This is a genomic window from Streptomyces sp. NBC_01429 (assembly GCF_036231945.1).
Lineage (GTDB): Bacteria > Actinomycetota > Actinomycetes > Streptomycetales > Streptomycetaceae > Streptomyces.
This window is the reverse complement of sequence record NZ_CP109599.1, coordinates 4406578-4464006: the sequence shown is the minus strand read 5'-3', so window position 1 is coordinate 4464006 and position 57429 is coordinate 4406578. Positions and strand designations below refer to the sequence as shown.

The 57429-nt window shown below is 68.6% G+C and carries 51 protein-coding genes, 1 tRNA gene and 2 pseudogenes (2 of these 54 cut by a window edge); 31 read left to right on the top strand and 23 right to left on the bottom strand.

The features are described from left to right. From OG627_RS19535 to OG627_RS19525, 3 genes are all read left to right on the top strand, one after another. On the top strand, nt 1-234 hold the 3' end of the coding sequence (locus OG627_RS19535; protein ID WP_329066842.1) for a phage holin family protein. 261 nt of this gene lie to the left of the window's left edge; only the last 234 of its 495 coding nucleotides appear in the window; the start codon falls outside the window, past its left edge; its stop codon occupies nt 232-234. Next, the gene (locus OG627_RS19530) at nt 231-1229 is read left to right on the top strand and encodes an alpha/beta fold hydrolase (RefSeq protein WP_329066840.1); all 999 of its coding nucleotides are present in this window, start codon (nt 231-233) and stop codon (nt 1227-1229) included. The genes OG627_RS19535 and OG627_RS19530 overlap by 4 nt, the downstream gene beginning before the upstream one ends. Nucleotides 1230-1426: 197 nt before the next feature. After that, the gene (locus OG627_RS19525; RefSeq protein WP_329066838.1) at nt 1427-1606 is read left to right on the top strand and encodes a hypothetical protein; all 180 of its coding nucleotides are present in this window, start codon (nt 1427-1429) and stop codon (nt 1604-1606) included. Between the two features lie 50 nt (nt 1607-1656). Here the strand turns inward: OG627_RS19525 and OG627_RS19520 are convergent, their stop codons facing one another. The 3 genes from OG627_RS19520 to nth all read right to left on the bottom strand — a co-directional run bounded on the left by OG627_RS19520 (nt 1657) and on the right by nth (nt 4540). After that, nucleotides 1657-2856 carry a MarP family serine protease gene (locus OG627_RS19520; RefSeq protein ID WP_329066836.1) on the bottom strand — a complete coding sequence of 400 codons (1200 nt, stop codon included), beginning with the start codon at nt 2854-2856 and terminating at the stop codon, nt 1657-1659. Nucleotides 2857-2961: 105 nt separating this feature from the next. Continuing rightward, nucleotides 2962-3666, bottom strand: a complete 705-nt coding sequence (locus OG627_RS19515; protein ID WP_329066833.1) for an NUDIX hydrolase — start codon at nt 3664-3666, stop codon at nt 2962-2964. Between the two features lie 130 nt (nt 3667-3796). Next, entirely contained in the window at nt 3797-4540 is a 744-nt protein-coding gene (gene nth / locus OG627_RS19510) for an endonuclease III (protein WP_443073638.1), read from the bottom strand. Between the two features lie 415 nt (nt 4541-4955). On the opposite strand from nth, the gene OG627_RS19505 reads away from it, so the two are divergent. Next, nucleotides 4956-5630 (top strand): Crp/Fnr family transcriptional regulator, encoded by a 675-nt coding sequence (locus OG627_RS19505; RefSeq protein ID WP_015034542.1) that lies wholly within the window; start codon nt 4956-4958, stop codon nt 5628-5630. Between the two features lie 309 nt (nt 5631-5939). Here OG627_RS19505 and OG627_RS19500 read toward each other — a convergent pair whose 3' ends face one another. From OG627_RS19500 to OG627_RS19485, 4 genes are all read right to left on the bottom strand, one after another. Further along, complete coding sequence (locus OG627_RS19500) at nt 5940-6770, bottom strand: MBL fold metallo-hydrolase (RefSeq protein WP_329066831.1); 831 nt, start codon at nt 6768-6770, stop codon at nt 5940-5942. Continuing rightward, the gene (locus OG627_RS19495; protein ID WP_443073507.1) at nt 6767-7825 is read right to left on the bottom strand and encodes an NUDIX hydrolase; all 1059 of its coding nucleotides are present in this window, start codon (nt 7823-7825) and stop codon (nt 6767-6769) included. Before OG627_RS19495 ends, OG627_RS19500 begins: the two co-directional genes overlap by 4 nt. A 347-nt stretch (nt 7826-8172) precedes the next feature. Further along, nucleotides 8173-8643 (bottom strand): RidA family protein, encoded by a 471-nt coding sequence (locus OG627_RS19490; RefSeq protein WP_329066829.1) that lies wholly within the window; start codon nt 8641-8643, stop codon nt 8173-8175. Beyond that, entirely contained in the window at nt 8640-8801 is a 162-nt protein-coding gene (locus tag OG627_RS19485) for a DUF4177 domain-containing protein (protein ID WP_014178397.1), read from the bottom strand. The genes OG627_RS19490 and OG627_RS19485 overlap by 4 nt, the downstream gene beginning before the upstream one ends. A 72-nt stretch (nt 8802-8873) precedes the next feature. On the opposite strand from OG627_RS19485, the gene OG627_RS19480 reads away from it, so the two are divergent. After that, nucleotides 8874-9839 carry an ArsA family ATPase gene (locus OG627_RS19480; RefSeq protein WP_329066825.1) on the top strand — a complete coding sequence of 322 codons (966 nt, stop codon included), beginning with the start codon at nt 8874-8876 and terminating at the stop codon, nt 9837-9839. A gap of 40 nt (nt 9840-9879) precedes the next feature. Further along, the gene (locus tag OG627_RS19475; RefSeq protein WP_329066823.1) at nt 9880-11418 is read left to right on the top strand and encodes an ArsA family ATPase; all 1539 of its coding nucleotides are present in this window, start codon (nt 9880-9882) and stop codon (nt 11416-11418) included. Between the two features lie 476 nt (nt 11419-11894). Here OG627_RS19475 and OG627_RS19470 read toward each other — a convergent pair whose 3' ends face one another. Continuing rightward, on the bottom strand, nt 11895-12239 hold the full coding sequence (locus OG627_RS19470) for a WhiB family transcriptional regulator (RefSeq protein WP_030751176.1): 345 nt from the start codon (nt 12237-12239) through the stop codon (nt 11895-11897). Between the two features lie 408 nt (nt 12240-12647). On the opposite strand from OG627_RS19470, the gene OG627_RS19465 reads away from it, so the two are divergent. Beyond that, the gene (locus OG627_RS19465; protein ID WP_329066821.1) at nt 12648-14936 is read left to right on the top strand and encodes a transglycosylase domain-containing protein; all 2289 of its coding nucleotides are present in this window, start codon (nt 12648-12650) and stop codon (nt 14934-14936) included. A gap of 379 nt (nt 14937-15315) precedes the next feature. Here OG627_RS19465 and OG627_RS19460 read toward each other — a convergent pair whose 3' ends face one another. Beyond that, the gene (locus tag OG627_RS19460; RefSeq protein ID WP_329066819.1) at nt 15316-15780 is read right to left on the bottom strand and encodes a GatB/YqeY domain-containing protein; all 465 of its coding nucleotides are present in this window, start codon (nt 15778-15780) and stop codon (nt 15316-15318) included. 76 nt (nt 15781-15856) lie between these two features. On the opposite strand from OG627_RS19460, the gene OG627_RS19455 reads away from it, so the two are divergent. The 3 genes from OG627_RS19455 to OG627_RS19445 all read left to right on the top strand — a co-directional run bounded on the left by OG627_RS19455 (nt 15857) and on the right by OG627_RS19445 (nt 17738). Continuing rightward, nucleotides 15857-16795: a metallophosphoesterase gene (locus tag OG627_RS19455; RefSeq protein WP_329066817.1), complete on the top strand. Its 939-nt coding sequence runs from the start codon at nt 15857-15859 to the stop codon at nt 16793-16795. Between the two features lie 132 nt (nt 16796-16927). Then, a tRNA-Pro gene (locus OG627_RS19450) sits at nt 16928-17001 on the top strand. Between the two features lie 254 nt (nt 17002-17255). Continuing rightward, nucleotides 17256-17738 (top strand): hypothetical protein, encoded by a 483-nt coding sequence (locus tag OG627_RS19445; RefSeq protein WP_329066815.1) that lies wholly within the window; start codon nt 17256-17258, stop codon nt 17736-17738. Nucleotides 17739-17770: 32 nt separating this feature from the next. On the opposite strand, the gene OG627_RS19440 is transcribed toward OG627_RS19445, so the two are convergent. From OG627_RS19440 to OG627_RS19425, 4 genes are all read right to left on the bottom strand, one after another. Continuing rightward, nucleotides 17771-18928, bottom strand: a complete 1158-nt coding sequence (locus tag OG627_RS19440; protein WP_329066814.1) for a hypothetical protein — start codon at nt 18926-18928, stop codon at nt 17771-17773. Between the two features lie 98 nt (nt 18929-19026). Further along, on the bottom strand, nt 19027-20529 hold the full coding sequence (locus OG627_RS19435; RefSeq protein WP_329066812.1) for a LacI family DNA-binding transcriptional regulator: 1503 nt from the start codon (nt 20527-20529) through the stop codon (nt 19027-19029). A gap of 32 nt (nt 20530-20561) precedes the next feature. Next, entirely contained in the window at nt 20562-20939 is a 378-nt protein-coding gene (locus OG627_RS19430; RefSeq protein ID WP_329066810.1) for a helix-turn-helix domain-containing protein, read from the bottom strand. A 126-nt stretch (nt 20940-21065) separates the two neighbouring features. Next, entirely contained in the window at nt 21066-21623 is a 558-nt protein-coding gene (locus OG627_RS19425) for a helix-turn-helix domain-containing protein (RefSeq protein ID WP_443073506.1), read from the bottom strand. Nucleotides 21624-21872: 249 nt separating this feature from the next. Here OG627_RS19425 and OG627_RS19420 point away from each other — a divergent pair, with 249 nt between their 5' ends. The 4 genes from OG627_RS19420 (at nt 21873) to OG627_RS19405 (ending at nt 26886) form a co-directional block, all read left to right on the top strand. Continuing rightward, a complete protein-coding gene (locus OG627_RS19420) occupies nt 21873-23150 on the top strand; it encodes a DUF3631 domain-containing protein (protein ID WP_329066808.1) in 1278 nt (425 codons plus the stop codon). Nucleotides 23151-23479: 329 nt separating this feature from the next. Continuing rightward, complete coding sequence (locus OG627_RS19415; RefSeq protein WP_276607229.1) at nt 23480-24430, top strand: DUF2637 domain-containing protein; 951 nt, start codon at nt 23480-23482, stop codon at nt 24428-24430. 102 nt (nt 24431-24532) lie between these two features. Beyond that, the gene (gene mobC, locus OG627_RS19410) at nt 24533-25198 is read left to right on the top strand and encodes a plasmid mobilization relaxosome protein MobC (RefSeq protein ID WP_329066807.1); all 666 of its coding nucleotides are present in this window, start codon (nt 24533-24535) and stop codon (nt 25196-25198) included. Continuing rightward, nucleotides 25195-26886 carry a relaxase/mobilization nuclease domain-containing protein gene (locus tag OG627_RS19405; RefSeq protein WP_329066804.1) on the top strand — a complete coding sequence of 564 codons (1692 nt, stop codon included), beginning with the start codon at nt 25195-25197 and terminating at the stop codon, nt 26884-26886. The genes mobC and OG627_RS19405 overlap by 4 nt, the downstream gene beginning before the upstream one ends. Before the next feature lie 30 nt (nt 26887-26916). Here the strand turns inward: OG627_RS19405 and OG627_RS19400 are convergent, their stop codons facing one another. From OG627_RS19400 to OG627_RS19390, 3 genes are read right to left on the bottom strand one after another with little or no spacing between them, the layout of a single operon-like run. Further along, complete coding sequence (locus tag OG627_RS19400; protein WP_329072800.1) at nt 26917-27606, bottom strand: WbqC family protein; 690 nt, start codon at nt 27604-27606, stop codon at nt 26917-26919. Between the two features lie 46 nt (nt 27607-27652). Further along, nucleotides 27653-28321 carry a YdcF family protein gene (locus OG627_RS19395; protein ID WP_065488002.1) on the bottom strand — a complete coding sequence of 223 codons (669 nt, stop codon included), beginning with the start codon at nt 28319-28321 and terminating at the stop codon, nt 27653-27655. Next, entirely contained in the window at nt 28318-29442 is a 1125-nt protein-coding gene (locus OG627_RS19390; RefSeq protein ID WP_329066800.1) for a helix-turn-helix domain-containing protein, read from the bottom strand. Before OG627_RS19390 ends, OG627_RS19395 begins: the two co-directional genes overlap by 4 nt. Before the next feature lie 154 nt (nt 29443-29596). On the opposite strand from OG627_RS19390, the gene OG627_RS19385 reads away from it, so the two are divergent. From OG627_RS19385 to OG627_RS19365, 5 genes are all read left to right on the top strand, one after another. Beyond that, a complete protein-coding gene (locus tag OG627_RS19385) occupies nt 29597-30025 on the top strand; it encodes a hypothetical protein (RefSeq protein ID WP_329066798.1) in 429 nt (142 codons plus the stop codon). 8 nt (nt 30026-30033) lie between these two features. Continuing rightward, a complete protein-coding gene (locus OG627_RS19380) occupies nt 30034-30486 on the top strand; it encodes an ATP-binding protein (RefSeq protein ID WP_329066796.1) in 453 nt (150 codons plus the stop codon). Then, nucleotides 30483-31643, top strand: a complete 1161-nt coding sequence (locus OG627_RS19375) for a radical SAM protein (protein WP_443073505.1) — start codon at nt 30483-30485, stop codon at nt 31641-31643. The genes OG627_RS19380 and OG627_RS19375 overlap by 4 nt, the downstream gene beginning before the upstream one ends. Continuing rightward, a complete protein-coding gene (locus OG627_RS19370; protein ID WP_069735528.1) occupies nt 31640-31852 on the top strand; it encodes a hypothetical protein in 213 nt (70 codons plus the stop codon). The genes OG627_RS19375 and OG627_RS19370 overlap by 4 nt, the downstream gene beginning before the upstream one ends. Before the next feature lie 121 nt (nt 31853-31973). Beyond that, entirely contained in the window at nt 31974-32768 is a 795-nt protein-coding gene (locus OG627_RS19365; protein WP_329066790.1) for an aminoglycoside phosphotransferase, read from the top strand. Nucleotides 32769-32790: 22 nt separating this feature from the next. Here OG627_RS19365 and OG627_RS19360 read toward each other — a convergent pair whose 3' ends face one another. Further along, nucleotides 32791-34017: a TerD family protein gene (locus OG627_RS19360; protein WP_329066788.1), complete on the bottom strand. Its 1227-nt coding sequence runs from the start codon at nt 34015-34017 to the stop codon at nt 32791-32793. 258 nt (nt 34018-34275) lie between these two features. Between OG627_RS19360 and OG627_RS19355 the strand changes: the two genes are divergently transcribed. Then, nucleotides 34276-34674 carry a hypothetical protein gene (locus OG627_RS19355; protein WP_329066786.1) on the top strand — a complete coding sequence of 133 codons (399 nt, stop codon included), beginning with the start codon at nt 34276-34278 and terminating at the stop codon, nt 34672-34674. 63 nt (nt 34675-34737) lie between these two features. On the opposite strand, the gene OG627_RS19350 is transcribed toward OG627_RS19355, so the two are convergent. Both OG627_RS19350 and OG627_RS19345 read right to left on the bottom strand, forming a co-directional pair. After that, nucleotides 34738-35874 carry an ImmA/IrrE family metallo-endopeptidase gene (locus OG627_RS19350; protein ID WP_329066785.1) on the bottom strand — a complete coding sequence of 379 codons (1137 nt, stop codon included), beginning with the start codon at nt 35872-35874 and terminating at the stop codon, nt 34738-34740. Nucleotides 35875-35923: 49 nt separating this feature from the next. Continuing rightward, nucleotides 35924-36298: a hypothetical protein gene (locus OG627_RS19345; protein ID WP_329066782.1), complete on the bottom strand. Its 375-nt coding sequence runs from the start codon at nt 36296-36298 to the stop codon at nt 35924-35926. Nucleotides 36299-36415: 117 nt separating this feature from the next. Here OG627_RS19345 and OG627_RS19340 point away from each other — a divergent pair, with 117 nt between their 5' ends. The 4 genes from OG627_RS19340 to OG627_RS19325 all read left to right on the top strand — a co-directional run bounded on the left by OG627_RS19340 (nt 36416) and on the right by OG627_RS19325 (nt 40894). Continuing rightward, nucleotides 36416-36556, top strand: a complete 141-nt coding sequence (locus OG627_RS19340) for a hypothetical protein (protein WP_168712685.1) — start codon at nt 36416-36418, stop codon at nt 36554-36556. A gap of 92 nt (nt 36557-36648) precedes the next feature. Beyond that, complete coding sequence (locus tag OG627_RS19335) at nt 36649-37653, top strand: nucleotidyltransferase (RefSeq protein ID WP_329066779.1); 1005 nt, start codon at nt 36649-36651, stop codon at nt 37651-37653. Continuing rightward, nucleotides 37650-39119 (top strand): ThiF family adenylyltransferase, encoded by a 1470-nt coding sequence (locus OG627_RS19330; RefSeq protein WP_329066777.1) that lies wholly within the window; start codon nt 37650-37652, stop codon nt 39117-39119. Before OG627_RS19335 ends, OG627_RS19330 begins: the two co-directional genes overlap by 4 nt. Then, nucleotides 39116-40894, top strand: coding sequence for an SAVED domain-containing protein (locus OG627_RS19325; RefSeq protein WP_329066775.1), 1779 nt, complete (start codon nt 39116-39118; stop codon nt 40892-40894). Before OG627_RS19330 ends, OG627_RS19325 begins: the two co-directional genes overlap by 4 nt. A 353-nt stretch (nt 40895-41247) precedes the next feature. Here OG627_RS19325 and OG627_RS19320 read toward each other — a convergent pair whose 3' ends face one another. The 3 genes from OG627_RS19320 to OG627_RS19310 form a co-directional block, all read right to left on the bottom strand. After that, entirely contained in the window at nt 41248-41439 is a 192-nt protein-coding gene (locus OG627_RS19320; protein WP_329066773.1) for a hypothetical protein, read from the bottom strand. A 270-nt stretch (nt 41440-41709) separates the two neighbouring features. Further along, on the bottom strand, nt 41710-44448 hold the full coding sequence (locus tag OG627_RS19315; protein WP_329066771.1) for a tetratricopeptide repeat protein: 2739 nt from the start codon (nt 44446-44448) through the stop codon (nt 41710-41712). A gap of 82 nt (nt 44449-44530) precedes the next feature. Then, nucleotides 44531-44947, bottom strand: coding sequence for a hypothetical protein (locus OG627_RS19310; protein WP_329066769.1), 417 nt, complete (start codon nt 44945-44947; stop codon nt 44531-44533). Between the two features lie 222 nt (nt 44948-45169). On the opposite strand from OG627_RS19310, the pseudogene OG627_RS19305 reads away from it, so the two are divergent. The 4 genes and pseudogenes from OG627_RS19305 to OG627_RS19290 all read left to right on the top strand — a co-directional run bounded on the left by OG627_RS19305 (nt 45170) and on the right by OG627_RS19290 (nt 47967). After that, nucleotides 45170-46152 (top strand): annotated as a pseudogene (locus OG627_RS19305) (transposase family protein). 307 nt (nt 46153-46459) lie between these two features. Continuing rightward, a pseudogene (locus tag OG627_RS19300) lies at nt 46460-46987 on the top strand (hypothetical protein); the annotation flags it as partial. Between the two features lie 94 nt (nt 46988-47081). Continuing rightward, on the top strand, nt 47082-47528 hold the full coding sequence (locus OG627_RS19295; RefSeq protein WP_329066767.1) for a helix-turn-helix domain-containing protein: 447 nt from the start codon (nt 47082-47084) through the stop codon (nt 47526-47528). 4 nt (nt 47529-47532) lie between these two features. Further along, the gene (locus OG627_RS19290) at nt 47533-47967 is read left to right on the top strand and encodes an SgcJ/EcaC family oxidoreductase (protein ID WP_329066765.1); all 435 of its coding nucleotides are present in this window, start codon (nt 47533-47535) and stop codon (nt 47965-47967) included. A gap of 148 nt (nt 47968-48115) precedes the next feature. Here OG627_RS19290 and OG627_RS19285 read toward each other — a convergent pair whose 3' ends face one another. Beyond that, nucleotides 48116-51574 (bottom strand): glycosylhydrolase-like jelly roll fold domain-containing protein, encoded by a 3459-nt coding sequence (locus tag OG627_RS19285; RefSeq protein WP_329066764.1) that lies wholly within the window; start codon nt 51572-51574, stop codon nt 48116-48118. A gap of 380 nt (nt 51575-51954) precedes the next feature. Here OG627_RS19285 and OG627_RS19280 point away from each other — a divergent pair, with 380 nt between their 5' ends. The 3 genes from OG627_RS19280 to OG627_RS19270 form a co-directional block, all read left to right on the top strand. Then, nucleotides 51955-53091 (top strand): PQQ-dependent sugar dehydrogenase, encoded by a 1137-nt coding sequence (locus OG627_RS19280; protein WP_329066761.1) that lies wholly within the window; start codon nt 51955-51957, stop codon nt 53089-53091. Nucleotides 53092-53327: 236 nt separating this feature from the next. Beyond that, entirely contained in the window at nt 53328-55340 is a 2013-nt protein-coding gene (htpG, locus tag OG627_RS19275; RefSeq protein ID WP_329066759.1) for a molecular chaperone HtpG, read from the top strand. A gap of 219 nt (nt 55341-55559) precedes the next feature. Continuing rightward, nucleotides 55560-57429, top strand: the 5' portion of a protein-coding gene (locus tag OG627_RS19270; RefSeq protein WP_329066757.1) for a hypothetical protein. The gene runs 161 nt beyond the window's last position; the window shows 1870 of its 2031 coding nt (coding positions 1-1870); its start codon is at nt 55560-55562; the stop codon falls past the right edge of the window.

The following is a 57429-nucleotide window of genomic DNA, read 5'->3' as shown; positions in this document are numbered from 1 at the left end:
GGGATCCACAATCTGGGCCTCGGTCTCGCGTGGTCGTTCCTGATCGTGGGCGGGGCGTTCGTGCTGCTGGGGCTGCTGCTCGGCCTGCTCGCCGTCATGAAGTTCAAGAAGATCAAGCCCCCGGAGCGGTCCATCGCCTCGGCCAAGGAATCGGCGGCCGTGCTCCAGAACGCGAAGCCCCACCCGCGCGAGACCGGGGAAAGCACGAAGTCTGTGGCACGCTCGACTGCATGACCGCCCCCGATTCCGATCCTGTCCGCACCCCCGGCCCCTCTCCCGGCACTCCCGGCCCCGCACCGGGCTCGACTCCAGGGGTGACGCCTGCCTCCGCCGTACGTCTCGACGGCCCCTGGACCCACCGCGACGTGGCGGCCAACGGCGCGCGCTTCCACATCGCCGAGATGGGTGAAGGGCCGCTGGTGCTGCTGCTGCACGGCTTCCCGCAGTTCTGGTGGACCTGGCGCCACCAACTGCCCGCGCTGGCGGACGCGGGCTACCGCGCGGTGGCGATGGACCTGCGCGGCGTGGGCGGCAGCGACCGTACGCCCCGGGGCTACGACCCGGCCAATCTGGCCCTCGACATCACCGGCGTGGTGCGCTCCCTGGGCGAGCCGGACGCCGCGCTCGTCGGCCATGACCTGGGCGGATACCTCGCCTGGACGGCGGCGGTGATGCGGCCCAAGCTGGTGCGCAGGCTCGCGGTGTCCTCGATGCCGCACCCGCGCCGCTGGCGCTCCGCGATGCTCTCCGACTTCTCGCAGAGCCGCGCCGGCTCGTACATCTGGGGCTTTCAGCGGCCATGGGTGCCGGAGCGTCAGCTCGTCGCTGACAACGCGGCGATGGTGGGGCGGCTGCTCCGCGACTGGTCGGGGCCGGGGCTGCCCGACGAGAAGGCGATCGAGGTCTACCGGCGCGCGATGACCATCCCGTCGACGGCACACTGCTCGATCGAGCCGTACCGCTGGATGGTGCGGTCGATGGCGCGCCCCGACGGCATCCAGTTCAACCGGCGTATGAAGCGCCCGGTACGGGTGCCGACGCTGCAACTGCACGGGTCGCTCGACCCGGCGATGCGGACCCGCAGTACGGCGGGGTCGGCCGAGTTCGTCGAAGCGCCCTACCGGTGGCGGCTGTTCGACGGGCTCGGGCACTTCCCGCACGAGGAGGACCCCGCGGCGTTCTCCGCCGAACTCATCAACTGGCTCAAGGACCCGGAGCCGGACCGGTGACACACGCCGCTGACGCGGACCGCTGAAACGCGCCGCTGACGTGGACGGGTGACACGAACGGCTGAAGCGGCGCGCGGGCAGCCATCAGCATCACCCTTTGAACGCTTGTCCTACGAACAGCCAATTGCCTTACGCATAGGCCAATTGGCCGTCTCCCCCGCGATTACCGACCATGGGCCACGGGCAAAAGTCGGGGTATGGGCTGGACGCACGACTACGGTGACGCAGCACGCAACCGCCGCTCGGCCGCTGGGCCGATCACCCGCAGAAGGGGCGGCCCCGAAGATCCGGGCCATGATCCCCGGCTCGGCATTTCCCGCATCCTGCGCCGCAGGGCCCGCTGGGTCACGGCCCGGCTGCGCCATCAACGCGGCTGAGCCACTCCCTTCGCGGCCGGGGCCCCGGCCGGGGCCCCCTGCACGGCCGGTTACAGCGCACACCCCTGGGTGTCGACCTGCTGGTTCGCGGTGCGGCCCGCGGTGATGTCGTCGCGGATCTCATCGACCGTCAGCGCGTAGCCCGTCTGCGGGTCGTCGAGCGACCGGGCGAAGATCACTCCGTACACCTTGCCCTCCGGGGTGAGGAGCGGGCCGCCGGAGTTGCCCTGGCGCACGGTCGCGTAGAGCGAGTAGACGCCACGGCGGACCTCACCGCGGCGGTAGATGTCGGGGCCATTGGCGTCGATACGGCCGCGGACCCGCGCGGAGCGCACGTCGTACGCGCCGTTCTCCGGGAAGCCGGCGACGATCGCGTCGCCCTCGCTCTTGGCGTCCTGGCCGGAGAACTGGAGGGGCTTCGCCGGAAGGTTGGGCACGTCCAGTACGGCGATGTCGCGCTCCCAGTCGTAGAGGACGACCTTGGCGTCGTACAGCCGGCCCTCACCGCCTATCTGGACCGTGGGCTCCTCCACTCCGCCGACCACGTGCGCGTTGGTCATCACCCGGCGGTCGGCGAAGACGAATCCGGAGCCTTCGAGCACCTTGCCGCAGCTCGGCGCCGTACCGACGACCTTGACGATGGAACTCTTGGCGCGGGCCGCGACGGCGCTGCCGGCGAGCGCCGGGTCGGGCGGGCTGACATCCGTGATGGGTTCGTTGGCGAACGGGCTGAAGACCTGCGGGAAGCCGTTCCTGGCGAGGACGGACGAGAAGTCCGTGAACCAGTTGGACGCCTGGGAGGGCATCACCTGGGAAACCCCGTGCAGCACCTTGGAGCTGCGGACCTCCTTGCCGAGCGTCGGCAGCGAGGTGCCGGCCAGCGCGGAGCCGATCAGCCAGGCGACCAGCAGCATGGCCACGACATTGACCAGCGCCCCGCCGCTCGCGTCGAGGGCGCGGGCGGGCTGCCAGGTGATGTAGCGGCGGAGTTTGTTGCCGAGGTGGGTGGTGAACGCCTGCCCCACGGAGGCACAGACGATCACTATGACGACCGCGACGACCGCCGCCGTGGTGGAGACCTCGGCGTCCGCGGTGAGCTTGGCCCAGACCACCGGAAGGAGATAGACGGCGACGAGACCGCCGCCGAGGAAACCGAGCACCGAGAGGATGCCGACGACGAAACCCTGGCGGTAGCCGACGATGGCGAACCAGACGGCGGCGAGCAGCAGCAGGATGTCCAGCACATTCACCGTCGATAGCCTCGCTTGCTCGCAGATGGGTCTCCGGTCCCCCGCCGGCTGGGGCACAGTCGTCCGGGGGCCGCCATGGGTACAGCACGTGCGTGGGTCAGCCTGTCATGCGCGCCAGTCGAGCGGCACGTGACGGGAGCGGTCCCACCGCCGCTCCCAGCCCGCGAAGTGCAGAATCCGGTCGATCACTCCGGCGGTGAAGCCCCAGACGAGCGCGGACTCGACCAGGAAGGCCGGGCCCTGATGACCGCTGGGGTGGACGGCCGTCGCGCGATTGGCCGGATCCGTGAGATCGGCCACGGGAACGGTGAAGACCCGGGCGGTCTCGGCGGGGTCCACGGCTTCGACCGGGGTGGGGCGGCGCCACCAGCCGAGGACGGGCGTCACGACGAAGCCGCTCACCGGGATGTAGAGCCGGGGCAGCACGCTGAAGATCTGGACCCCCGACGGATCGAGCCCCGTCTCCTCCTGGGCCTCCCGCAGCGCGGCGCGCAGCGGTCCCGTGGTCGCCGGGTCGCCGTCCTCCGGGTCGAGGGCCCCGCCGGGGAAGGCGGGTTGCCCCGGATGCGAGCGCAGGCTGCTGGAGCGCTCCATGAGCAGCAGTTCGGGACCCCTGGCGCCCTCGCCGAAGAGGATGAGCACGGCGGACTGGCGCCCGCCGCCGCTCTCGGGCGGCAGGAAGCGGCTGAGCTGCTCGGGCGCGACGGTCCGCGCGGCGCCCTCGACGGGCGCGAGCCAGTCGGGCAGCCCGTCGGTGGTGACGGCGATCCCGGTCGTCGGGCCGCCGAAGCTCTCTTTAGCGTGCGTCATGGGCACCCCCGTCGTACAACGCCTTCCGTCGGCCGGATCGTTCCGCCCGTGTCCCGCTCCACTCGTTCGCGCGCGACCGCCGTGCGCGCGGGTCCGCCGCCCGTGCCCTCATACGGCCCGGCCGCCCCGGCTACTCAACACGGGCGGGGGCGGGCCTGCCCGGATACCCGGCCGGCGGATTCAGCCGCTGGCCCGGGTAGCCGCCCATCTCGTACTTGAGGAGCTTGCGCGCCTTCTCGGGGTCGGTCTCGCCCTCGCCGTACGAGGGACACAGATGCGCGATCGGGCAGGCGCCGCAGGCCGGCTTGCGGGAGTGGCAGACCCGGCGGCCGTGGAAGATCACCCGGTGCGAGAGCATCGTCCACTCGCTCTTGGGGAAGATCTCGGCGATCTCGGCCTCGACCTTCTCCGGGTCCTCCTGCTCGGTCCACTTCCAGCGGCGGACCAGCCGGCCGAAGTGGGTGTCGACCGTCAGCCCGGGGACGCCGAAGGCATTGCCCAGAACGACGTTGGCCGTTTTGCGGCCGACTCCGGGCAGCGTGACCAGATCGGCCAGCCGGCCCGGGACCTCGCCGTCGAAGCGGTCGCGCAGGGCGGTGGACAGGCCGATGAGGGACTTCGTCTTGGCCCGGAAGAAGCCCGTCGGGCGGATGACCTCCTCCAGCTCCTCCGGCACGGCCGCCGCCATGTCCTCGGGCGTCGGGTACTTCGCGAAGAGCCCGGGCGTGGTCTGGTTCACCCGCAGGTCGGTGGTCTGGGCGGAGAGGACCGTCGCCACCAGCAGTTCGAAAGGACTCCGGAAGTCCAGCTCGGGGTGGGCGTACGGATAGATCTCCGCCAGCTCGCGGTTTATCCGGCGGGCCCGGCGGACCATCGCCAGCTTCGACTCCGGCTTGCCCGTCGCCCCTTTTGCGGCTTTTTTCGTTTTCACCGAGGGCTGTTCGCCCACAGCGGAATTACGCTCCACGGACACTCTCCCAGCCCCCTTCGGCCTGCGCTGTCACCGGCGAGTTGAACACCCGGCCAGCGTAAAGCCCGGCACTGACATCCGCCCCGGCCATGGCCGATCGCCACCCGAATCGGCCCCCGCGGCACGGATGGGCACGCCCGTACGTCAAACTTGTGACTGATCGCACGGTTTCGAACAACCGGAATCCGGCAGCGGGCGAAGAAGCCCGGCGATGCCAAGCCACCCGAGAAGAAGCGGCACGTACGGCATCATGGGGACCACGGTTCCTGAGCAGGTGGGGACCCCCGGTCCCCTGAGCAGGTCGACAAGGAGAGAACACGTGGACGACGTTCTGCGGCGTGCCCCGCTCTTCGCGGCGCTCGATGACGAGCAGGCGGCAGAGCTGCGCGCCTCGATGAGTGAAGCGACGCTCGCGCGCGGAGACGCGCTCTTCCACGAGGGCGACCCGGGCGACCGCCTCTATGTGGTCACCGAGGGCAAGGTGAAGCTGCACCGCACCTCCCCCGACGGCCGCGAGAACATGCTGGCCGTGCTCGGCCCCGGCGAGCTGATCGGCGAGCTGTCGCTCTTCGACCCCGGCCCGCGCACCGCGACCGCGACCGCGCTCACCGAGGTCAAGCTCCTCGGCCTGGGCCACGGCGACCTCCAGCCCTGGCTGAACGCGCGCCCGGAAGTGGCCACGGCCCTGCTGCGCGCCGTCGCCCGACGGCTGCGCAAGACGAACGACCAGATGTCCGACCTGGTCTTCTCCGACGTTCCCGGCCGGGTGGCCCGTGCGCTCCTCGATCTGTCGCGCCGCTTCGGCGTGCAGTCGGAGGAGGGCATCCACGTGGTCCACGACCTGACCCAGGAAGAGCTGGCCCAGCTGGTCGGCGCCTCCCGCGAGACGGTCAACAAGGCACTCGCCGACTTCGCCCAGCGCGGATGGCTGCGCCTGGAGGCGCGCGCGGTGATCCTGCTCGACGTGGAGCGCCTCGCGAAGCGCTCGCGCTGAGCCGCGGCGTCCGCGCCGCCTTCCGCGCGTACGTCCGGACACTCACGTCCCGGACACTCACGCTCTGCACACTCACGAAGGGCCCCGCCGGTCGGCGGGGCCCTTCGGCCTTCCCTGCGGCTCGCCGCGCGTTCCCCGTCCGGCCTCACGGCGGCCGGCGGACCCTGTTGTCAGACCCCACCGCTATCTTTTCATTACGCAGAGTGATGAGCGATCGGTGGAGGGGGAGACATGATCACGATGTCGTCGTGGGGAGCGGCGCTGATGCCGGACGGGCCGCTGCCGGACGGACCGCTGCCGGAGGCGGCATCAGATGAGTCCGTGCTCGCGCAGGTAATCCAGTTGGGCCCGTACGGAGAGTTCGGCGGCCGGCCACAGCGACCGGTCCACCTCCGCGTACACGTGCGCCACCACCTCGGGAGCCGTGCGGTGGCCGTTCTCGACGGCGGTCTCGATCTGGGCGAGACGGTTGGCGCGGTGGGCGAGGTAGAACTCGACCGCGCCCTGGGCGTCGTCGAGGACCGGGCCGTGGCCGGGGAGGACGGTACGGACCCCGTCGTCGACCGTGAGGGAGCGCAGCCTGCGGAGCGAGTCGAGGTAGTCGCCGAGCCTTCCGTCGGGGTGCGCGACCAGTGTCGTCCCGCGCCCGAGGACGGTGTCGCCGGTCAGCACCGCGCGGTCGGCGGGGAGATGGAAGCAGAGCGAGTCGGACGTGTGGCCCGGCGCGGGGACGACCCGCAGCTCCAGTCCGCCGGTGGTGATGACATCGCCGGGGGCCAGCCCCTCGTCGCCCAGGCGCAGCGCCGGGTCCAGGGCGCGTACATGGGTGTTCGTCAGCGCCGCGAAGCGCGCCGCGCCCTCGGCGTGGTCCGGGTGGCCGTGGGTGAGGAGCGTCAGGGCCACCCGCTTGCCGGCGCTCTCGGCGGTGCTGATGACCGCCTTGAGGTGGTTGTCGTCGAGCGGGCCCGGATCGATGACGACGGCCAGCTCCGAGTCCGGCTCCGAGACGATCCAGGTGTTGGTGCCGTCGAGGGTCATCGCGGAGGGGTTGGGCGCGAGGACGTTGACGGCGCGGGCGGTGGCGGCGCCGGACAGCACGCCGCCGCGCGGCTGGCCGGGGAGGGCGGCGGCGTCGGTCATCGGGGGTCTCCGGTCGGGTTGTGCTCGCCCGGGCACCGCTGCTTGGTCGGGCGCTGCTCGGCCAGGGGCTGCTGCTCGGCCGGGCGCTGCTCGGTCGCGTGCGGAGCGCTGTCGTGGTGAGCGTCGGCGTGGTGAGGTTCGTGGCCGGGCTGGTCGCCCGCGTGCTGGGGCTCGTGACCGGGTGGCGGCTCGGGGGTGTGCGGGAGGTAGAGGCTCTTGGTGAACTCGTCGTGGCCCGGCCAGCTGAGCACCAGCCGGCCGTCCTCCAGCCGCGCCCTGGCCAGCACGGGGGTCAGATCGCGGCCCTCGGCGCCCGCGAGCACCTCGGCGGCCGTGCCGTACGGCTGGAGCTGACGCAGCGTCGAGATGGTCGGCGGCATCATCAGCAGCTCGCCCCTGTCGTACCCCCCGGTCGCCTCGTCCGGCCTGATCCACACCGTACGGTCGGCCTCGGTCGAGGCGTTCCTCGTCCGCTGTCCGGCCGGGAGCGCGGCGGCGAAGAACCAGGTGTCGTAGCGGCGCGGCTCGAACTCCGGGGTGATCCAGCGGGCCCACGCGCCGAGCAGATCGCTGCGCAGCACCAGTCCGCGCCGGTCCAGGAAGTCCGCGAAGGACAGCTCGCGGTCGACGAGTGCCACGCGGTCGTCCTCCCAGTCATCGCCGGTCGTGTCGCCCACGACGGTTTCCGGGGTCTCGCCGGCGAGCAGCACGCCCGCCTCCTCGTACGTCTCCCGTACCGCCGCGCACACGATGGCCTGCGCGGACGCGGTGTCGACGCCCAGCCGTCGCGCCCAGACGTCGCGGCCAGGACCGGCCCAGCCGACGGGCCGGTCGTCGTCGCGCGGATCGACCCCGCCACCGGGGTAGGCGTACGCGCCGGCGGCGAAGGCCATGGAGGTCCGGCGCCGCAGCATATGGACGGCGGGGCCGTCTGGCCCGTCGCGCAGGAGCATCACGGTCGCGGCGCGCCTCGCGGCCACGACCGTCAGCTCACCGGCGGCGAGGGCGCGGATCCGCTCGGGCCATTCGGGCGGGTACCACTGACCATTGGGCATGGCCGGATGCTATGCGCTGGGGCGGCGATGTTCGAGGGGCACGTGGTGCGGTACGGCCCACAGTGCCGGCCGTTGCCCGGCCGGGTCCGCCGGCGCCGTCTCCGTGCGCGACACGCACGACATGCGGGCGCACGCGTACGGGGCCGGCGCTCGGCCGACCCCGTATCAAACACTCGCATGGGACAGGCGCGTAAGACGCCTGCGTCAGACGCCCGTGCGCACACTCGGCCGGTCGGATCCCTGTCGGTCGGTCCACGGCCTATCGGTCCACAGCCGATCGGTCCAGGGTCTATCGATCCACGGCCTCTCGCGGTCCACGGCCGGTCGGACCCCGGTCGCGGCTCCGGTCAGCTCTCGGTCAGCTCGACCTGGATCTCGACCTCGACCGGCGCGTCCAGCGGCAGCACCGCCACTCCGACGGCGCTGCGCGCGTGCACTCCCTTGTCGCCCAGGACCTGGCCGAGCAGCTCGCTCGCGCCGTTGATCACGGTCGGCTGGCCCGTGAAGTCGACGGCCGAGGCGACGAAGCCGGTGACCTTGACCACGCGGGCGATCCGGTCCAGGTCTCCGACGACGGACTTCACGGCGGCCAGGGCGTTCAGCGCGCAGATACCCGCCAGCTCCTTGGCCTCCTCGGGGGTGACCTCGGCACCGACCTTGCCGGTGACCTGGAGCTTGCCCTCCACCATCGGGAGCTGCCCCGAGGTGTAGACGTACGCCCCGGACCGGACGGCCGGCTGGTAGGCGGCCAGCGGCGGCACGACCTCGGGCAGCCGGAGGCCCAGTTCGGCGAGGGTCGCTTCGACGGTCCCGCTCACGCCGCTTTCTCCCGCTTCAGATAGGCCACCAGCTGCTCCGGATTGTTCGGCCCGGGGACGACCTGGACGAGCTCCCAGCCGTCCTCGCCCCAGGTGTCCAGAATCTGCTTGGTCGCGTGCACGAGAAGGGGCACGGTCGCGTATTCCCACTTGGTCATGGAGCCGACTGTAGTCGTACCGCGAGGCGGCCTCGTGCGTAGCCCGTGGCCGTACTGGTTAGGCTCGAATACGTGAGCAGGTTCCAGGTCGTCAGCGGCAAGGGCGGTACCGGTAAGACGACGGTCGCCGCCGCACTCGCGCTCGCCCTCGCGACCGAGGGCAAGCGCACTCTCCTCGTCGAGGTCGAGGGCAGACAAGGAATCGCACAACTCTTCGAGACGGAAGCCCTTCCGTACGAAGAGCGGAAGATCGCCGTCGCGTCGGGGGGCGGCGAGGTGTACGCCCTGGCGATCGACGCCGAGCGCGCGCTCCTCGACTACCTCCAGATGTTCTACAAGCTCGGCAGCGCGGGCCGTGCGCTCAAGAAGATCGGCGCGATCGACTTCGCGACGACCATCGCGCCGGGCGTACGGGACGTCCTGCTGACCGGCAAGGCGTGCGAGGCCGTGCGCAGGCGCGACAAGCAGGGACGTTTCACCTACGACTACGTGGTGATGGACGCGCCTCCCACCGGCCGCATCACCCGCTTCCTGAACGTGAACGACGAAGTGGCGGGGCTGGCGAAGATCGGCCCCATACACAATCAGGCGCAGGCGGTGATGCGCGTCCTGAAGTCGCCGGGGACGGCCGTGCATCTGGTCACCCTGCTGGAGGAGATGCCGGTCCAGGAGACGGCGGACGGCATCGCCGAGCTGAAGGCCGCCGAACTGCCGGTCGGCAAGGTCATCGTGAACATGGTGCGCCCCCACCTGCTGGACGAGGCGGCCGTCCGGGCGGCGGCCGGCGACCGGCGCAAGGAGGTCGCCAGGGCGCTGGCGACGGCCGGGGTGCCCGCGCCCACGAAGCTCGTGGGACCGCTCCTCGAACAGGCGGCGGAGCACGCCCAGCGCGTCGAGCTGGAGCGCGAGCAGCGGGCCGTCCTGGCGAAACTCGGGCTGCCCACGTACGAACTCCCGCTCGTCGGGGAGGGGATGGACCTCGCCGGTCTCTACCGGCTGGCGGGCGAGCTTCGGCGACTTGGGGAGGTCTTCTCATGACCACGCACCCGGTGACTGCCCCCGGACCGGAGGTCTCCCGATGACCCTGGACTCCGCGGCCGCCCCGCTCGACATCGATCCGCTCCTCGACGACCCGGACACCCGCATCATCGTGTGCTGCGGCTCCGGCGGTGTCGGCAAGACCACGACGGCGGCGGCCCTGGGCGTACGGGCGGCCGAGCGCGGGCGCAAGGCCGTCGTCCTCACCATCGACCCGGCGCGCAGGCTCGCCCAGTCGATGGGCATCGACGAGCTGGGCAACACGCCGCGGCGGGTCAAGGGCGTGGAGGGGCCCGGTGAGCTGCACGCCATGATGCTCGACATGAAGCGGACCTTCGACGAGGTCGTCGAGGCGCACACGGACGCGGAGCGGGCCCGCTCCATTCTGGAGAATCCCTTCTACCAGTCCCTGTCGGCCGGCTTCGCGGGCACGCAGGAGTACATGGCGATGGAGAAGCTGGGACAGCTGCGGGCCCGCGACGAGTGGGACCTGATCATCGTCGACACTCCGCCGTCCCGTTCCGCGCTGGACTTCCTGGACGCGCCGAAGCGGCTCGGGTCCTTCCTGGACGGGAAGTTCATCAGGCTGCTGATGGCTCCGGCGAAGGTGGGCGGCCGCGCGGGGATGAAGTTCCTGAATGTCGGCATGTCGATGATGACGGGCACGCTCGGCAAGCTGCTCGGCGGTCAGTTCCTGCGCGACGTACAGACGTTCGTGACGGCGATGGACACGATGTTCGGCGGTTTCCGTACCCGGGCGGACGCGACGTACCGGCTGCTCCAGGCGCCGGGGACGGCGTTCCTCGTGGTCGCGGCGCCGGAGCGGGACGCGCTGCGGGAGGCGGCGTACTTCGTGGAGCGGCTGGCGGCCGAGGAGATGCCACTGGCCGGGCTGGTCCTCAACCGGGTCCACGGCAGCGGGGCGGCGCGGCTGTCGGCGGAGCGGGCGCGGGCCGCCGCGGAAAATCTTGAAGAGGGCCGCATTGTGGATCAAGCGGCGGGGAAAGCTGAGAAGAGTGGCACTGCAGCACCGGTCGGCTCCTCTCCCGAAGCCGCCGAGGCGCATGAGCCCGTAGACCCCGAACCCGAAGTCGCTGTGGCCGAAGCCGAGGAATCCGCCGCGGATTCCGGAGCTTCCGATGCCACGGAGAGCCGCCGCCCGCAATCACCCACGCCTGATCCGTCCGGTCCGCCCGACCCTCCCGGGCTGTCCGGTCGGTCCGGGCCGTCCGGTCCATCCGGTGCGCCTGGTCCGTCCGACGTACCCGATCCGTCCGGTGTACCTGATCCGTCCGACGTACCCGAAGTGCCGGTCCCGTCCGCATCCGTACCGTCCGCCGAGTCCACCGACGCGACAGCTTCTGTCACAAGTGTGGAACAGCTGACGGCCGGTCTACTGCGCCTGCACACCGAGCGGATGCAGGTTCTCGCGCGTGAGCAGCGCACGCGTGATCGCTTCACCGCGCTCCACCCCGAGGTGGCGGTGGTCGAGGTGGCCGCGCTGCCCGGGGACGTTCATGACCTCGCCGGGCTGAGGGCCATCGGCGATCGCCTCGCGTCCGGCCGTACCGCCGAATAGCCGCCCGGCCGGGGCGTGGTGGCAGGCGTCCGGGGCGTGGTGGCAGGCGTAAGGGCGCGGCGGCAGCACAAGAGCAGCGGACATCCAGGCAGGGCGCGGCACGGCGCGATACGGCACCGCAATGCACTGCACTGCACTGCACTGCACTGCACCGAACTGAACTGGCCTGCACTGGCACAGCGCGACACGGCACGGCGACGGGCGCGCTGGACAGATGCCCCCGGACGTCCGCGGACCCCCGGGGAAAATCGCCCCGAACAGACGCCCGGACGGGGCGGACAGCCGCTCCGGCCTGCACGTACGGCTACGTACGCACGTAACCGCGCATGCACCGAAGCGCTTCCGCCCCACCGCCGAGACACGCCGACTGACCTGGGAGGGGTTACCCGCCGGGCCGGGGCCGGGGGCCGGCTGTCGGACCGTACCGGACCGACCCGGACCATCCCGGGAACTCGTGGTGACTACTGCCCCACCGGCTACCCCACCGCCGCGTACGTCTCGTACGTCTCGTCATCCTCCAAGCCCACGGGCAGCAGGCCCGCGCCGCGCTCGTACTCCGTACGCGCCGTCTCCAGCAGCCGCCGCCACGAGGTGACGGTCGGGCGCCGGCGCAGCAGCGCACGGCGCTCACGCTCCGTCATCCCACCCCACACGCCGAATTCGACGCGATTGTCCAACGCGTCGGCCAGGCATTCCGTACGCACCGGGCATCCGGTGCACACAGCCTTGGCCCTGTTCTGCGCCGCGCCCTGTACGAACAGTTCATCTGGATCGGTAGTGCGGCAAGCTGCCTGCGCACTCCAGTCGGTTACCCAGCCCATGCTGGCGCCGTCCTCTCCCGAATCGAGGCTCCCCCACGGCGGCAGCGGCATATTCACCGTTGCCAGTTGAGGACGTTACGGAAGGCGGGCACAGCGCAACACCCCCTTCGGGCCCAATCTTGAATGGCCCGAACGGACTATGCGTACGCGGCAGATCACCCAGGGGAGTGACCCGAGGGCATAAAGAACTAATCCGACAGAGTCGGATATTTCAGTTGAGCCACAACAGGACATTCACCAATGGAGAACAACGTTTCGGACATCGCTTCTCGCGACTTCTGGCACTTTCGGGTTCACGGGAAGTTCATCGGCGGGTCTTGATGCGCGACCGCACTGCTGTGACAGTTGGGGACAGCTTAGGCCAGAGCCTTGACGCGTGTCCGGCGATTGAGAACGTAGGCTGCCCCCATGCCAAAAAAGCGCTCGGGCGGGGGTCTGACCGGGACCCAGCAGGCCGCCAAATTCCTCGGTGTCAGCGTGCTCGCGGGAGCGGTGATGGCGGGAATCGCCATGCCGGCCTTCGGCGCCCTGGGGCTCGCGGCCAAGGGGACGGTCGAAGGATTCGACGAGATCCCCGCCAACCTCAAGACTCCGCCCCTGAGCCAGCGCACCACGATCCTGGACTCCACGGGCGGCAAGATCGCCACGGTCTACTCGCGTGACCGCACGGTCGTGCCCCTGAAGGACATCTCGCCGTACATGCAGAAGGCGATCGTCGCGATCGAGGACTCGCGCTTCTACGAGCACGGGGCCATCGACCTGAAGGGCGTCCTGCGCGCGGTCAACCGCAACGCGCAGTCGGGCGGTGTCGCCCAGGGCGCCTCGACCCTGACCCAGCAGTACGTGAAGAACGTGTTCGTGGAGGAGGCCGGCGACGACCCGGACAAGGTCGCGGAGGCCACCCAGCAGACCCTGGGCCGCAAGATCCAGGAGCTGAAGTACGCGATCCAGGTCGAGGAGGAGCTGGGCAAGAAGAAGATCCTCGAGAACTATCTGAACATCACCTTCTTCGGGCAGCAGGCCTACGGCATCGAGGCCGCCGCCCAGCGCTACTTCTCCAAGCCGGCCAAGGACCTGACGCTCCCGGAGTCGGCCATGCTGGCGGGCATCGTCCAGTCGCCGACCCGGTACGACCCGGTCAACGACGAGGAGGAGGCGACCAAGCGGCGCAACACCGTGCTCCAGCGGCTGGCCGCCGTCGGCGCCGTCTCCCAGAAGGAGGCGGACAAGGCGAAGGCCGAGCCGATCGCGCTGAAGGTGAGCCGCCCCAAGAACGGCTGCATCACGGCGGTGAGCGGCGCGGGCTTCTTCTGCGACTACGTGCGCAACGTGTTCCTGACCGACCCGGCCTTCGGCAAGACGCGCGAGGAGCGGGGCAAGGTCTGGAACCAGGGCGGTCTGACGATCCGTACGACGCTCGACCCGCAGGCCCAGAACGCCGCACAGGACTCGATCAAGAACCACGTCTACAAGACCGACGAGGTCGCGACGGCACTGACGATCGTCGAGCCCGGCACCGGCAAGATCCTGGCGATGGGGCAGTCACGGCCGTACGGCTTCAAGAAGAACGAGACGCAGATCAACCTCTCCGTCGACCAGCGGATGGGCGGCGGCGCCGGATACCAGCCGGGGTCGACCTTCAAGCCGATCGTCGCGGCCGCGGCCCTGGAACAGAACATCCCGGTCACGCAGTCCTATCCGTCCCCGTACGAGATGGACTATCCGAGCCCGATCTCCACGTGCGCCGGGAACTACGTGAACTCCAGTAGCGAGCAGGTGGAGAACGAGGACGAGTCCGAGGTCGGTCCGTACGCGATGAAGGAGGCGATGGCCAAGTCGGTCAACACCTACTTCGTCCAGATGATCGCCCAGACCGGGACCTGCCCCGTCTCCAAGCTGGCCGGGAAGCTCGGCGTCAACCGGGCCGACGGGAACAAGCTGAGCACCGGCCCGGCCATCGCGCTGGGTACGGAGGAGATGTCGCCGCTGACCATGGCCCAGGCGTACGCCACCTTCGCGTCCCGGGGCACGCGGTGCGCCCCGATCGCCATCCAGTCGATCACCGGCCCGGACAAGAAGTCGATCCCGGTGCCGAAGGCTTCGTGCGAGCGCGTGATGTCGGAGAAGACGGCCGACACCATCACCGCGCTGCTGAAGGGCGTGGTCGAGGACGGTACGGGTACGGCGGCGGGCCTCAGCGACCGGCCGAGCGCGGGCAAGACCGGTACGACGGACGGCCGTTACGCGGCCTGGTTCACCGGCTACACGCCGAACATGGCGACGTCCGTGTGGGTCGGCGACCCGGCGCACAAGAAGCGCATGATCGACATCAACATCGGCGGTCAGTACCACGACAAGGTGTACGGCGGTGACACTCCGGGACCGATCTGGCGTGACGCGATGAGCGGGGCGCTGTCGGGACGTACGGTCGAGAATTTCAACGACATCAAGATCCCGGACCCGCAGAAGGACAAGGACCGGAACAAGCCGGGCAACGACCAGAGCAGCGACCCGGGCGGTGACCAGAGCGGTGACCAGGGCGGTCAGGGAGACAACCAGGGCGCCGCGCAGGGCGGGGACAACGGGGGCGGTGGGAATTCGGGCGACAACGGCCCGTCGCTCCCCGACTTCCCGGGGTTCCCGGGCGGCACGAGTCGCGGGAGCAACGGCAGTGGGGGCGGGGGGAACGGTCCCTGACAGCCGGGTGGCCCGGAGGTCAGGGCCGGGAGGCCGGTGACGGGCCGGTGACGGGGCCTGCCGGGCTCGGGAGCCGCGGTGACGGGCCTTTGACGGGCCTGTCGGCTCCGGGCCGGCCGGTGTAGCTGTCCGGTGTAGCTATCCGGTGTAGAGCGGGAAACGGCGGCGGCCGGTGGGAGTGTCCACCGGCCGCCGTTGGCGTGTACGGGGGCGGTGCGGGGTGCGGGTGTAGGGGCTGCGGGGGTACGGAGGGGCGGCGCGTGGCCCCCGCACTCCGTACACCCGTACACCCGTGCACATGCGCACCGGCCCCCGTACAGCCACGGCGCGTACAGCTACGGCACGACAGCCACGGCCCCTACCCGGGTGGCGGCGGCGGTCAGCCCGCGAGCGTCCGCTTCACGGTCGCGGCGACCCGGCCGCCGTCCGCGCGGCCGGCCACCTTCGGGTTCACGATCTTCATGACGGCGCCGATCGCGCGCGGCCCCTCGGCCCCGGCGGCCCTCGCCTCGCCCACGGCCTGGGCCACGATCTCGCCCAGCTCGTCGTCGCTCAGCTGCTTCGGCAGATACGCGTCGAGGAGCACGCCCTCCGCCTTCTCACGCTCGGCCTGCTCGGCGCGGCCGCCGGCGGCGAACGCCTCGGCCGCCTCGCGGCGCTTCTTCGCCTCCTTCGCGATCACCTTCTGCACCTCGTCGTCGGAGAGCACGCGCGGCTTGGTGCCCGCGACCTCCTCCTTGGTGATCGCGGTGAGGGTCAGCCGGAGCGTGGCGGAGCGCAGCTCGTCGCGCGCCCTGATGGCTTCGGTGAGGTCTTCCTTCAGCTTGGACTTGAGGCTGGTCATGGGCCAAGTGTGGCAGGTGCGCGGCCGAACCCGCCCGCGGATTTCACCGCCGTACGGTGTCTGCGACCATGGGCGGATGCGCGCACGCTACGGGGTTCCCCTGAAAATCACCGCAGGCATCGCGGCAGCCGGCGCGGCCGGCCTCGCCTACGCCGCCGGATTCGAAGCCCGCTCGTTCCGGGTGCGGAGGATCTCCGTACCCGTCCTGCCGCGCGGAATGCGTGACCTGCGAGTTCTCCAGGTCTCCGACATCCACATGGTGAGCGGACAGCGCAAGAAGCAGCGCTGGCTCCAGTCGCTGGCCGGGCTGCGTCCCGACTTCGTGGTCAACACGGGCGACAACCTCTCGGACCCGGACGCCGTACCGGAGGTGCTGGACGCGCTGGGGCCGCTGATGGAGTTCCCGGGCGTCTATGTCTTCGGCTCGAACGACTACTACGGCCCCAAGCTCCGCAACCCGGCCCGCTACCTCCTCGAAAAGACCCAGGGCCGCCACGGCCTGAACGGCAACGCCCCGGCCGTGTCCGCCGTCCACAACCCGTGGGAACCGATGCGGGACACCTTCGACGCGGCGGGCTGGGTGAGCCTCAACAACGCGCGCGGCCGGCTCAAGCTCGACGGCCGCGAGATCGCCTTCACCGGCGTCGACGACCCGCACATCAAGCGGGACCGGTACGACCGCGTCGCCGGCGGCCCCGCCCAGGACGCCGACCTCTCGATCGGCGTGGTCCACGCGCCCTACCTGCGCTCCCTGGACTCCTTCACCGCCGACGGTTACCCCCTGATCCTCGCGGGCCACACCCACGGCGGCCAGCTGTGCATCCCCTTTTACGGCGCCCTGGTCACCAACTGCGACCTGGACACTGACCGCGTGAAGGGCCTCTCCACCCACCACTCCGGCGGCCACACCTCCTACCTCCACGTCTCGGCGGGCTGCGGCACCAACCGCTACACCCCGGTCCGCTTCGCCTGCCCGCCGGAGGTCACCCTGCTGACCCTGACGGCCCGGGCCTGACCCCGGGCCCGCCCCGGCCCGGACACCGCCCCTGACCGCGCCCCTGACCCCGGCCACGGCCCCCGAAACCGGATTTCGTCTCCGGCCAGCGGTGGGCTAAAGTAATCGATGTCGCCGCGACACGGGCGGCATCGGGGTGTAGCGCAGCTTGGCAGCGCGCTTCGTTCGGGACGAAGAGGTCGTGGGTTCAAATCCCGCCACCCCGACAGCTGAAACACCAGGTCAGGGGCCTGATCCGCATCGCGGGTCATGCCCCTCCTGCATCTCTGGTGATCGTTTGGGAGAAATCTGGGAGAAGATCTTGGTCATAGTCTCCCAGCGGGCACCTGCTCTCCTCCCTTACGGTGAGGTGCGTAGCAGGGATCGCCGTATGCGTATTCGTGAATCGGCGACCCCAAGACCGGCGCGGTTGGAACCGAGCCAACCAGGGGGGCAAGTGGAGCCGAGAAGTGCAGCAGCGGTGGGAATCGACTTTCCGTACACCGCGCGTACCACCTGCTATATCGAGGTTCATGATGACGGCAGAGTCACCCATGGCAACGATCGGGCCGCCTACGAGCGCGCTGTCGCCGGAAAGTCGCGGCTGTTCGCCGTCTGGCCCGGCGAGTGGTCGAGCGACCTGTTCATGATCGACGACCTCGACGAGTACGCCAAAGCTCAGGGGATCAAGCATGACCAGAACCGGACCGGGCTGGAGGAACACGTCCACGACGTGAAGTGGACTGAGGCGACGGGCCGCAACCCCAATCCCCGGAGTCCGTACATCAGCATCCGGCTCACGCTGACATGCGGGTGCGAAATCCGTGACTTGGGCACCTTCGCGAGCCAGATGCAGGAGCAGCGGGGATGGGCCATCGCGACCAGTGTTGGGTGGGGCAGCAGCAGTGGCCCCGAAGGTACGTCCTACTCCCTGCGGGTGCGACGGAAGAGTCTCGGCATCTGAGTGCCTGCAGCAAGGGCAGGGGCGCGGCGTACTTACGCGTGGTCTCCGGTGCGCGCCGCCCCCTCGGGTTCGTCCGCCGCGGACGGGTGGACGTACCTGCCCTCGCTAAACGGGGTGAACCACGCCTTGAACGCCATCGGTGTCACGCCGAGAGCCTCTCCGACGGCGCTCTCGTCGATGCCGTCCATGGAGTCGTCGTAGAGCCACTCGTGATCCATGTCCTCGTAAACGTTGTCAGCGAACGAGTCGAGTGCGGCCGAGACGCCGTCGCCGAGCAGCCCGAAAGTTTCCAGTGTCACGTTGGTCTCAGTCAGCAATAGCTTCAGCGCGAGTTCCTCAGCAACACAGCTGAGCTGCTGGAAGCTGCCGTCTGTGAACCGGGTGGTCATGGCGATGACCGTTACCAGGAAGCGGCGAGCGAAACGAGCGTCGTACTGGAGGGCGTATCGCTCGGGAAGGTCCTCGAAGTGCCACAGGGGACCGCCGCATTCAGCAGTGGTGGTGTCCTCCTGCGTCAGGGTCTGCACGTCTTGGAACAGCTCGTCCACCAAGATGTCGGTCGCGTACACCAAGGCACCGGCAGCAAGTTTGGCGTCCTCCGGCGAGACGGCGAACTTGATGGCGTCTTCTTCCTCCTCGTCGCCTTCGGCGTCCAGGACGCCGAACATCACTGGCGGGAAGGAGCGCAGGTCATCTGCCAGCGCCAGCATCTGACCGCGTACCGCTTCAGCTTTCGCCTCGGCGTCGTAGCCCTCCCTGTCGTCCTTGGCCGTGGGGCTCTCGGTATGCCGCGCCTTACGGTCTGCCAGACCATCGGGCGGGGCATCGGGACCGTCGGCAGCGGCGAGACTCTCCTGGGCGAGCTCCGGGTGCAGTTCGACCTCACATCGCTCGATCTGCCAGTCGGCCAACAGCTCCGATCTTTCCAGCAGTTCACCCACGACTGACCGGACAGCCTCCTCCGCGAACTCCAGAGCCGCCGCATCCACGAACACCTTCAGAAGCGCGCCGCCTGGATAGACGGCCACGACGGTGTCGAGAAGATCGACTTCCATGCCATCGGGCCCCTCAATCGCCTCGACCGAGGCAAAACCATCTTCGATGAGGGCCACCGCGCCAGTGCGTTGAAGTGGGTCCATCTCCGGAGTGTTCTTGGGTATGAGGGCGTCCACAGTCACTACGTATGTCACGCCCCTGATCCTGGCAGCAATATGCCGCGCGATGGGGAAGAATCCACTTAAACGCCCGCAGTGCCCCGCAGTGGCGCTGCGGGGCACTGCTGAGTCGCTCAGCGTACGCACAGGAGGTCGTTGAGCACGCGCACGGGGGATGAGGGACGCATCGTGTGTCGGACGTCGAGCGCCGCCTCCCATCGCTCGGTCAGACCAGACATGAGGCGCCGACGCATGCCGGGCGTGACGTGGGCGTAGCGCGCGGAGACCGAGCTGTCGATGTGGCCCATGCGTTCGTCCATGAGGACCTTCTCGGTGCCGAGGTCCTCCATCATCGTTCGATGAGTATGGCGAAGGCCGTGCGGCGTGAGGCCCTTGGCGATCGGGAGCCAGCAGGCGTCCGCCCGAGCGGCTGCCCCTCGACCTCGGGTCGGGATGCCGGGCCACGGCTCGCCGAGTATCGGTACCGGGCGGGCCTCCTGCGGTGCCTTCTTGGGGTACCAGCCGGAGGTCGCCGGGGTGAACAGCCACGTGGCGAAGCCGTTTCGGCGCCAGTGAGCTGCGTGCTCCGACATGGCGCTGCCGCGTACGAACCCGAGCTCTGCGATGGCGAGTTCGACGCGTACGCGGGTGTCCTCGCGTACGCGGTCGGGGTGGTTGAGGACGTTCGAGACCGTGCCTGTGGAGACTTCGGCACGGCGGGCGACGTCGACGAGCTTCGCGCTCTGGTGGCCTCCTGTGCGCGCCTTACCTTGACCTCGGAAGACGTACGTCCTGCCATGGCAGGGGCAGGGCGTCGGCTTCGTACGGGCGATGTGGTTGAAGACCAGGGCCGACAGCCAGTCCGTCGAGTCGATGTCGCGGTAGCTGTCGTCCTTGGGCGGGCAGCGGACCAGTTCTCCGGTGTCCAGTTCGTACAGCTGCCACTCGACGCGAAAGGCGGCGGTTCGGACGAACTCCGTTTCCAGGCCGACGATTTCGCCCCACCGCTTGCCGGTGCAGCCCTTGAGGACAGTGGCGACGAACTCGTCGTCGCGGCCGGAGAGCAGGGCCGCCCGCTCAGCGGTAAGCAGGATGCCGAGCGCGTCGGTGACGACCTTCTCCGGGCCGCGGTCGCGAGAGCGGCCGGCGCGCTTGCCCCGTCCGCGCCGCCTGGCCGCCGGGTTCGACGTGATCAGGCCCTCGTCGATCGCGTCCTCGAAGATCAGGTGGAGCGTCGCGCGCCACGTCTTGACGCTGGAGGCCGCGTACGCCGCCCGCTCCTTCTTCTCCCACAGCTCGACGTCCGTGCGCAGAATGCTGGCGAGCGCCTTGTCCTCGAAGTCGGGGAGCAGGTGCTCCTCGATGTGGCGCTTGTAGTTCTGCATGGTCGAGGCGGCCAGGTCCTGGGCGGCGTACCAGCGGCTCGCGTACTCGCCGAAGGTTTCCTGGCCGAGGCCCGGATCGCGCCACTGACCACGGCGAACGGTCACCTCTTCGGCGTCTGCGGCCTGCTTGGCCTCGCGCTTGGTGGCGAACTTGACCACGGTGCCCATGGAATCGGCGACGGTGCCGTACTTGCCGTCCTCGATCTTGTAACGGCCACGCCAGTAGCCACTGCGCTTCTCTGCGTACCCCACGGTTTTCCCTCCCTTCCGTCGTGTGGGGCGCGTTAAGCAGCAGTTCCGTACTGGGACTTGGCCATCCGGCGCGGTGGCCGGGCCTGGAGCCGGACGGTGGGTACAGCCACATCGGGCCGGTGCCGAGCGGGAGGCTTGCGCGTCGGCGCAGGAGCGCCGCCGGTGCGCTGCGCATTCACGGCGGGGCGCTCTTCGTGCATGCGGATGATCTCCGCGAGGTGCTCGTCCGAGAAGCGGTAAGCACGGCCGACGCGGGTGAACGGGATGAGCCGACGGCGAGCGCGGTCCTTGACCCACCAAACGGAGCAGCCGAGTACGGCGGCGACTTCCTCGGGGACGTAGAGGCGCGGCAGGCCGACCTCGGCGGGCAAAGTCGGTTCGGAGGCAGGGGTTATCGGGGGTTGACGCAAGGGGTGGGTCCTCTTCTGGCGGGCATGGGGCGCGGCAACGCCTACCCGCCGGTTGATCACTAGGGATGTGGGTGAGCTGCCCGGCCTGGGGGTTTGCGGCTCCAGGCCGGGAGGGGGTGCCGGAGGCTATACCCCGTCGGTGGAGTGACCGTCACGGCCACCGGGCGGAGGGCCGTGCATCTTCAGCATGGTCTTGTTGGCCTCTTCTGCGATGGCGGACTGGACCATGAGGTCGGCCTCCTCGCGGATGTCAGGGTGCCCGGTCAGGTAGGCGTCGAGAGCGTCGCGCGCCTCGGTGAAGGCCATGTTGGCTCTCTGCGTCGCGCGGAAAGCGTCCAAGACCTCGTCGATGAGCTCCATAGCTCGGGCCTTGGCCGCCAGCTGAGGTGGCCCGACGAGGTTGCGCAGGCCAATGCCGAAGACCTCGGCGAAGCCGATGGCGTCATCGAGGTTGATGCGGCGCTTGCCATTTTCGATCCGCCAGACCGCGGATGGGTTCATGTCGAAGCCGGCCTCGTTGAGCCGGTCGGACAGGGCATTGGTACTCCAGCCACGCGCCTCGCGTTCCACCCTGATGCGGGTCGCGACGTTCGCCTCACCGCTGAGCAGAACGCCCTCGGACGACTCCTCCTCCGCCACTGACACGCCCTTCCGTTCGTAGCAATGCACTGCGGTTTGCAGCACAGCCCAAACAGTAGCATCGTTACTGCGAGACGCAAAATACTTCTGCGATCCGCAATTCGTGTGGCATAGTGGTGGCCCCCCACCCCACTGACCTCAGGAGTCCGCACGCCCACACGTCACATGAAAGAAGCCCCCGGCGATGCCGGGGGCTCAAGCGCAAACCTCTCAACCGCCATCCCTAGCGATCAACCCGCGGAGTCCGGGATTGCCGTCCCATACGGCCCGCAAGCAGAGGAGCTGATGCCCAGTATGACCGATGCCCAGCCGAATACGCCATCCCTCCCGGACGACTCCGGCACGTCGTGGCCCCCAGTCGCCGTCCCCGGCCAACCGTCCGGCGCTGCTGCGCCTCCAACAGAAGAGGACCCCGACGACACTGCCTCGCCTACGCCGCTATCCGAGGGGGTGCAGATCCTGGATGACCTGCGGGCGCAGCTGAAGCGGTACGTGGCGATGCCGAGCGAGGAGGCCGTCACAGCGGTGGCCTTGTGGGTCGCGGCAACGCATCTTCAGCGTGCGTGGCAGCACGCGCCGCGCCTGGCGATCGTCGCGCCGGAGAAGCGGTGCGGCAAGTCCCGCCTGCTGGACGTGGTCACCGAGACCGTGCACAACCGGCTGATCACGGTCAACGCCAGCGCGGCGGCGATCTTCCGGTCGATCGACGGGAACGACCCGCCGACTCTCCTGGTCGACGAGGCCGACACCATGTTCAGCACCACCAAGGCCGCGGAGAAGAACGAGGAGGTCCGCGGTCTCATCAACGCCGGACACCAGCGCGGCCGGCCGACACTGCGAGTGTCCGGCCCCGAGCACCAGGTGCAGGAGTTCCCCACCTTCGCCATGGCGGCCCTGGCTGGGATCGGCGACCTGCCGGACACGATCATGGACCGTGCGGTGGTCATCCGAATGCGCCGCCGAGCAGCGGGCGAGAAGGTGGCGTCCTTCCGCACTGGCCGGGACACACCCGCCCTGAACGCGATCCGCGATCGCCTCCGCGCCTGGCTCCAGCCGCTCTATGAACTGGCCATGGAGATGGAGCCACCGATGCCGGTCGAGGACCGCGCGGCGGACACCTGGGAACCGCTGGTCATCGTCGCCGATCTCGCCGGAGGTGACTGGCCCGCGCTGGCCCGCACCGCCTGCCGCACCACGACCGACTACGAGGCCGGCCAGGACGAGGAAGGCGGTCTTCGCACCCGCCTCCTGGTCGGCATCCGCCGCACCTTCGCCGCCGTCGGCGACCCTGCCGTGCTCAGCACGAAACACCTGTTGGAATCCCTGAACGCAGACAGGGAAGCACCGTGGGCGGAGTACGGCGCAAACGGCCTGACCCCGCGCGGCCTGCAACTGCTGCTCAAGCCGTACGGCATCGGCTCGGCCAACCGCCGCTTCCCGGAGGGCACCCAGGCCAAGGGCTTCGCGCGCAACCAATTCCTCGACACCTGGGCGCGCTACTGCCCTGAGCCGAAGGCGGCAGACGCGTCCGTCTCGTCAGCCGACGGTCCCCTTCCCGGCACCCCAGCCTGACCCGACTTCACTCGCACCACTCGTCCCCGCGCAGGTCAGCACGGGGACGAGTGAACGCCTCGCAACGAGTCGTCTCGACATCGCCACGCCACTCGTACCTGTGCTGACCAGGCACGCGACGAGTGGTACGAGTCCCCGCACCTCACGGCGGCCACGCCCTGCCCTCCCCCGCACCAAGGCCGCCGTCTCAAGCCCACCTGGAGCACCCCCGCTTGCTTGCACGCATCACCGCCCTGCTCAGCCGAACTGATTCGCATCAGCGTCGCCCCGCTGCCGATCCTGGAAGTGGACGCCGGGCGGGCGCACGCGCCACCCTCGTCCTCGGCCTGATTGCCGTCGTCCTCATGGCCTTCCGAGTCTCGTGGAACGCGCTGTCCGACGTGGCCCGCGCCATCGGCGCCGATCCCATCGCCGCCCTGCTCTACCCGATCGTGGTCGACGGGCTCATGGCCCTCGCGCTCATCGCCACACTCGTGCTGACCGGCCCCGATCGGACATTCGCGCTACGAGTACTGGCGACCTACACCATCGCCAGCCTCCTGCTGAACTACGTCCACGGCCTCATACCGACCCTGCACACCGAGTCGACCCGGCTGGGTCGACTTACCAGCTGGGACCCTGCGAACTGGGCCCTCGTACTGCTGGCCACGTCACTCCCAGTCGGGTCGATCTACTTCGGCTCGGACCTCGTGGCAAAGGTGCTGCACCACAAGCACGAGTCGGCCGACTCGGCCCAGTCGGTCACCCGGCAACGAGAGGAATCCGCTGGCCAGCGCGCCAGTGAGCAGGCCGCACCGTCGGTGGCCGACCGAGCCGAACCGGTCCCCGAGGAGCCGCCCGAGTCGACCTCCGTGAAGGTCGACGAGGCACACATGACCGGATCCACCGGAGCCGAAGAGTCGGCCCTCACTGCCCGACCGCCCCGGTCGACCACCATGGCGAAGTCGACCGAAGCCGCCCCGCCGGAGAAGGCCGGTAGGCGTCTCACCAACGCTGAGTCGACCACCAATCGCCATCGCACCGACGCCGAAGTGCTCGCTGAAGGCCGCCGCCTGACCGCCGACTGGAGCGACGACCAGTTGACCGCCAAGCGCCTGCGCAGCGAACTGCGGATCGCCCAGACGCGCGCCGGCGCCGTGCGCGACCGGCTGCGGGCCGAGCGCGCCAGTCGGCCCGAGCCTGTCGCGGACGATGGCTTCGGGGGCCAGCGTCTCGGCACGTACGACGACGCCAAGTTCCAGCAGAGGGAAGCCGCCGCAGCCCCCTCCGCCACCGCCTGATCCAGCGCACGCCCTGGCCGCCCCCCTCCATGCCGACAAGCACGAGGGGGGCACCCACATACAGCGAACACTCGCCCCCAGCACTCCACGGAGAACCAGCCCATGCACGACCCGCACCACGAACTCGCCATCCCGCAGCAGGAGATGACCACCGGCCTGAACAGCGCAGCAAGGTATCCCGCTGGACCGTCCAAGGGCCGGTCTCACGGGGAAGCCTCCGCCACGGGGGTGGCGGAGGCACGCGGGCACCAGGGGGTGCCCGAGCAGGAACAGCCCACCGCCATCGCCGACAGCACTGCTGCCGTCGAGATGCCGTTGCCGCGTGCAGCAGAAGAAGCCGCCTTGCACCGCGTCGCCCAACGTCGCAAGCCCGACCCCAACGGCCGTCGCGAGGGACGAGTCGACGTCCGCTACAGCGAAGAGGAAGAGGCCGTCATACGCGCCAAGGCAACGTCGCTGAACCTCAGCGGTGCCCACTACGTTGCCGCAGCCACTCTGGCCCACGTCCACGGCGACCTCACCCTGGCCGGCCAGCGCACCCAGCTCGACGACTACATCGACGAGATCAACGCCCTGCGCGAGCAGGTCACCGCCATCGGCCGCAACGTCAACCAGATCGCCAAGAAGCTCAACTCCGGCGGCCATCCACACCCTGGGGACAGCGCTCTCCTCGCCCAGACCGACCGGACCCTGGACGCGGTCGGTGAGACGGTGAGCCACATCGCGGCCGCCGCGAACCAGGCCGTCAGCCACAAGGCGCCGCGATGATCGCGAAGATCACCGGAGGCAAGGACACCGCCAACCTGATCCGCTACCTCTACGACACGAAGAAGAAGGGCCACACCGACCCGCACCTGGTCGCCTCCTGGGACGGCTTCGCCCCCGACCCCGGCCGCACCAATGATGTCGATGCCACGAAGCGGGCTCTCGTCGCCGACCTCGACCTGCACGTCAAGCAGGCCGAGCGGCTCGGCCGCGCACCCGAGAAGCACGTGTGGCACTGCTCGATCCGTGCCACCAAGGCCGACCGCCACCTCAGCGACGACGACTGGGCTGACATCGCCCACCGCATCGTCGCCGCCACCGGCATCGCACCCGACAGCGATCCGGACGGCTGCCGCTGGGTCGCCGTCCGCCACGCCCCCGACCACATCCACATCGCCGCCACCACAGTCCGCGCCGACCTGCGCACCGCCCGGCACTGGAACGACTACCTCACCGCCGACCGCGAACTCGCAGCCTTCGAAAAGGAGTACGGCCTCTTCCAGGTCGTACGCGGGGATCGCACAGCCGCGAAACGGCCTACCCGTGCCGAGCAGGAGAAGGCCAAGCGCGCCGGCCAAGCCCGCACCGCCCGCGAACACCTGCGCACCACCGTGCGCACCGCCGTGGCCGCCGCCACCAGCACCGAGGAGTTCGTCCACCTGCTGGAGCACACCGACGGCATCCTCGTGAACATCAAGCACTTCCCGTCCGGTGATGTACGCGGCTACACCGTCGCCCTCGACGGCGACGTCAACGCCCAGCAGGAGCTGATCTGGTACTCCGGCTCCGAACTCTCCCCCGACCTGTCCCTCCCCAAGATCCGCAAGCGTCTAGAAGCCACCGAACCCCAGCACAGCCCCCGTCGGGTGAACCCGTGGCACCAGGCAACCGCCGCCGCGGAGCGCATCCCCCACCACCTCGACGGCGATGACGATGCAGCCGCTCAGGCCCACCTGGCCGCCTTCGGCGAAGCCCTCGACGCCCTGCCCATGCGCGCACCCCAGGAAATTCGTCCCCAGCTATGGCAGGCAGCCGAGGCGTTCGAGCGCGCCACCCGCTCCCGCGTCCAGGCCGAGCACCAGCCCGCCCGCGCCCTGCGTAGCGCCGTACGAGCCATGGTCCGCGAGCCCGCCCCCAAGGACGGCGCGCTGCTGGCGATGCTCCTCGACGCCGCAATCCTCGCCGTCATCGCCGCCGCCCGCTGGCACCAGCTCCGCCGCCACGACCAACAGGTGGCCGCAGCCCAACAGACCCTGATCCACCTGCAGGCCGCTTACGAGCAGACAGCCACCGCACCACTGACCGTCCTCGCCCAGCACCGGCCACCCCAGCAGACGGTGGAACGGCACATCCTCCTCATCCGACAGGCCATGCCTGTCCACGCCGAGCAGGTGGTCAGGGACCCGGCCTTCGACGCCCTCACCGCCGCCCTCGCGACCGCCGAGAAGGCCGGGCATGATCCGAAGCAGCTGCTGCAGCAGGCCACCGACGAACGGGCACTCAACGACGCCCGAAGCCCCGCACGGGTAGTGACCTGGCGCGTCGAGCGGCTCAGCACCAGGCCAGTTCCGAGCGACCGTGCACGAGTGGCACGGATGCGGAGCGCGGCACGGCGGCAAGGCACATCGGTCAGCCCGGCAGCGGTCGCGCCGGCCTCCCAGCCACAGCCGCCACAGGCACGTCGACGTTGATCACACCCGCTTCCGTACCCGAAGCGGGTGTCAGGCCGCGCACCCCAGCGCATCGTGGGCGAACGCGAGAGCCCGAAACCGAGCTCCCACAGCGTCGGGGCCGCGGAAGGCCAACGCCCGCAGAGCACTGACCTGTCGCCCCGAGGCCCACAGACCAGTGGCCGGCGAGAGAAACGGGACGACGGCTACGCCCAGCTCGGTGAAGGGGGCATGGTCCAGGTAGGTCATGCCGCCGGTGCCGCACAGGTACGCGCGTGCGCCGGTGGCGTCGGCCAGGTCGGCCAACCGCTCGGACCGACCCGTGCGTGCGGGCAGGGCGCTGCTGGTGAAGATCTGCCCCCGCCAGCCGAGCAGTTCGAGCAGGGCGCGAGTCGAGGCCGCGGCGACCGGCGCGCCCCTTCCTGTGTCGAACGCATTCCAGGCCGGCTGAAGGGCACGGTCAAGTGCGGGCCAGTGAGGACTGGTCCCGTACTGCTGGCGCAGGATCGATGAGGCTCTGCGTCGGGCCGCGGCAGGGTCGGCGATCAGGGTGTCTCTGATAAGGGTGGCGCGCCCGGAGGGGCGGTGAGTGGGGATGGTCAGCCACCGGTTCGGGCCAAGGCCGTCGAGTGTGGCGATGCGGGCGCGATGCTGGTAGTCGCGGCGGGCGAACTGCACGTCGTCCAGGACGATCCAGTGGTCCGACGCGAACAGCTTGGCCAGCGTGGTCAGCCGGGGCATGAAGTTGGGCTGGTGGATGGCGCACAGGCTGCCCGGGGAGGAGAGTTCAGGAAGCGATGAGGCGGCTGGTGAAGCCGGCGTGGATGAGGGATTCGTACGCAGCATGCACGTCCTCCGGGACCTCCTGCTCGATGGCGAACCCGAGCTTCGGATACTCGATCACCCGCTGGAGGTCGCCGACGAGCATGTCCACCACGAGCTTCTCGTCGCCGATGGACTTGAGGTAGTCGTCGAACTCCAGGGTTTCCGAGGCGCACACCATCTCGACCTCGGGCCACAGCTTGCGGGCGGTGGCGTACGACCGCCGTTCCATGTAGGGCTTGGAGACCAGCAGCACCTTCTCCGGGGTGATGCCGGCGTCGGCCAGGACCTCGCGGGCGAGGGTGATGTTCTGCCCGGTGTTCGCGGCGTGGGGCTCCAGCAGGATCGCTGAGGCGGGGACGTCGAGGTCGATGGCGTGCTCGCGGAAGTGGACCGCTTCGCCGCGTGGGAAGACCTTGGCGGTGGTCGGGCTGTTGCCGCCGGTGAAGACCAGCGTGGGGAAGAGACCCGCGTGGTACAGCTCGGCGGCGCGCGTGGCCACCCCCAGGTCGTGGCTGCCCAGGCCGATCGCCACGTCCGCGGGGTGGGCCTGGTGGTGCATCTGGTGGTAGTCCCAGATCGCCTTGGCCTGGTGCCACTGGTCTTCGGTGATGACCTGCTGGCTGTCACTCATGCGTTCGTCTCCCTGATCACCGTCGGCGGGGCCCCGGGCGGCCCCTCACTGCTGGCCTTGACGCTCTCGATACTGCGCAGTTGGTGCACGAGGCCGTACTGCGCGGCCGTCCGAGCGGCCTGGCCGAGAACGCGTATCCCATCATCGCGGGTCGCCGCGTCGGACAGCAGGATGTGGCCGTGAGCGGTGTCCAGCCGTACGCGTTGCATCGGTGAGTCGCTGCTCCCGCTGCTTCGGGCGATGTCGATGAAGTGCAGGGCTTGGGTGAGGTCCCCGACGCCCCGGCGGGCCAGGGCGAGCTTCTGATGGGCCACCGACCAGTCGTCGGGTTCGGTGAGGTCTTCGAATTCACGGGTCGCGGCCTGCATCACGCGGGTCGCGTAGTCGTGGTTGCCGTCCTTGCTGAGTGCGGTGCCCACCCACAGGCGGGCTCTGGCCCGGTCACGGCGAGAGAGCCGGTCGTCGACGGCGAGCGTCTCGTAGGTACGGGCCGACGTCTCCAGGTCACCGGACATCTCCGCGACGACCGCGAGGGACAGATCGAGCTGGGCGACACGGCGGGGAATGTCGAGCTGGGTGAAGATCGAGCGCGCGCCCGCGTAGGAGTGGCGTGCGGACAGTGGTCCGAGCACCGCGCCCTGATCGCGCTTGAGGTCTCCGAGTAACGCGGTGGATCGGGCGTAGAGGTACAGGCCCTTGTCATCGAGTTCGGCGGCCGTGAAACGGTTGAGCCATCGGCCCAGCAGGCTGTCGGCGAAGGTGAAGTTCTGCCGGGACAAGGCGACGACGGCACGGTCCAGGTCGTCGGTCCACGACTCGTACTCCCAGGCTCTGGGCCCGGCAGCCGTCACCCGGCGTCCGGCTGCCACCTGCCCGGGGTCGGCCATCTCCGACAGGAGCGTTTCGAAGCGCAGGTGCACGGAGGCATCGGCGCGACCGAGCGCGGTGTCCAGAATGGCCTGCGTGTCGGGGCGGGGCTCGGTCGCGGACCGGAGCTTTTCCCACTTCGAGATGGTCGCGACGGCGAGACCGAGGCGCTCGGCGAAAGCACGCACGCTCAGGCGGAGGGCGAGCCGTAGGGCTCTGGCCTCCAGGCCGGTCCAGTGGTGCACGGTCGCCACGCGTCGCTCCCTTCCACCAGCCATGGAAGCAGAAGCGTGCGGCCGGTGGGGCGGAAGTAGAGCGCAAGTGGAACAGCCGGTGATTCCCTGCGCATTGAGGTACGGCGACGCTCAAGGGGTCTCTTTTCGCCGAGTCCCTTGGACGGTCACCAGCATGGAACTCCTTACCGAGCACCGCCCGGTCAACGGGCCCGTCGTCTACGGCTTCCTGCGGCTGGCCGGAGTCTCGGCAGCCCGTCAAACGGCGTTACAGGCGTCACTGACGGAGTACTGCCGGATCCACGAGCTGCAGCTCTCCGGCGTCTTCAAGGACAGGCTCGCGACGACCGAACCGAGCTCCACCGCGTTCACCGGCCTGCTGGACGCGTTGTCCCTTCCTGACGTCTACGGCGTCATCGCCCCCGCCCTGTCTCATCTGGGGCCGAAGCACCTCGCCGCCGAACGCACCCGCCTTATCGAGGCCGCCGGCGCCCGCCTGCTGCTGGCCCGCCGCCCCCGCATCGGGCCTGGCCACGTACCTCGTCAGCAGACCGCCCACCGCCGCTTCCCCGCGCCACTCCTCCTCCTGAGCACGGAGTCATGAGGCACCCCATGCCCGAGTCGCTTCAGCAGTTCTTCGAGGCCCGCCGCCAGTCCGTACGCAAAGCACGGGAGTTCGCCACCAGAGCGCTGGACGGCTGGGGCCTGACGAGCCGCACCGAGGACATCCGCCTATGCGTCTCCGAACTCGCCACGAACGCCGTTCTCCACGGCACCGCCCGCGGGCACGGCTTCCTCGTCCGGCTCGACATCGACGACAACTGCGTACGCCTGGAAGTGCACGACAGCCGTCGCCAGCAGCCCGTCGTACGCGAGCCGACCGCCACAGACATCTCCGGGAGGGGCCTGACGTTGGTGGCCGCGCTTTCCGACGAGTGGGGAGTGAGGGGCCGTACGCCGCTCGGGAAGATCATCTGGTCCTGCTTCAAGACCGCGGACGACGCCACACAGTCGATCGGCCCTCCCGTCCCAAACCACGACGACCGCCCTCTGGAGGTCCGATGACCGTAACCGGCACACCGGATCGGGCGGCGTCTGCCGCGTCAAGCACGCTTCTCGTGGCCAGCCCGTTCCTCGCCCAGCACCTCCTTCTTCAGCCAGGCCGAGCGGTCGGTGTGCGCATTCCTGGGAGTCGCTATGAGGAGCTGCGCGCCGCGAGCCACGTCGGAGGCCCTCTGCCGGCTTGGCTTGTTGATGCCGCGCGGCAGGCGTGGGGCACCGAGCTGCCTGACGGACCGGTCGGCGATTTCGTCCTCGTGCGCGAGCGATCGCCGTACGGGTACGCGAAGGCGTCCTGGGAAATCAACCTCGGCTGCGACTACGACTGCGAGTTCTGCTACCTCGGCGAGAAGCGCTTCGAGGGCCTGGACTGGGCGGGCAAACAGCAGCTCCTGCGGACGATGCGCGACGCGGGCGTGCTCTGGCTGCAGATCACGGGCGGCGAGGCACTGATCGACCGCGAGTTCGGCGCGGCCTACGAGTACGCCCACCAGCTCGGGATGATGGTGCAGGTCTCCTCGAACGGTTCGTCCCTGCGCAAGCCGCCGATCCGCGGGCTGTTCGCACGCCATCGCCCTTACCGGCTCACGCTCAGCGTCTACGGCGCGACCGCGGACACGTACGACAAGGTCACTCGCAATCGCGGCGCGTTCGGCCGGTTCATCCAGGGTCTGGACGCGGCCCACCAGGACCGGCTGCCGGTCCGGCTGAACGTGATCGTGTCGGACGACAACGCCCATGAGGTCGACGCGATGGTGGCTCTGTGTGAACGCTACAGCTTCCCGCACCAGGTCTTTACGAATATGTCGCCGACGATCGACGGTGAAGCGAACCCGCTGGCGACGCAGGCCAAGGGCCACATCAAGGCCCGGAGCGTCTTCACCGGCTGCAATGCCGGCCGGACGTTCTTCCACGTCAACCCGCACGGCATCGCGTCCGTCTGCAAGGTCGGCCGCGACCCGAGCGTGAACCTCGTGACCGAGGGCGTCGCCGCCCTCACCCGGCTCGGCGCTATCGCCGAGTCCCTACAGCTCCGCACCGGTGGATGCTCCGGCTGCACGAAGGTCGGCACCTGCCGTACCTGCCGGCCGCTGGCCAAGCTCTACCAGGATGCGGGGGACCGACGAGAGCTCTACTGCCAACACGGAGGCTACGGATCATGACTCCACCCACCACAACCCTCACCCCGCCGCGCGAACCGATGCTGCTCACCATCGGACGGCGCCCCACCGATGGTGCAACCGGCACCCTGCCCGTGCCACTGCCGGCCGGGGCCATCCGCGACGACGAGGTCCAGATCATCACCGACCTGGACGAGGCCGCCGAGGGCGCCGAGTGCAGCTGCTCGGCCGGCGACGACCAGCCGTACTAGATACACCGCAGGCGGGCGCCGCACCGCTCGCGTACGCGCCCCATGAGTGCCGCCCCGGTCGTACCCTGGCCGGGGGCGGCACTCCCTTGTCTCCGAGCCCCATGAGGAACCGCGCGTGTCCATGTCTCGCATTCCCTTCGATCAGCTCCCAGCCGACGTCCGCCAGGCTGTCACTGACAAGACCGGCCCCGTGCATCAGGCGGTGACCATGACCGGCGGCATGAACTCCGGCGTCGCCTCCGTCCTGGAGACCGAGAGCGGCAGCGTTTTCGTGAAGGGCATCGCGAGTGATCATGCGCAGGTCGCAGCACAGCGCCGCGAGGCGGAGATCGCCCCCCACCTGCCCACGTCCTGTCCCCGCCTGTACTGGCACCTGGAAGTCGATGGATGGAGCCTTCTCGGATACGAGGTCCTCAGCGGTCGCCACGCCGACTACAGCCCCGGCTCCGCCGACTTGGTGCTCGTAGAAGCCGCGCTCACCGAACTGCAACGGATCACCGCTCCGGCCGACGTCGAGATCAAGGACGCGATGGACCGCTGGGCGGACTACGCTCCGCCTGGAACTCTCCAGCACTTCAGCGGCAACACCCTGTTGCACACCGATTTCGCACCGCACAACGTCCTGATCGCCGACGGGCGTGCTCGCCTCATCGACTGGGCGTGGCCAACGCGCGGTGCGGCGTGGATCGATCCAGGCACCTTGGCACTGAGGCTCATGGACGCCGGCCACCCGGCGGAGAACGCGATCGCGTTCGCAGGCCGCTTCCCGTCGTGGCGGAACACCGATCCGGAGGCGCTGACGGCATTCGGTTCCGCATCTGCCGCGCTGTGGCAGGAGATCGCCGAGGAGGACCAAACGCCCTGGAAGCAGAGGATGGCCAAGCGGGCCGCTGCGTTCAGGCTCGCACTCCTCTGAGAGTCCATGCCCGCCGTCAGACCTACCTCGTCTTGAACTCGATCTTTCCGGTACTCATACGGAAGTTCCCACTCGAGTACAGCGTGGGTCGGGCCTCAACGTGGTTGCCGCTGTACTTCTCCACATGCCGGATCTCCACACCGCCTGGAACAGTGAAGTCGATCAGGGCAATGGCGACCCAGTAGGACAGGTTGCGATTGTTGAACAAGGGCACCGTCACCGTGGACCCGCGCCCATCCGTGACCACCACCTGAGCGCCGTACGACTTGAAAGAACCTGTTCCGTTCTCCACCGCGCTGTAAGCGCATAGCAGGACGTAGCCCTGGAGGTCTGGGCGACGGATGGTGATCGTCTCTCGACCTGGCACTTTGGAGTCGCCGTCGAGTGCGATGTAGGGGGGCGCTACTGACGATCCGAGTTGCCGGTAGTAGACGGCCTGGTCCGTCTTGACCGGGCGCTGCCCGGGTGAGGTGACCAGACTCCGGGGGACGTAGAGGGCGTAAAGATCCAGGTCCGCTCCAGCCCTTCTTCGTGCCGCACTTCCGCCGTTCCACTCAAGAGTGGCTGTCACTACAAGGCTCGGGTCGTCCTTACGCATGTCGATGGTCGCCTGGCCGGCCTTGGTGAGGAGCACTTTGCCCAACGGCGCAGGGAGCCGGGCAGGTGTTGTCACCGGCCTCGGCGGCGACACCCCAGGGGACAGCTGTCGGCTTCGCGCGGGTGTGACGGTTGGAGGGGCCGCTGCGGTAGGGCCCGGGTCATCTACAACGATGCCGAAGTCCGACGCCAACCCCGCCAGACCCGTGTCCCACCCCTGGCCCACTGCCCTAGCCTTCCAGCTGCCCGCCCGCCGGTACAGCTCGACGAGCACAGCCACTGTCTCCCGGTGCATGAGCGGCGGCGGCTCAAAGGTACTTCGAACACCGCCACACTCGATGACCGCATGCGGGGTGCTACTCGCGTCGAAATACCTCACCCGCAGCTCCGGATCGATGCTGGCGACGATGGCAACGCGGTCCACCGTCTCCGGGATTGCGGCAAGATCCGCGACGATGGTCTGCCCGCTCAGCCTGACCCCGTCCTGCGCAGCATGGTTGTAGAAGATCAAGTCGTCATCACTCCGCACCCTGCCGTCCTGGCCGAGCAGGACAGCGGACACATCAATGCCCGTCGTAGGGGAGCTGAGGGTGACGCGGCAAGCCGCAGCAGTCAGGACGGTATTGCAGCCTTTGGCAAGAGCAGTAGTCATGGATCGGCCTCTCTCCGAGATCCGTACATGGTGGTGCCCCTGGCCGTTCCACGCAGTACAAACACGGATTTGCTTGCCGACCGCATCAGGCTGTAGACGCGGCTTGGGAGCACCGAAAGTCCCAAAATAAGCCGGGATCACTGTGCACCCGCTCTACACGCTGGGTACCGTCTGGCGAGGCGGCGCCGGGCCGAGTCCGAACGTGGCACGGAAGCCGGGGAGTGCAGGTGCCCGACGTACGGCCCAGCCAGCGCATGCGTGACCCTGGAGTCGTCCAGCGCAGCGTCGGCGTCCTGGGCGAAATGGCCCCGCTCTTTCAGCCTGCCCGCCGAGCGCGACGATGCTGAGCGCATCACCGACGAACTGTTCGCCGGTCGGACCACATCACCCAGGTCCACCACTTCGCCAAAGGCAGGGGCATCGCCGCCTCGTAGATCGGCATCGGCAGGGCCGCAGCCGTTGTGCAGCCCCGGCGAACACCCCTGCGGCCAACCTCCGAAGATCACCGTTCACTCGGAGAAGACCGACGAGCACTACGAAGGCTGCCTCATCCACCACGAGACCGGCCATCTCGACGGCCTGGTCTACACGGCCCGTATGAACATTGGGGTCGTCCAGATTTCGGTCGAGGAGTATCGCGCGCTTGCCTTCGCCTGAAGCAAGCAGTTCCTGCCTATCTGCTACGCGGCGGGTGGCGTCCAGTGAAACGTCCAGAGGCGGCTAGCCCGCGGCGAGATCGCCGGAGAGGCTGATCTCGATGGGGCGCTTCAGCTTGCTGCCGTATTTCCAGTCCAGGACGCCGTCGTGCTGGAGGCGACCGACAACAATGCCTGGGGCGATGCCAGCCCGACGGGCGAAGGCTGTGATGTTGGTAAAGGGCATGGGGCGCTGGGCAAGTTGCTTGTAGGCGGCCGCATGCTCGGGCGGGATGAGGGTTTCCCTGGCGAAGTCGTCTGCCTCGTCCTCACTGCGATCTCCTTCGGGGGTCGTGTCGTCGTCACGGCTCGTGTTGTCGATGAAGGTGAGGCGTTTGCCGTGCAGGAGGACATGGCCGAGCTCGTGGAAGACGGTGAACCAGAAGTGGTCGTCCTTCTTGAACCGGCCGCTGAGGGCGACTCCGACCTTCTCAGGGGTGAGCCATCGGGTGACGCCGGACACGTGACTATTGGGGGGCGCGGCAACGAACACCACCGCGACGCCGGCTCGGGCGCAGAGGCGCGGGATTTCGGTGCGCCAGACGGCGGGTTCCTCGACGGTCAGGGCTCGCAGCTGGGGAAGTAGCTCAAGCAGGACCGCGCGGTCGTAGGGTGCGCAAGGGATTTCACGTGCTCGGAGTTCAGCCTGGCGCAGCCAGACGGCGGTGGCGTAGTCGTCCGGCGTGAGGACGGTGGAACGCCGGAAGGCAGTTCGGTAACTGCCCCACACGTTCTCTGCAACCTCTGGGTCGGCGACCCCGAAGAACGCCAGCAGACGCTCGAGATTGTCCACCGTGCGCTCTTTCGTCTGCAGGATGCCGCGTTTGACCAACTCCTGCAGGGAGAAGCGGTCGAGCCAGTCGAGGCGATGGCTAAGGGCTTCACGGCTCTGGGTGCGGCTGACATGGGTGCGCCAGGCGGCCTCCATCTGGTTCCACAGCGAAGCCGGGATTCCGACGGCCCGCTCCAGCAAAAGGGCAGTGTCGGGGGTAAGGACAGCGCTGCCCTGGACGACCTGGTTGACGTGCTTGGTCGACAGCCCGGTGCGGCGGGCAAGGTCCGCCTGGGGAATGCCAAGGGCGTCGAGCTGTTCTTTCAGCGTGTCACCAGGAGGCAGGACTTCATCCGGTGCGAACGGGTGCGGGGCGGAGGGCGGAGTCACGTGAGTGCCTCTCGGTCGGCGAGGCTGCGGGGCGGGCATGGTGGCGAGATCAGGGGCGGTGGATCGCTGCGACGATCACAGCGCGTACGGCGTGCTCGTTGAGGGTGCCGTCGTCGAGGGTGCGGGGCGGGTCGTCACGCGGGCGGACCACGAGATCGCCGTGATCACCGAGCGACACCAGCAGAGTGAAGCAGTCCCCGTTGGCTGCGGGCCGCAGCCGCGCGGCTGCAACGTGGCGCAGGTCGGCCAAGTGGTGGGCGGCCGCCATCTGGCCAAGACGCCGGAGCAGGGTGGTCGCCCCATCGGGGCCTAAACGGTCCCTGCGGGCACGGCCGCTGTTGCAGAGACGGGCGAGCTCGGCGTCCTCGAAGACGATCTCCACCAGCGACCCCAGAATCCATTTCCGTGTACCTACTGCCTCCATGCTATCCTCCCGATCAAGGTCTACGAGATTCCATGCACCTACTGGGTAAACGAAATCCATAGACAGGATGTGGCGTGTGCTACCGCAGGCCACCGCAGAAGATCGGAAGGACAGCCCATGGCGGGCAAGAGCAGCGCATCCAACGGCAAGCGGGGCCGCAGTGCCATCACGGGCCGGTTCGTGAAGCAGGCCACCGTGAAGCGGCACCCGAAGGCAACGACCAACGAGAGCACCGGCAAGGGCAGCAAGAAGAAGTAGGCCACCAGTCCCTCGCCGACGGACCTCGCATTGCCATTGGTGCGAGGCAGGCTCAGCAGACCAATGCAGTCACGACCAGACCGGAGGGCCCGATGGCTCACCTCAAGCAGCAGTTCAAGGGTGCGTTGAGCTCCATCGAGCCCGGCGACGACAAGACCAACGCGCCAGAGGCGCATCGCCTCGTCCGTGACGCCCTCAAGGCTGATGCCAAGCTCGTCGAGTACGGCGTCAGCCCGGTACTGATCGGCTCCTACAAGCGCAATGTGTCGATCCGCAGGATCAAGGACGTCGACGTGTTCGTGCGCCTGCCCGATGTCCCGAGCGATGTCACGTCGGCAGACGTCCTCGACAGGTTCTTCAAGGTCCTGCATGCGGAGTTCGCCACCGACGCAGACGGGCACCGGCGCACCAAGCGCCAGGACCGGAGCCTGCAAGTCTCCTTCCCGGAGTACGACCTCTACGTCGACGCGGTGCCTGCCCGCCCCTACGGGGACGGAACCTGGGAGATCCCCCAGAAGGGCGACGAGAACGAGTGGGTGCGCACCAACCCAGACGGGCTGACCGAACTGTCGAGCACGATGAACGCGGACCACGACGAGTACTACGTACCGACCGTCAAACTGCTTCGCCAGACTCGTCGCGCCCTGCTCGGCACGAAGAAGCCGGGCGGATTCTTCATCGAGATGGCCGCCTACCAGGCGTTCGCCTCAGGCACAGTCTCGGGCAACGACCAGGCGGAGTACTACGTCTCGGCTCTCCGGGAGGTCAGCAAGATCATAGAAAACTTCGTGACCTACGGCATCGCGGTGACCGACCCGACCCTGTCTGGACACACCATCCACATCCGCGCGACGGACGATGAACTGGACACCGCGTGTACGCGGTTCAACGACGCCGCGACGTCGGCAGCAACTGCGCTCGCCGAGGAGGACACGGGCAAGGCCGCGCTGGCGTTCCGGAAACTGCTGGGAAAGAACGGCGATGGAGATATGGTCTTCCCAATGCCCCCCGACTTCAACGAGGACGGCAGCAAGACGGCATCCGCGATCTCGCCCGGTGCCCGCGTCGTACCTGCCGGCAAGAGGACTTTCGGGTGACCTCTGCCGAGTTCGACGAGTACGTCGCCTACGCGCGGCTGCACTTCGAGGAGGGCCTGATCCGCGCCGGGTTCCAAGAGATGGAAGCTGGGTGGGAAGGGCCTGTCCCGCACTTGGCGGGCACGACTCGTGTAGTGATCGACCTGCAGCCCCGCTTCCCGTTTCGGCCGCCGAGGGTGGTGCCGATCGATCACGACACGGTGCCCTGGTCCTGGCACCGTGACCCGGACGGCGCGCTGTGCCTGGTTGCTGAAGAAGATCACGACGAGCTGTGGTGGACGGAGGCACCTGCATTCCTCGAACACGTCACAGCATGGTTCGATCACGCGGACACCGGATGGACGGACGATCGGCCCGACCTCGACCTCGACCGGTACTTCCATCAGTCCGCGGACCGGCGCCTCTACCTCTACGACGACCTCGGCCAGTACCTCAACCGCTCCGTCCGCTTCAGCCCGGCCAGCAACAACACGATGCGTATCAGGCACGGCATCCGTCCCAGGAACGCCCTTAAGCACAGCAAGGACCGCTTTGGGTTCGTGGCCGATCTCGGCGAGGTCGACGTGCCGCCGCGAACCTGGGCAGACATCTGTGCCCGGCTCGGCTCGAACGCGGATCTGGACCGCAGAATTCGCCAGCAGTCGGTCGCGGTCGTCGTGCTGGTTTACCAACGAGGCACCCACGAGGGCGCGATCGTGCTGGACGTAACGCCCACGAAGGAGGGCGGCACGGCCGTCACACGTCTGCGCTCGGGCGCAGACACCGAGGCCGCCCGGTCCGCTCGCGCAGGCGTCCTCGTTGCCGATCTGCGTGAATCCAAGGTTGCCGTGGTCGGCGTCGGCGCTTTGGGCTCGTTCATCGCCGACATGCTGGTGCGCTCCGGTGTCCGTCACCTCACTCTCATCGACGACGATGTGGTCATGCCGGGAAACCTCGTCCGCCACCTCGTCGGCCCCGACGCAGTCGGACTGCCGAAAGCCGAAGCGGTCAAGCGGCACCTCGTCAGGCACAACGAGGCACCGGCTGCAGGCATCGACACCATTAATAGCGCCCTTACCTCGGGTGCCGACGCGGTCGACCATTTGCGGAACCACGACCTCGTCGTGAACGCCACCGCCGACTTCGCCACCACCGCGCTCCTGCATGTAAGCGCCCTGACACTGGGCACACGGGTCCTGTCTGCGGCGCTTCAAAACGACGGCAGGACCTATCGCATCGACGTACTGCCACCGATCGGCGCCGCAGCACCGCTGTCGCCTTCGACGACCAGAGCCGACGCCGAGGCACCGCAACTGTTCGAAGCAGGCTGCGGAAGCCCGATCTCCCAAACGCCGCCCCACGCGGTAATCGAGGCAGCAGCGGCAACCGTCCGCCACGCCGTCGGACTCCTCGTGAACCGCCCCCTCCATCCTGCAGGGGAGACGTGCCACCTCCACTCCGCACAACAAGGCAGCCACCACCAGTGACCCGGTCGGCACCACGCATCGAGCTGCGCCAGGCGGCATACGAGGTCATCGGGTCCGCGACCGCGCAGCAGCTGCCACGGGAAACGGGTGGCATCCTCCTCGGCTATCAGGAAGACGCCAACGTCGTTGTCACCCATGCCCTAGTGGTCGAGGGACAAGGAGCGACCACCCACAGGTACGTGCGCGATGACGTCAAGGCGAACACGCTCCTCGCAGAGTTCCTGGCCCAGCGAGCGGACGACGATCCAACCGGCTACGTCGGCGAGTGGCACAGCCATCCCGCACCGTCCGGACCGAGCCCGACGGACCTTGCCGCGATGCGGGCAATGGCCCGGGAACACGACGGCCCGATCGCACTCCTCATTTACGCTCCCGGCGGGACGACCCCCTTCTCCGGGCTGATCACCCGACGCCCACGATGGGGACGCGTCACCAGCAAGGCAGCAACGGTCCTTCCGCCACCACAGAGATTCAAGGCGCTAGGGCCACTGCCCAAGGGCGCGGTCCGGCCTGACGGCGCGGTGTTCATCTCCTACCGGCAGTCTGACGGGTCCCCGCAGGCCGAGTCGATCGAGAACCTGCTGAGGGCCGCCGGTCTCGTCGTGTGGAGAGACCGTACCGACCTGCGCGCCGGCACAACGACCGATCGCCTCGAGCAAGCCCTGACCCAAGGGCTTTCAGCAGCCGTGCTCGTCGTGACACCGGACATCGTCCACAGCGACATCGTTCGAGAACGTGAGCTCCCTCGGCTGCTCCAACTGGACGAGGACCCCGCCTTCAGCCTATGCATCGCGAACAAGACCGCCAGAGCGGGAAGCGATACACGGTGCGACTACGACGCACCGGACCGACTCCTAAGACTCGCTCCCTCCCGGACCCTCGCCGACAAGAAGCAAAGCAACATGGTCCAGCCGTCCGGCGAGGGCGAGATCGTGCGCGACCTGCTGATGCACCGAGTCGAACAACGCAAGCCCGCCATTCACAGCCAGAACCGCGCCTTCACGATCCGAGTCCAGACCCGCCCCGCGCCCTTCGCCATGGACGCGGGCGAGGACGACCTGCACATCCGCATCAGGGCCGCCAGCGACGGGCGTCTGCCGTTGCGAGAGGGACTTCAGCTCCTGCAGACCACACTGCCCCTGACCAGCGATGCCGTCTATGCCGCCAGCGCGCAAACCGTACGCGTCTTTGGCGGAGCTCACCTGTCGGTAGCCCTGGCCTTGGGAGCCGCCCTGCCCGAGACCAAGATCGGAAATGTCGAGGTGGTCGACACTCGCGGCGCTCAGTGGACGTCTGCAGAAAATGGTGACGACCCACTGACCAGCGAACTTCATACGCAACCAGTCGACCTCGAACAAGCGCAGACACCCAACAGCCACGACCGCGTCGCGATCTTCCTCAGCCTGACTGCCAATCCAGATCAGACCGCATTCAAGCAGCTCTCGCACGAGTCCAGCGACGGCTTCGCCGCGGCCGCCGTGATCTCCGTCGCCGGGGCAGACCGACTCGACCCGCGCGAGGCCGCACGCCTCAGCACGGCTGCCGCACAACAGATCAAAGCGCTTGCCGCACACAGCGGCCGTGCGGAGGTGCATCTCGCTTTCCACGGCCCCTACACGATGGCTCTGCTCGTAGGGCGATACCTCAACACACTGCGCACCGTCGTCTACGAGTGGGACGGTGCTACCCCTGGGAGGCCCAGCTACACGCCAGCTCTCGTGCTTGAGCCAGGTGTCAACGGCGGACCGATCACAGAGGTCATGCTCGGCCAATAGGCGTGGCGATGCACGCGCAGCATGCCAGCCTGTCTTACTCCGCCTGGCTGGAGCTGGAGCGGAGCGCCACGGGATTGTTGCTGAGCCAGGCAGTGATCCGAACGAGGTTGATCGCGGCTCGGGTGAGCTGGTGCTGAAAGCTGGTATTGGCCATGCCGCAGAAGCGAGATCTACGAAGACTCGATGGGTTGGTCCTCGTCCCAGTAGAGCCAAACAGGCCGGTCGTCGTGGATGTGGTCGTTCCGTTCTCCGTCTTGGCCGATCACCGCGAAAAAGCCGCGCATCTTCACGGATTCGGACGTCATCCGATCCTTCTCGCGTCGGAACGCCGAGGACCGCGAAAGCCCGCGCCGTCACAGCGGGACGAGGAGTCCGCCGACGGCGAGTTGGTCCCAGCAAGTTCCGGGGAGGTCCCACATGCCGACGGCGGCGATCATGCGGCAGTAGGAACTGAACTCCTCGGCACCGAGAGCACCGTCCCCCGTGACCACGCGGAGGTCACCGTATCGGTTCGCGTCCAGCATCAGGCGGGCGTAGGCGGTCACGTCGGGGGCAATGTCGCACGTGGGACCTGCACGGAAGGTCCGGCGAGGTGTTTGAGCAGGGCGGCGTTCACGCGCCCAGACCCTGCGCGGCCCAGGGCGGCTGCCTAACCTGGCGAGTCACTAGAGCCGGTCCAGGTCCGCTCCTCGACGTCGTAGTCGATGTGTGAGACGTTCGGGACGAGGGCGGCAGGCTGCACCGCGATAATGCGGGACATAGGGGGCTTCCACCGCCCAGTCGACGACCGTCGCCATCCGGATTGGCTGCCCGCCTCAGATGTCACTGGCCTGACTATTAGCGTTTCTGCGTGCCGCGCGGTTCACGGGCACATTGCGTCTACGGTTTCCACCGAAGCGCCACTTCTTTGACTGCTGACGGGCCAGTGCGGTGAGCATGTCTGCGGCTTGCTTCGTCTCGTAATGGTTGATGCCGAGCACGTCGCGGCGAGCAACGAGCACCTTCCTCATCTCCGCACGGGCCACAGAGGGAGAGCCGAGGACCGCCCAACAGAATGCCCAGTTGTAGTGAGTGCGGAGGGTGGACGGGTGCCGCGCGCCCAGGTTGCGTTGCTCCTCATTGAGGATCCGGCGCCACCCTTGATGGGCTTCCACATGCTGGCCGCGCTGTGCCGCGATGTGCACCCTCTCGTGCCGGGTGGACAGTAGATCGGTGAGGCGACCTTGTAGTCCCTGTGTTTCGTACTCCGCTTCCACCTCGCTGAGAAGCGGCTCGGCCTGATCGATTTCCCCGATTTCCACCAGAATTTGACCCACCTGATGCCGGGTCTGTAGCGTTTTATAGTGATCTTTCCCTAGTAGATCCTGCTCGGCAAGCCAGATGTCCATGAAATCCGTGAAAGCCCTGATTGAGTTTCCCTGCAGGCTGTGGATGGACGCGATGTCATATCGAGTGACAAGGACTGACGGGTGCCAGGCAGGCAGGAAGGAGCGCTGCTGCCTCAGCACCTCCGACAGGACAGTAAGCGCCCGGTCGAGATGGCCGCGATGCCACAGAATGACGCCTAGTTCGTGGCGGATGATGGCCTGAGTGAAAGGGCCAGGCTCCAGGCAGTCCGAGGACTCGACGGCTCGCCGAGAGTGATTTTCCGCCTCGTCTAGACGCCCTGACTGACGCAGAATGGTGGCGAAGTGATGATGGGCCTGCATGCCGAGGTACGGGAGATGCGGCTTATCGTCCATGTCCGCGCACAGCTCGCGTGCCATTTTCGCTCCCGACTCCAGGGAGCCAAGCTCCGAATGGATCGCGACGGCCAGCGCGCGGGCCACATAGAATTCGATGCTATCTGGTCCGAGCGAAGAGACGGCTAGGCGGCACGCGGCCGCAGACATGGTGTCGGCCTCATCCAATCGTGACATGTTCCAGGCCCACTCCGCCGCGTTGAGTTCGACCAGGTAACGGATTCGGTCATTGGGCGTGAAGGTGGCTAGTCGCGCACGAAGAGCCATAGCGCACTTGTGGGCGATGTCGTACCGGCCGACCATTCTCAGGTAACGGCTCAAGTACATGTGCGTATTGACGACGGTCTCGAACAATTCCTCGAGCGATGGGGGGAGTCGCCCGGCCACTGCCATCATGTGAGGAACCGCGAAGGGCCATTGGGCAGTGGCTTCTTGGTCCTCGGTGTCTCGCAGAGCCCCAAGGCAGCGGACTGCGGCGGCCCAAGTGCGGGCGCGGTGAGGGGACCGTTCCAGATGCGCTGCGTTCACCTCGGCGACCAGCGGATGGACAATGACGCACCGGCGCCAGCTCATGTCACTCCTGCGGTGGTAGAACGCGTCGGCTTCCGCGGAGGGACCGTCGGAGTTCTCGTCTGCGACGTCGATCAAGCCGACGGCACTGAGAGCATTCAGTGCACGCTCCACGGCAACGCTGTCCCACCTGCCGGCTTCCAAGCGGTGGGTCCTTGCCAGCACTTTGGGCGACAGCAGGGCCACCGGTACTGGCCGGGATGCCCAACACGACAGGGTCCGCATGATCGGCCTGACCTGAGGTAAGCCCTGCTGTTCCAGCGCGTCCAGAGACACCTCCCAGGTCTGCATCACTAGGCTCCGGGCGTCTTCGATCGTGGACGAGTGCGGTGAAGTGGTGGCGGCCCGATCAACCACATTCGGGAAGTCACGGTCGAGCGCCTGTCCGAAGGCTTTGAGGTCTTGGATGGGAGAGAAAGGCTGCGCCACGCAGAGTCCAGCAGCCCGCAACGCGAGGGGCACGCCGCCCAACCGCTCGGCCAGTTCCCGTGCGGCGCCACGCTCCGCAGGATCCGGTGCGGAACTGCCGGACAAAGCGAGCAGCATATCGGCGCCGGCTTCATGGTCAAGCGGGCCGAGCCTCTTCAACCGCGTACCGGGTGGCCAGACGTCCAGGTGCGCTTGGCGGGTGGTGACCAAAACCGCCCCGGACGCAGATGGCTCCAGCCAGTTGGGCCCCAAGTCCTGATGAAGCCGTGCGGGGTCATCTGCATTATCGAAGACCAGCAGCCAGGGCTTCTCGCTGGCATGGAGGGCCTCCCAAGCGAGGTCTGCAGTATTCAGCCGATCCAGCAGCGTCTCGCCGCCCTCTGAACCCTGCGGGCAGAGCTTCGTTGCAATCTGCCGGAACGCTTCGCTTACCTCAGACCCGCCGGAAGCGTGAACCCACAGCACAGTCGCTCCGGCGCTCCGCGCGTAGTTGGCAATGGTCAGAGCCAGAGCGGACTTCCCAATGCCGCCTAGGCCGCTGAGGACGGTAATGCAGCCCATCAGTGCTGCCAAGTCTCCGCCGCCCAGGTCGCGGAAGGCGGATTCTCGCCCGTGCAGTTGCGGCGGTCTGAGATTGACTGGTGGCCGCAGCGATACTGGAGGGGCGCTGGGCGACTGCAAGCCATTGAAGTGGACATGCACTGTCCCTGAGTCGAACACAAACTGGTCGCGACCCGCCTGAATGTTGGTTCCGCTCCCAGCGGACTCCGCGTTCTGCCTGATGTAGATGAGGCCGTCATCGCGATACCGCATTGCTTACTCCGCTTATCCGGCGCAGGACTCTGCAGGAGCCAGCCTCACAACCTGCGCCCTACTTGTTGACCAGTCACCGAGGTCAGTGACCAACGACGTTGTACTGGTCTCGCCCGGCCTGGAAGTTAGTGCCATGATTAGCCTTAGCGATCATCCGAATGCTCCTAGCTGGCAGTCGCTCCTGCACCGGATCATCCGTGCTGACCGCAGCCAGCGCACGGCGCAGGGCAGCGGCGTCTGATTCGACGGACAGCAGTGGTGCGAGCCGTTGTTGCCATGCATATGCGAGATTCTGGACGGTCAGGGCATCTGATGCTCCCTGAATCAGGGTCGCTCGTGTCGCTTCCAGATCCGCAGCGATCGTCGCCATCTCGCCGGGGCGCAGACGGGCCCACAGTCCGAGAACAGCGTTTTTCGCGCTACTGAAAGCGGTCGACGCCATAAGGGCCACCACGGTGGTTCCCGCCGTTTGAATGAAAATGGACAAATCGTCTTCCATGGCTAATCCCGGCGCTCGCTCTATACTGATCTTGCAGCATATTCTGATAGGCCGAAGCGGATGTTCCGGGCATTGCGCCATCTCGCGCCGTGTCGGCGCGGCCTGATGTTCACCCCGCCGTCGGATTGTTGCCGGATCAGGGGGCGACTGTGAGGGCGCGCTAACGAGGTGGTGCGTGATAGCGGGTGAGGCGTCGTTGCTGGCAGGTGGCATGATCCGGTTGTGGCGATCAGGGTCAATCGGGCGGTCCTGGCGCATCGGCTGTTCACCGGAATCTCGCGGCATCATCTGGCGTGCTTGGTCGAGGAGTTGGCCGCGCCGTGGCAGGCCGGACTCGAGGGCCGACGCCATGCCGTACGCGGAGGAGTCCGGAAGCGGGCCGCGGGTGCCGGCGCCCGTCACCAGCTGGTGTTCGTCGACCGGTTGGTGGCCACGCTGATACATCTACGGCACGACCTGCCGCACTCGGTCCTGGGCCTGCTGTTCGGCGTCGACCGCTCCACCATCACCCGTGCGATCGCAGAGGTACGCACGCTCCTTGCCGAGCGGGGGTGCGCGGTTCCCGACCGTCCCGGCCTGCGTCTTCGGACGCTGACGGACGTGTTCGCGTACGCCCAGTCCGAAGGCGTCGAGCTGCGGCTGGACGCCACCGAAATACAGGTCCGCAGGCCGCAGGCCAACCACGGTGGTCGCCGTGCGTTCGTCTCGGGCAAGAAGAAGCAGAACACGATGAAGGCCACCGTGATCGCCGACTGGCGTGGCCGCACAGTATGGACCGATGCCCTGCGACCTGGTCGTATGCACGACGCGACGCCCGCCCGCAACGAAGGCATCGCCATCTGCTTCCAGCACTTCCCCGACATCGAGGTCCTCCTGGACGACGGCTACCTCGCGGCCTGAGCCGCGACCACCGAGGACAAGCGATCACACCACCCAGAAAACCGCGTCCGGGAGCACTGCCGGACAGGGTTGAACAATGGGAACGCGACCGTCACGGCCACTCATCCGGCCGCATCACCGTCGAACACGCCCTCGCCGACCACAAACGCTGGAAGCAACTGACGCGCTGGACCCACCGCCGCGACCGCCTGCCCGACACCTACCGCGCCATCGCCGGCCTCGTCTCCGACCGCACCCACAACAACCGAGAACAGGCCACGACCAGGTCAAACACGCCTCACCCGCCATCACGCACCAATTCGTAAGGAGCGTGCAAACTCGCCTCTGCGAAGCGGCCGACGGGAGCGGCGCCGCTTCGCGAGGCGGTCACAGCATCAGGGCTTGGGAGAATTCTGGGAGATGATCATCCTCCGCAGGCCGACCGAGCCCTTGTCACACCAACCCGAAACTTGGCCCTGACCTGCACCGTTAGCAAGGCGACCAGGTGCCGGTCCTGCCCGACCCTCGTTCGGGACGAAGAGGTCGTGGGTTCAAATCCCGCCACCCCGACAGCTGAAACACCAGGTCAAGGGCCTGATCCTCTCAGAGGGTCAGGCCCTTCCTGCGTCTCCGGTGATCCTTTGGGATAGATCTCTGGCAGAAGCTCCCTGGAATTGCTGGCGCGGGATATTGAACGATCCCCGACCGGCCTACCGTGGCACCGTGCTCACCGACATCGAAACCTTCCAGCAGACGCTCGCGGCCAGCGGGCTGCCGCCCGTGCTCAGCAGGCGGCACGACAGCGGGGAATTCCGGGCCGACGTCGTGGCGCGCGACCTCGGGCCTCTCAAGCTGATCGAGCTGGTCACGCCCGAGGGCGAGTGCTTCCGCGACGCTCGTTGCAGCCGCGCCGACGACGAGGAGCTGTGGCAGATCGACCTGGTGACGCGGGGCCGGGCGCGCGTCGAGCAGGGCCGGGACACCGCCGATCTCGGGCCGACCGACCTGGTTCTCATCGACCCGGCGCGGCCGGTGCGGTTCACCAGTACCGCCTGCACGCATGTGACCATGCTGGTGCCCCGACGGGAGCTGCGGCTCCGCCCCGGTGACGCCGCCCGCCTGGCCGGCGTACGCATCAAGGGCAATCGCGGCCCGGGAGCGTTGGTGTCCTCGCTGGCGCGGGACATGGCCCGGTCGCTGACAGGGTTCCGCACCGGCGAGGCGCACCGGCGAGGCGCACCGGTCGGCGGCCGCGGTGATCGAGCTGATCTCGGTGGCGCTGGAGGCCCAGCTGGGCGACGCGCGCCCGTGCCCCGACGAGGCGTTGCGCGATCGCGTTCTCGGCTATATCGAGGCGCGGCTCTCCGACCGGGATCTCGTTCCCGCCGGGATCGCCGCGGCACACCACATCTCCGTACGCCGGCTCCACAAGCTTTTCGAAGACCAGCCGCTGACGGTCGCGGCCCTCATCCGCCGGCGTCGCCTGGAGCGGTGCCGCGCCGACCTGACGCACAGCGACCGGACGGTCGCGGCCGTCGCCGCACGCTGGGGATTCGGCGATCCGGCGCATTTCAGCCGGCTCTTCAAGGCGACCTACGGCTACGGTGCGGCGGCGCTGACGTCCAACGACCGTGCACGCACAGTCAAGGCGCCCGCCGCCCGGCACGGCAAGGATGGTGGTGCACACGTCGTAGAAAGGTGATCACATGGAACAGTCGGTCGAGGCGATGAGCGCCATTCCGGGCCGGATGTACGAGGCGTGGAACCGCGGGGATGTCGCCGGTTTCTTCGCCGACTTCGCCGAGGACGTCCTGTTCGCGGAGCTTGAGGGAACCGTCTACCGGAGCCGCGCGGAGGCGGTCGCGGCACACGAGCAGATCCTCGGCACGGTGATGAAGGGTTCCCAACTGCTGCGGGGCGAGGTGGTCTTCGCCCGGATCGTGAGCCCGGGCGTCGGCGTGGTCCACAGCCGCGTCGGCATCCAGATGCCGGGCGAGGAGGAGCCGCCCTCGACGCGCTTCTCCATGCAGCTGTTCGTCACGGTGTGGCAGAACGACCGCTGGGTGGTCACGGCTCTGGAGAACGCGCGCCTGCTCTCCCTGGAGTCCATGGCTCATCTGGAGTCCATGCCCGCCGGATAACGGGAATGCGCGGGTCGCGCAGCCGCTCCCGGACACCTTGTTCCGAGCCGTACGCCGACGTGCCCCGCGCCGCGCCGCTGCGGGGGCTGCCGGATGCCGGACGGGGCCGACCGTTGCCCGTCGTGGGAGAGCGCCTGCCCGGGCCCCCTCAGTCGGAGGTACGGGTGAGAGGGACTCCGACGCGCCGTTCGGGGTGCAGTGTCACCGGGCCCAGGAGGCCCGAGATGGCCGCGTCTCCGTGTGCGTTGGCGCCGGTGTTGGTGACCCGTACGCGTATGGAGTTGGTGCCCGCGCGCAGGGCGGTGGTGACGTCTGCGCGGTAGGGCGCCCAGAGGCGCGCGGGCAGTTCTGTGCCGTTGACGGTGATCTCGGCTACGTCGCGCACCTCCCCCAGGTCCAGGTGCCAGAGGCGGCCGGACAGGGTGCGGGCGTCCAGGGTGATGTGGCGTTCGTACACGGCGGAGCCGGAGTGCGCGGGGGCCAGATCCGTCCAGCTGCCGAGCGGGCGGCTGGTGTCCCGCTCGCCGTCGCGGTCCAGGCGGAAGCTCCAGTCGCCGTCCAGCGGTACGGGGGTGAGCGGGTCGGTGACGGCGAGGGTTCCGGTGTAGCGGCGCTCGCCGTGCCGGGCCTCCACCCGGACCGTCGTCGGGGAGGTGACGCGTACGGTGGCGGTCCCGGTCCCGGTGCGTCCGTCGACCGTCAGGTTCTCCACCGGTGCGTTCGACTCGACCGCGTGCGGGGGAGTTTCGCGCGTCGGCGGGCGGAAGACCACCGCCAGCGACGCCTTCGCTTCGAGTGTCAGGGGGATGGCCGTACCGTTCCCTGATCGCGTCGCCGCCGTGCGCCATACGCCCGCCGTCGTGGTCCCCCCGGTGTCCGGGTCCCAGATCTCCGGCACGCCCAGGGCCGGGAAGGTCGCGGTGAGCCGTACCGCCTCCGGCCGCTCGTTGTGCAGGAGGAACGCCTGCCGGCCGACGCGTTCCAGCCGCAGCACCCGGACGTCGGGGGTGGCTGGCGCCAGTGTGGCGGCGGCCCCGCCCGCCGCGGCGACGATCGCCGCCGCCTCGGCCGGGTCCTTCGCCCGGTGCGCCCCGGAGGCCCGGCCGCCGTTGAAGAGTCTTGCCAGGGACCGCGCCAACTTGTCTCCCTGGCCGGACGGTTCGCGCTTCGGCAGTTCGCCGACCGCCACCAGGACGCCGCCGCCCTTGACGAAGGCGGTGAGTGACTCCACGGCTCCTACCGACAGCACGGGCGTGTGCGGCAGGACGACGATGCCGTACTCCTGGCGTCCCACGGCCAGCCGGGAGCCGCGTGGCCGGGCGTGCTCGATCAGTGCCGGGTCCCGGTCCAGCGCGCCCTCGTCCAGGAGGTCGAAGTCGATCTGCACGTCCTCCAGGGCGTGGACGGCCGCTGTGAACTCCTCGTCGAAGCGGCTCTGTTCGGGATGATCCTGGAGCAATTCCGCTGCTCGCTGCGGCTGGAGGAGCGCGGTACGGGCCCTGGCCGTGGCCCGGGCCGTCTCGACCAGCCGGCCGATCCACTCGTTGAGCGGCCGGGAGAGGTCCCACCACGGGTTGGCGGGCTGGAAGGGCGGCGGGAAGACGATGTCGTTCTGGTCGGAGAACCGGGCGTGCAGCAGAACCTTGTTGACTCCGCGGACGACGAACGCCCCGATGACCTCGCGGGTCAGGGCCGGGGTCACACTCCACCCCGTACCGCCCATGGCCTCCAGGTAGACGCGGGTGTGCCCCGTCTGATGGGCCGCGCTCGCCGGCCAGCGCGGCAGGATCCGGTGGTACCCGCGCTGGTAGTGGTCGAAGATCAGGTCGGTGCCCGGCACCTGGGCCCACTGGTGTGCGGTGTTGAGGTTGCCGGTGCTCTTGACCTGCTCGGACGGTCCGTACTCGTCCCACAGCGGGTTGGAGATGACGTCGAGACCGCGCTCGCCCATCCACGCGCCGAGACGCTGGTAGTACGCGGCGGAGAACCGGTTGGAGACCGCGCGCCAGAAGACACCGCGCAGCCGGTCCCCCTCGTCGCCGAGGTCGTCGAGGACAGCGGACAGCACGATCCCGAGGCCCGCCTTCGGGGCCAGCCCGCCGATCTCGGCCGGGAGGCTCGGGGACCAGGGCGGCAGCCCCCATCCCGCGTCCGCGGAGGCCACGAACGGCTCGTCGTCGGCGAATCCGCGCAGGACACCGCCCACGGCCCACGGGAACCTGCGCAGGTACTCGCCGGGCACGATGTCCATGAAGAGATCCACCGCCTCGTCGTCGAGGAGGTCGAGATAGTTCCGCCTGCTGCCGGTGGCATCGGCGAGCGGCCGGGAGGTGTGGAGGTCGACCTGCCACCGGCCTGCGGGCGCGGTCCAGACGCCGTCGGCGTGTACGGCGGCGGTGAGGTCGATCATCCTGGGGACCGTGCCGTCGCCGAGGGCGCCGACGGGGCGGGCCGCGGCGGCGACGACCTCGCCGAGGGCGGCCGGTGTCTCGAACTCGTCGACTGCGGACGGGTCTTGGAACGTCTGGTCATACAGCGTGGCGCCGGCCGGGTCGGTGACGGTGAGGCTGTCCCAGGAGGAGCGCTGGGTGGCGGTGGCGCGTACACCGACGGTGCCGGAGGCGTACGCGGTGTCGGTCACCGGCGGGTGGGCGGCGCCGTCCAGCGACGGTGTGATGACCGGCCCGCGCAGGGAGAGTGCGAGTTCGTGGTCGGCCGCGGCGTCGAATCCGGCCGTGGCGTCGCCCCGGTGCAGCAGTGTGAAGCCGCCGTCCTTCTGACGCCAGATGTCGATGCCGCCGTCCGCGCGCAGGTCGGCCAGGTAGCCGTTGCGGGCATCGGAGCAGCGCACCATCAGACCGGCGGCGGCCCTCTCGACGCGGACGGTGGCGGTGACCGTGCAGTCGGCCCAGTCGGTGCCCTCCTTCAGGACCTGGACACCGTCGTACGCGGCGGCGTCCACGGTCAGCCGTCCGTCGTCGACCGACAGCGCGCGGGCGGCCAGCCGGACGACCGTACCGCCGGTGACCTCGACGCTGCCGCGGGTCAGGTTCTTGGCCCGCAGGTCGGGGCGTGGCCGGTAGACGCGGTCGCCGACCCGGCCGCCGTTCACCACGAACCCGCCCGCCCGGCCGCTCGGGAAGAAGTCGTCGTCGAACAGCCACAGCCGCATGTGGTGGCGGTCCGCCTCGCGGAGCGTGTGCTCGATGATGTCGAACCATGCCTCGGTGAAGAACGAGGGGCGCAGGGCCGGGGTGTCGAAGGGGAAGACCAGGACTTCGGTCACTCCCTTGTCCCGCAGGTCCGCGAGGGTGGTGTCCACGAGGGCGGGGGTCACCGTGCCGTTCCAGAACCACAGGATGAGCGGCATGCTGCCCGTGCCGGGGCGGGCGAACCGGGCGGGCGAGTAGGCGGCGGGGTGGTCGGAGGCGAGGCGACCGGGGGCGAGACGGTCCGAGGCCGGGCGATCGGAGGCGAGGGCCGCCGGATCGCCGGGCGGCGCGGCGTACGCGGGCCCCCAGGAGGTGGCCCCGCCGCTGGCGGCGGCAGCTGCCGCCGCCGCGCCGAGTTGGAGGACGCGTCTGCGGCTGTGCGTGCCGTCGTTCATCGAGTCTCCCTCGGAGGGCCGATACGCGTCCCTGTCGACCGTTGAAAGGTTTCAATCACGTCGATGGGGACGCTAGGGCAGCCTTCCACCGACCGTCAATGACTCGGATAGAACGTTTCATGCCGGGAGTTGGGGTGGCGGGTCTTCTCCGCATGGCCCGCCGGCCGCGGCGGTGGGAGCGGTGAGATCGAGGGGGGGGAGCGGTGGGAGCGGTGGGAGCGGTGTTCCAAGCCAAACCACCCCTGCCCCTCTATCCCCACCCATGGTCAGTGGCACACAATCGCCCCACCCAGGTTGCGTGCTGACTCGGGCGACACCCACACAACTCCGCCCAAGCAGCCGGGGGTTACCTCTCCATCCGCTGCCTCTAGGAGGGCCACGTGAAAGTTCGCACCAGAAGCTCGGCGATCATCGGCACCATCTGCCTCGTCGCTTCCCTCGCCTTGACCACAGCGTCTGCTGACGAGGCGACAGCCCCACGTCAGGCGGCAGAGGTCACACTGAAGGAAGTGGCCAGAGCCCAGAACCCCATCGCCGGCGCGGCCGGTCCCGGAGACACCGTCTGGATAGCCGAACGCGCGGGAACCGTACGGGTTCTGGACGATCAGGGGCTCGGCGAGCCCGTCCTCGACATATCCGGCGAGACCACCACCGACGGCGAACGCGGCCTGCTGGGCGTTGCGTTCGACAAGGAGTTCGCGCACTTCTACATCTCGTTCACGGACCGCGAAGGCACCAGCAACGTGGACGAGTTCGCCGTACGGGACGGCGAGATCCAGCCGGACACCCGGCGCACGGTTCTCACGCAGACGCAGCCGTACTCCAACCACAACGGCGGCGACATCAGGTTCGGCCCCGACGGCTACCTCTACATCGCCTTCGGCGACGGCGGCTCGGGCGGCGACCCGCACGGCAACGGGCAGAACCTCGGCACACTGCTCGGCAAGCTGCTGCGGATCGACCCGGGCGGCGGTGAACCGTACGCGATCCCGCCGGACAACCCGTTCGTGGACGACCCGAACGCGAAGGACGAGATCTGGTCGTACGGGCTGCGCAACCCGTGGCGCTTCTCCTTCGACGCGGGCTCGGGTGACCTGCTGATCGGCGACGTCGGCCAGAGCGCCTGGGAGGAGATCGACTGGGCCCCGGCGGACAGCGAGGGCGGCGAGAACTACGGCTGGTCCCAGATGGAGGGCAACCACGCCTTCCGGGGCGGCACGGAGCCCGCGAACCACGTACCGCCGATCCACGAGTACGACCGCAGCGGTCTGGGCTGCTCGGTGACCGGCGGATACGTCTACCGCGGCGAGGCGATCCCGGCCCTCCAGGGGCAGTACCTGTTCAGCGACTACTGCGACGGCACCGTCCGCGCGCTGGAGGTGGAGAACGGCCAGGTGACCGGCGAGAACGACCTCGGAGTCAGCGGCGGCCAGGTCATCTCGTTCGTGGAGGACGGTGACGGCGAGCTGTACGTGCTCGACATCGCCGGCAGCATCTCGCGCATCGACCCGGCGTAACGGGCGGCGGTCGAAGCGTAGGAGCCGAAACTCCGGCTCGGGGGCCTGATCCGCATCGCGGGTCGGGCCCCTGGGTGGTTTGCGAAGCGGGCCAGCGCGGTCGTGGCGTGCGGGCGGCACCGCGCGCGTGCGTACCCCCGCTCGGTGGCGGGGAGGCTGGATACGATGTGGGGTGGCTCGCCGGATTCGGGCTGCCGCTTTGCCAAGGGCTTTGACAAGGAAAGGGATTCCTGCACATGTCGACCGAGACATTCGAGTTTCAGGTAGAAGCTCGTCAACTCCTCCAGATGATGATCCACTCGATTTACTCGAACAAGGACGTCTTCCTCCGGGAGCTGATCTCCAATGCCTCCGACGCGCTGGACAAGCTCCGCCTGGAGGTTCTGCGGGACGACGGGCTGCGGGAGGACACGTCGGATCTCCATATCGCCATCGAGGTCGACAAGAAGGAGCGCACGCTCACCGTGCGCGACAATGGCATCGGGATGTCGCACGCCGATGTGGTGCAGCTGATCGGGACGATCGCGAATTCCGGGACGGCGAAGTTCCTGAAGGAGCTGAAGGAGAGCCAGGACGCCGGGACGTCCGAGGAGCTGATCGGGCAGTTCGGTGTCGGGTTCTATTCGAGTTTCATGGTGGCCGATGAGGTGACCCTGCTGACCCGGCGTGCCGGGGAGAGCCAGGGGACGCGCTGGGAATCGAGCGGCGAGGGGACGTATACGGTCGAGTCGGTGGACGACGCGCCGCAGGGTACGGCGGTGACGCTGCGGCTCAAGCCGGAGGACGCCGAGGACCAGCTGTTCGACTACACGTCCGGCTGGAAGATCCGGGAAATCGTCAAGCGGTACTCGGACTTCATCACCTGGCCCATCAAAATGGCCGCCGAGTCCTCCGACGACGAGAGCGTGGACGGGACTCCGCGTGAAATCGAGACCATCAACTCGATGAAGGCCCTGTGGGCGCGGTCCAGGAGCGAGGTGACCGATGCCGAGTACAACGAGCTGTACAAGCACATCAGTCACGACTGGACCGATCCGCTGGAAACCATCCGTATGCAGGCGGAGGGGACCTTCGAATATCAGGCACTGCTGTTCATTCCGACCCACGCCCCGCAGGACCTGTTCATGCAGGGACACAAGCGCGGGGTGCAGCTCTATGTGAAGCGCGTATTCATCATGGATGAGTGCGAAGCGCTCATGCCGGAATACCTCCGCTTCGTCAAGGGAGTGGTCGACGCGCAGGACCTGTCGCTGAATGTGTCGCGGGAGATCCTCCAGCAGGACCGCCAGATCCAGCTCATGCACCGGCGTCTGGTGAAGAAGGTGCTGTCCACGGTGAAGGACATGAAGTCCGCCCACCCGGACCGCTATCTGACGTTCTGGAAAGAGTTCGGCCGGGTCGTCAAGGAGGGGCTCCTCAGCGACTTCGAGAACCGGGACGCGATCCTCGGGATCTCCTCGTTCGGGACCACGCGGGACGCGGAGGAGCTGACCAGCCTGAGCGAGTACGTGGAGCGCATGAAGGAGGGGCAGCAGCACATCTTCTACATGACCGGTGAGTCGCGGTCGGCCATCGAGAGTTCGCCGCACATGGAGGCGTTCCAGGCCAAGGGGATCGAGGTGCTGCTGCTGACCGATCCGGTGGACGAGGTGTGGGTGCAGTCCGTGCCGGAGTTCGAGGGGAAGCAGCTGCTCTCGATCGCCAAGGGCGAGGTCGACCTCGACACCGAGGAGGAGAAGAAGGAGGTCGAGGCCGAGCGCGAGAAGCAGCAGCAGGACTACGCCGGGCTGCTGACCTGGATGACGAAGGAGCTGGGTGAGGACGTCAAGGAGGTACGGCTCTCGTCGCGGCTCACCGTCTCGCCCGCCTGCATCGTCGGGGACACCCACGATGTGACCCCGGCGCTGGAGAACATGTACCGCGCCATGGGCCAGGAAGTGCCCCGCATCAAGCGCATCCTCGAACTCAACCCCTCGCACGGGCTGGTCAGCGGCTTGCGGAAGGCCCACGCGGATCAGGCGGCGCCCGTCACGAGCGACGCTGCGCCCGCCGAGGGTGAGGCCGACGCGACGGACGACTCGACGGCCGACGCGACGGACAACTCGACGGTTGACACGACAGTCGACGCCGGACTGTCCGAGGCCGCCGAACTCCTCTACGGCATGGCCCTGCTGGCGGACGGCGGCGAGCTGAGCGACCCGTCGCGTTTCATCAAGCTGATGGCGGACCGGCTGGCGCGCACGCTTTAGCAGCGCACGCTCTCACAGCGCACATTCCAGGTACACCCACGCGTCACTTCCACCTCTCCCTCACCACCGAGCGTAAGGAAGTTACTACAATCAGGTCACCCTCCCCCTAGCCACACGCGACTCTGCTCAACCATGGTGGAAGCGCGCGCACAAAAGAAAAAACGGGGGGAGGGCGGCATGGTAACCATGCCGACGGAACGGCCACAGGGTGTCAAGTCCGTGGTCCGTCTGTTCAACGAGTGCCGTACGCGCACGGGCGGGGGCCGGGAACTTCCGGTCATCACCCTGCTCGGCAGACGGGGCAGCGGCAAGACCACCACACTCCGCTGGCTCGGCTATCTGGCGTCCAACAGACCCAACGCCCTGTACGACTTCGCCTCGGCACCGGCCAAACGACCGCACGAAGTGGCGGCGCGGCTCGCGCTCGGGCTCTCGTACCGCTTTCCGCGCCAGCCCGCCGTGCTCTTTCCCCGGCTGGCACTCGGGCTGCTCGTGGCCCACACCGCGATCAACCTCAACGGCGCGGACGCCCGGACCGTACGGACGGAGCTGAAGCGGGCGCTGCGGCAGGCCAAGGAGAGCACCGAGGCGTACGAGAGGGGCCACGGGGCCGTCGAGGCGTTCGGCGTGCTCCAGGACCTCAACCTCGTACCGCTGCCGGGCCTCAATCTCGTGCTGAAACTCGTCCAGTTCGGCCTGCCGAGGCTGCCCGTCACCGTGATGTGGCGCACCGGGCTGAGCTGGTACGCCGACGGTCCGCACCGGCCGGTCGACTCGCTGATGCGGCTGAACGAACTGGCCGGCAGCGAGGCGCCGGAGGACGCGGAGCAGGTCGACCGGGTGCTGTGCGGGGCCTTCGTGGAGGATCTGCGCGACCACTTCGTCCGGCATCCGCGCGACAAGGAGTGTGTCGCGCTGCTGGACAACATCGACGCGCCGCGGGGCCGGGAGTTCCTGGACCTGCTGGTACGCGTCAGGGAGGCGAACTCCGCGCTGGGCCGGGGCCACGACCCGCTGCTCGTCGTCGCGACCGCCGCCAACGCGCGCGCCGTGCCGGGCCCCTACGCCCCGGACCTGCCGGCCGAGCTGCGCCTGCGCGCGCCGGAGGAGGTCTCGTACGAGGACTGGCGGAGGAGCATCCCGCGTCCCGTGTCGACCTCCAAGTGGCATTGGTACCCCGTGCGGTTGCGCGATCTCACCGAGCCCGAGGTGACCACCCTGGCCGAGCGGACGGCGGCCACGCTCGTCCACACCACCCCGCTGATCCACCGGCTCTCGTACGGGCACCCCTGGAGCGCGCGCGCCCTGCTCGACGCCGCGTACGCCATCGTCGTCGAGCGCGGCGGCGGGGCGGCGGAGCTGCGCCACATCCTCGACTCCGCCGCGCCGGTGCCGGGACCGCCGGAGGACCCGATGCCGCTGGACGTGGCGGCCCGGCGCTATCTGCTGCGCGATCTGTCCGAGGGGCAGCGGGCGGCGCTCCAGGTCTGCGCGGCGGCGCGGGCCTTCGACTCGGCGCTGGACGCGGGGGTGCTGGAGGAGTTCGACCAGCTCACCAAGGACACACTGCGCCGGGACATCGACGCGCGGCTCTGGCTGGTCCCTCCGGTCCCCGAGGACGCAGGCTCGCGCGGCGGGCGGGGCAGCGGCTATCTGGAGCACTGCCGGGAGGAGGGCAGACCGGCGGTCGTCCTCCAGCCCTGGCTGCGGCTCGTGCTCCTCCAGGCGCTCTCCCACGAGGTGCCCGACGACCCGTCCGGCTGGGTCACCACCCATGAGGCGCTGCGGAGCTGGCACCAGCGCGAGCAGTGGCCCCGAAGACATCTGCTCGACGCCCGCTACCACGCCCTCGCCCTGAACGAGCTGGACCGCACCGTCGCGTATCTCGCCGAGCGGTTCAGCGAGCTTCCCTCCACCGATCAGTGGCTCTACGAGCTGTACGCCATCACCGCCGCCCCCATGCGCGTCCCGGTCGCGCCCGCGGGCCCCGGGCGGCGCGGGCCCTCGCCCTCCGACCGCGTGCGGGAACTCGCCCGGCAGCTGGCGCCCGCGTCCCTCGACGAGCACTGGTCGCTCACCATGCTGGTCA

Coding starts and splice junctions, on each gene's coding strand:
- OG627_RS19530 (WP_329066840.1), top strand. CDS start 231: ATGACCGCCCCCGATTCCGATCCTGTCCGCACCCCCGGCCCCTCTCCC.
- OG627_RS19525 (WP_329066838.1), top strand. CDS start 1,427: ATGGGCTGGACGCACGACTACGGTGACGCAGCACGCAACCGCCGCTCG.
- OG627_RS19515 (WP_329066833.1), bottom strand. CDS start 3,666: ATGACGCACGCTAAAGAGAGCTTCGGCGGCCCGACGACCGGGATCGCC.
- nth (WP_443073638.1), bottom strand. CDS start 4,540: ATGGTCCGCCGGGCCCGCCGGATAAACCGCGAGCTGGCGGAGATCTAT.
- OG627_RS19500 (WP_329066831.1), bottom strand. CDS start 6,770: ATGACCGACGCCGCCGCCCTCCCCGGCCAGCCGCGCGGCGGCGTGCTG.
- OG627_RS19495 (WP_443073507.1), bottom strand. CDS start 7,825: ATGCCCAATGGTCAGTGGTACCCGCCCGAATGGCCCGAGCGGATCCGC.
- OG627_RS19485 (WP_014178397.1), bottom strand. CDS start 8,801: ATGACCAAGTGGGAATACGCGACCGTGCCCCTTCTCGTGCACGCGACC.
- OG627_RS19475 (WP_329066823.1), top strand. CDS start 9,880: ATGACCCTGGACTCCGCGGCCGCCCCGCTCGACATCGATCCGCTCCTC.
- OG627_RS19470 (WP_030751176.1), bottom strand. CDS start 12,239: ATGGGCTGGGTAACCGACTGGAGTGCGCAGGCAGCTTGCCGCACTACC.
- OG627_RS19465 (WP_329066821.1), top strand. CDS start 12,648: ATGCCAAAAAAGCGCTCGGGCGGGGGTCTGACCGGGACCCAGCAGGCC.
- OG627_RS19460 (WP_329066819.1), bottom strand. CDS start 15,780: ATGACCAGCCTCAAGTCCAAGCTGAAGGAAGACCTCACCGAAGCCATC.
- OG627_RS19455 (WP_329066817.1), top strand. CDS start 15,857: ATGCGCGCACGCTACGGGGTTCCCCTGAAAATCACCGCAGGCATCGCG.
- OG627_RS19420 (WP_329066808.1), top strand. CDS start 21,873: ATGACCGATGCCCAGCCGAATACGCCATCCCTCCCGGACGACTCCGGC.
- mobC (WP_329066807.1), top strand. CDS start 24,533: ATGCACGACCCGCACCACGAACTCGCCATCCCGCAGCAGGAGATGACC.
- OG627_RS19405 (WP_329066804.1), top strand. CDS start 25,195: ATGATCGCGAAGATCACCGGAGGCAAGGACACCGCCAACCTGATCCGC.
- OG627_RS19400 (WP_329072800.1), bottom strand. CDS start 27,606: ATGCCCCGGCTGACCACGCTGGCCAAGCTGTTCGCGTCGGACCACTGG.
- OG627_RS19395 (WP_065488002.1), bottom strand. CDS start 28,321: ATGAGTGACAGCCAGCAGGTCATCACCGAAGACCAGTGGCACCAGGCC.
- OG627_RS19385 (WP_329066798.1), top strand. CDS start 29,597: ATGGAACTCCTTACCGAGCACCGCCCGGTCAACGGGCCCGTCGTCTAC.
- OG627_RS19380 (WP_329066796.1), top strand. CDS start 30,034: ATGCCCGAGTCGCTTCAGCAGTTCTTCGAGGCCCGCCGCCAGTCCGTA.
- OG627_RS19375 (WP_443073505.1), top strand. CDS start 30,483: ATGACCGTAACCGGCACACCGGATCGGGCGGCGTCTGCCGCGTCAAGC.
- OG627_RS19370 (WP_069735528.1), top strand. CDS start 31,640: ATGACTCCACCCACCACAACCCTCACCCCGCCGCGCGAACCGATGCTG.
- OG627_RS19365 (WP_329066790.1), top strand. CDS start 31,974: ATGTCTCGCATTCCCTTCGATCAGCTCCCAGCCGACGTCCGCCAGGCT.
- OG627_RS19360 (WP_329066788.1), bottom strand. CDS start 34,017: ATGACTACTGCTCTTGCCAAAGGCTGCAATACCGTCCTGACTGCTGCG.
- OG627_RS19345 (WP_329066782.1), bottom strand. CDS start 36,298: ATGGAGGCAGTAGGTACACGGAAATGGATTCTGGGGTCGCTGGTGGAG.
- OG627_RS19340 (WP_168712685.1), top strand. CDS start 36,416: ATGGCGGGCAAGAGCAGCGCATCCAACGGCAAGCGGGGCCGCAGTGCC.
- OG627_RS19335 (WP_329066779.1), top strand. CDS start 36,649: ATGGCTCACCTCAAGCAGCAGTTCAAGGGTGCGTTGAGCTCCATCGAG.
- OG627_RS19315 (WP_329066771.1), bottom strand. CDS start 44,448: ATGCGGTATCGCGATGACGGCCTCATCTACATCAGGCAGAACGCGGAG.
- OG627_RS19310 (WP_329066769.1), bottom strand. CDS start 44,947: ATGGAAGACGATTTGTCCATTTTCATTCAAACGGCGGGAACCACCGTG.
- OG627_RS19290 (WP_329066765.1), top strand. CDS start 47,533: ATGGAACAGTCGGTCGAGGCGATGAGCGCCATTCCGGGCCGGATGTAC.
- OG627_RS19285 (WP_329066764.1), bottom strand. CDS start 51,574: ATGAACGACGGCACGCACAGCCGCAGACGCGTCCTCCAACTCGGCGCG.
- htpG (WP_329066759.1), top strand. CDS start 53,328: ATGTCGACCGAGACATTCGAGTTTCAGGTAGAAGCTCGTCAACTCCTC.